61 protein-coding genes and 1 riboswitch (2 of these 62 only partly in view) are annotated in these 57,184 nt (G+C 39.5%); of the genes, 43 read left to right on the forward strand and 18 right to left on the reverse strand.

Annotation, left to right across the window (positions count from 1 at the left end; all coding sequences use genetic code 11):
* The 8 genes from J2X07_RS16365 to xylF all read left to right on the forward strand — a co-directional run.
* Positions 1-236 carry the 3' end of an esterase-like activity of phytase family protein gene (locus J2X07_RS16365; protein WP_310261133.1) on the forward strand. 1,075 nt of this gene lie to the left of the window's left edge, so only the last 236 of its 1,311 coding nucleotides appear in the window; the start codon falls outside the window, past its left edge; it ends in the stop codon at positions 234-236.
* A 528-nt stretch (positions 237-764) separates the two neighbouring features.
* Positions 765-1,865 (forward strand): sugar ABC transporter substrate-binding protein, encoded by a 1,101-nt coding sequence (locus tag J2X07_RS16370; RefSeq protein ID WP_310261136.1) that lies wholly within the window; start codon positions 765-767, stop codon positions 1,863-1,865.
* A gap of 91 nt (positions 1,866-1,956) precedes the next feature.
* Positions 1,957-3,477: an ATP-binding cassette domain-containing protein gene (locus tag J2X07_RS16375; protein WP_310261139.1), complete on the forward strand. Its 1,521-nt coding sequence runs from the start codon at positions 1,957-1,959 to the stop codon at positions 3,475-3,477.
* 11 nt (positions 3,478-3,488) lie between these two features.
* Complete coding sequence (locus tag J2X07_RS16380; RefSeq protein WP_310261140.1) at positions 3,489-4,664, forward strand: sugar ABC transporter permease; 1,176 nt, start codon at positions 3,489-3,491, stop codon at positions 4,662-4,664.
* A gap of 474 nt (positions 4,665-5,138) precedes the next feature.
* Positions 5,139-6,116: a sugar ABC transporter substrate-binding protein gene (locus J2X07_RS16385; RefSeq protein ID WP_310261143.1), complete on the forward strand. Its 978-nt coding sequence runs from the start codon at positions 5,139-5,141 to the stop codon at positions 6,114-6,116.
* Complete coding sequence (locus J2X07_RS16390; RefSeq protein WP_310261145.1) at positions 6,113-7,579, forward strand: sensor histidine kinase; 1,467 nt, start codon at positions 6,113-6,115, stop codon at positions 7,577-7,579. The genes J2X07_RS16385 and J2X07_RS16390 overlap by 4 nt, the downstream gene beginning before the upstream one ends.
* Positions 7,554-9,074 carry a response regulator gene (locus J2X07_RS16395; RefSeq protein ID WP_310261149.1) on the forward strand — a complete coding sequence of 507 codons (1,521 nt, stop codon included), beginning with the start codon at positions 7,554-7,556 and terminating at the stop codon, positions 9,072-9,074. Before J2X07_RS16390 ends, J2X07_RS16395 begins: the two co-directional genes overlap by 26 nt.
* Positions 9,075-9,098: 24 nt before the next feature.
* Positions 9,099-10,193, forward strand: coding sequence for a D-xylose ABC transporter substrate-binding protein (gene xylF / locus J2X07_RS16400; RefSeq protein WP_310261152.1), 1,095 nt, complete (start codon positions 9,099-9,101; stop codon positions 10,191-10,193).
* A gap of 120 nt (positions 10,194-10,313) precedes the next feature.
* Here the strand turns inward: xylF and J2X07_RS16405 are convergent, their stop codons facing one another.
* Positions 10,314-10,850 carry an NAD(P)H-dependent oxidoreductase gene (locus tag J2X07_RS16405; RefSeq protein WP_310261154.1) on the reverse strand — a complete coding sequence of 179 codons (537 nt, stop codon included), beginning with the start codon at positions 10,848-10,850 and terminating at the stop codon, positions 10,314-10,316.
* A 176-nt stretch (positions 10,851-11,026) separates the two neighbouring features.
* Between J2X07_RS16405 and J2X07_RS16410 the strand changes: the two genes are divergently transcribed.
* From J2X07_RS16410 to J2X07_RS16425, 4 genes are all read left to right on the forward strand, one after another.
* Positions 11,027-11,365, forward strand: coding sequence for a hypothetical protein (locus J2X07_RS16410; RefSeq protein WP_310261156.1), 339 nt, complete (start codon positions 11,027-11,029; stop codon positions 11,363-11,365).
* Between the two features lie 114 nt (positions 11,366-11,479).
* A complete protein-coding gene (locus J2X07_RS16415; protein ID WP_310261158.1) occupies positions 11,480-12,190 on the forward strand; it encodes a VCBS repeat-containing protein in 711 nt (236 codons plus the stop codon).
* A 171-nt stretch (positions 12,191-12,361) separates the two neighbouring features.
* Positions 12,362-13,486, forward strand: coding sequence for an NADH-dependent flavin oxidoreductase (locus J2X07_RS16420; RefSeq protein ID WP_310261160.1), 1,125 nt, complete (start codon positions 12,362-12,364; stop codon positions 13,484-13,486).
* A gap of 133 nt (positions 13,487-13,619) precedes the next feature.
* Complete coding sequence (locus J2X07_RS16425) at positions 13,620-14,735, forward strand: NAD(P)/FAD-dependent oxidoreductase (RefSeq protein ID WP_310261162.1); 1,116 nt, start codon at positions 13,620-13,622, stop codon at positions 14,733-14,735.
* Between the two features lie 123 nt (positions 14,736-14,858).
* Here J2X07_RS16425 and J2X07_RS16430 read toward each other — a convergent pair whose 3' ends face one another.
* Positions 14,859-15,350, reverse strand: coding sequence for a hypothetical protein (locus J2X07_RS16430; RefSeq protein WP_310261164.1), 492 nt, complete (start codon positions 15,348-15,350; stop codon positions 14,859-14,861).
* 98 nt (positions 15,351-15,448) lie between these two features.
* On the opposite strand from J2X07_RS16430, the gene J2X07_RS16435 reads away from it, so the two are divergent.
* The 4 genes from J2X07_RS16435 (at position 15,449) to J2X07_RS16450 (ending at position 17,858) form a co-directional block, all read left to right on the forward strand.
* Entirely contained in the window at positions 15,449-16,030 is a 582-nt protein-coding gene (locus J2X07_RS16435; protein WP_310261166.1) for a vWA domain-containing protein, read from the forward strand.
* Between the two features lie 143 nt (positions 16,031-16,173).
* Entirely contained in the window at positions 16,174-16,305 is a 132-nt protein-coding gene (locus tag J2X07_RS16440; RefSeq protein ID WP_310261169.1) for a hypothetical protein, read from the forward strand.
* 53 nt (positions 16,306-16,358) lie between these two features.
* Positions 16,359-17,522, forward strand: a complete 1,164-nt coding sequence (locus J2X07_RS16445) for an iron-containing alcohol dehydrogenase (RefSeq protein WP_310261171.1) — start codon at positions 16,359-16,361, stop codon at positions 17,520-17,522.
* Positions 17,523-17,645: 123 nt separating this feature from the next.
* A complete protein-coding gene (locus J2X07_RS16450) occupies positions 17,646-17,858 on the forward strand; it encodes a hypothetical protein (RefSeq protein ID WP_310261173.1) in 213 nt (70 codons plus the stop codon).
* A gap of 67 nt (positions 17,859-17,925) precedes the next feature.
* Here the strand turns inward: J2X07_RS16450 and J2X07_RS16455 are convergent, their stop codons facing one another.
* Positions 17,926-18,363 carry a DUF4871 domain-containing protein gene (locus J2X07_RS16455; protein WP_310261176.1) on the reverse strand — a complete coding sequence of 146 codons (438 nt, stop codon included), beginning with the start codon at positions 18,361-18,363 and terminating at the stop codon, positions 17,926-17,928.
* A gap of 158 nt (positions 18,364-18,521) precedes the next feature.
* On the opposite strand from J2X07_RS16455, the gene J2X07_RS16460 reads away from it, so the two are divergent.
* Positions 18,522-19,121: an SAM-dependent methyltransferase gene (locus J2X07_RS16460; protein WP_310261179.1), complete on the forward strand. Its 600-nt coding sequence runs from the start codon at positions 18,522-18,524 to the stop codon at positions 19,119-19,121.
* A 38-nt stretch (positions 19,122-19,159) separates the two neighbouring features.
* Here J2X07_RS16460 and J2X07_RS16465 read toward each other — a convergent pair whose 3' ends face one another.
* Positions 19,160-20,500 (reverse strand): GntP family permease, encoded by a 1,341-nt coding sequence (locus J2X07_RS16465; RefSeq protein WP_310261182.1) that lies wholly within the window; start codon positions 20,498-20,500, stop codon positions 19,160-19,162.
* Between the two features lie 189 nt (positions 20,501-20,689).
* Between J2X07_RS16465 and J2X07_RS16470 the strand changes: the two genes are divergently transcribed.
* The 10 genes from J2X07_RS16470 to J2X07_RS16515 all read left to right on the forward strand — a co-directional run bounded on the left by J2X07_RS16470 (position 20,690) and on the right by J2X07_RS16515 (position 28,970).
* Complete coding sequence (locus J2X07_RS16470; protein ID WP_310261185.1) at positions 20,690-20,998, forward strand: inner-membrane translocator; 309 nt, start codon at positions 20,690-20,692, stop codon at positions 20,996-20,998.
* A 21-nt stretch (positions 20,999-21,019) separates the two neighbouring features.
* On the forward strand, positions 21,020-21,835 hold the full coding sequence (locus J2X07_RS16475; RefSeq protein ID WP_310261187.1) for a CPBP family intramembrane glutamic endopeptidase: 816 nt from the start codon (positions 21,020-21,022) through the stop codon (positions 21,833-21,835).
* A gap of 364 nt (positions 21,836-22,199) precedes the next feature.
* Positions 22,200-22,586: a GntR family transcriptional regulator gene (locus J2X07_RS16480; protein ID WP_310261189.1), complete on the forward strand. Its 387-nt coding sequence runs from the start codon at positions 22,200-22,202 to the stop codon at positions 22,584-22,586.
* On the forward strand, positions 22,583-23,479 hold the full coding sequence (locus tag J2X07_RS16485; protein WP_310261190.1) for an ABC transporter ATP-binding protein: 897 nt from the start codon (positions 22,583-22,585) through the stop codon (positions 23,477-23,479). Before J2X07_RS16480 ends, J2X07_RS16485 begins: the two co-directional genes overlap by 4 nt.
* Positions 23,466-24,209, forward strand: a complete 744-nt coding sequence (locus J2X07_RS16490; RefSeq protein ID WP_310261192.1) for a hypothetical protein — start codon at positions 23,466-23,468, stop codon at positions 24,207-24,209. The genes J2X07_RS16485 and J2X07_RS16490 overlap by 14 nt, the downstream gene beginning before the upstream one ends.
* Complete coding sequence (locus J2X07_RS16495; RefSeq protein WP_310261194.1) at positions 24,206-24,916, forward strand: hypothetical protein; 711 nt, start codon at positions 24,206-24,208, stop codon at positions 24,914-24,916. Before J2X07_RS16490 ends, J2X07_RS16495 begins: the two co-directional genes overlap by 4 nt.
* Before the next feature lie 80 nt (positions 24,917-24,996).
* A complete protein-coding gene (locus tag J2X07_RS16500) occupies positions 24,997-25,263 on the forward strand; it encodes a zinc ribbon domain-containing protein (RefSeq protein WP_310261197.1) in 267 nt (88 codons plus the stop codon).
* 14 nt (positions 25,264-25,277) lie between these two features.
* A complete protein-coding gene (locus J2X07_RS16505) occupies positions 25,278-26,375 on the forward strand; it encodes a threonine aldolase family protein (RefSeq protein ID WP_310261198.1) in 1,098 nt (365 codons plus the stop codon).
* Positions 26,376-26,524: 149 nt separating this feature from the next.
* Positions 26,525-28,054 (forward strand): MFS transporter, encoded by a 1,530-nt coding sequence (locus tag J2X07_RS16510; RefSeq protein ID WP_310261201.1) that lies wholly within the window; start codon positions 26,525-26,527, stop codon positions 28,052-28,054.
* A gap of 48 nt (positions 28,055-28,102) precedes the next feature.
* Positions 28,103-28,282: riboswitch (cobalamin riboswitch) on the forward strand.
* Between the two features lie 199 nt (positions 28,283-28,481).
* Positions 28,482-28,970 (forward strand): acyl-CoA thioesterase, encoded by a 489-nt coding sequence (locus J2X07_RS16515; RefSeq protein ID WP_310261203.1) that lies wholly within the window; start codon positions 28,482-28,484, stop codon positions 28,968-28,970.
* A gap of 155 nt (positions 28,971-29,125) precedes the next feature.
* On the opposite strand, the gene J2X07_RS16520 is transcribed toward J2X07_RS16515, so the two are convergent.
* The 4 genes from J2X07_RS16520 to J2X07_RS16535 all read right to left on the reverse strand — a co-directional run bounded on the left by J2X07_RS16520 (position 29,126) and on the right by J2X07_RS16535 (position 32,257).
* The gene (locus J2X07_RS16520; RefSeq protein ID WP_310261205.1) at positions 29,126-29,500 is read right to left on the reverse strand and encodes a hypothetical protein; all 375 of its coding nucleotides are present in this window, start codon (positions 29,498-29,500) and stop codon (positions 29,126-29,128) included.
* Complete coding sequence (locus J2X07_RS16525) at positions 29,497-30,033, reverse strand: acyl-CoA thioesterase (protein WP_310261206.1); 537 nt, start codon at positions 30,031-30,033, stop codon at positions 29,497-29,499. The genes J2X07_RS16520 and J2X07_RS16525 overlap by 4 nt, the downstream gene beginning before the upstream one ends.
* 421 nt (positions 30,034-30,454) lie before the next feature.
* The gene (cidR, locus tag J2X07_RS16530; RefSeq protein WP_310261209.1) at positions 30,455-31,330 is read right to left on the reverse strand and encodes a cidABC operon transcriptional activator CidR; all 876 of its coding nucleotides are present in this window, start codon (positions 31,328-31,330) and stop codon (positions 30,455-30,457) included.
* A gap of 177 nt (positions 31,331-31,507) precedes the next feature.
* Entirely contained in the window at positions 31,508-32,257 is a 750-nt protein-coding gene (locus tag J2X07_RS16535) for a ferritin-like domain-containing protein (protein WP_310261211.1), read from the reverse strand.
* A gap of 190 nt (positions 32,258-32,447) precedes the next feature.
* Between J2X07_RS16535 and J2X07_RS16540 the strand changes: the two genes are divergently transcribed.
* Together J2X07_RS16540 and J2X07_RS16545 are read left to right on the forward strand one after the other, a co-directional pair.
* Positions 32,448-32,885 (forward strand): LytTR family DNA-binding domain-containing protein, encoded by a 438-nt coding sequence (locus tag J2X07_RS16540; protein ID WP_310261214.1) that lies wholly within the window; start codon positions 32,448-32,450, stop codon positions 32,883-32,885.
* Positions 32,886-32,897: 12 nt separating this feature from the next.
* Positions 32,898-33,341 (forward strand): hypothetical protein, encoded by a 444-nt coding sequence (locus J2X07_RS16545; protein WP_310261217.1) that lies wholly within the window; start codon positions 32,898-32,900, stop codon positions 33,339-33,341.
* Between the two features lie 47 nt (positions 33,342-33,388).
* Here the strand turns inward: J2X07_RS16545 and J2X07_RS16550 are convergent, their stop codons facing one another.
* Positions 33,389-34,891: a sodium:solute symporter family protein gene (locus tag J2X07_RS16550; RefSeq protein WP_310261220.1), complete on the reverse strand. Its 1,503-nt coding sequence runs from the start codon at positions 34,889-34,891 to the stop codon at positions 33,389-33,391.
* On the reverse strand, positions 34,892-35,092 hold the full coding sequence (locus J2X07_RS16555) for a DUF3311 domain-containing protein (RefSeq protein ID WP_310261223.1): 201 nt from the start codon (positions 35,090-35,092) through the stop codon (positions 34,892-34,894).
* Between the two features lie 671 nt (positions 35,093-35,763).
* Between J2X07_RS16555 and J2X07_RS16560 the strand changes: the two genes are divergently transcribed.
* Positions 35,764-36,684: a carbon-nitrogen hydrolase family protein gene (locus tag J2X07_RS16560; RefSeq protein WP_310261225.1), complete on the forward strand. Its 921-nt coding sequence runs from the start codon at positions 35,764-35,766 to the stop codon at positions 36,682-36,684.
* 19 nt (positions 36,685-36,703) lie between these two features.
* Here J2X07_RS16560 and J2X07_RS16565 read toward each other — a convergent pair whose 3' ends face one another.
* From J2X07_RS16565 to J2X07_RS16575, 3 genes are all read right to left on the reverse strand, one after another.
* Positions 36,704-36,997: a hypothetical protein gene (locus J2X07_RS16565; RefSeq protein ID WP_310261228.1), complete on the reverse strand. Its 294-nt coding sequence runs from the start codon at positions 36,995-36,997 to the stop codon at positions 36,704-36,706.
* 538 nt (positions 36,998-37,535) lie between these two features.
* Entirely contained in the window at positions 37,536-37,976 is a 441-nt protein-coding gene (locus J2X07_RS16570) for a hypothetical protein (RefSeq protein ID WP_310261231.1), read from the reverse strand.
* 14 nt (positions 37,977-37,990) lie between these two features.
* Positions 37,991-38,338, reverse strand: a complete 348-nt coding sequence (locus J2X07_RS16575; protein ID WP_310261234.1) for an ASCH domain-containing protein — start codon at positions 38,336-38,338, stop codon at positions 37,991-37,993.
* A 129-nt stretch (positions 38,339-38,467) separates the two neighbouring features.
* On the opposite strand from J2X07_RS16575, the gene recQ reads away from it, so the two are divergent.
* From recQ to J2X07_RS16600, 5 genes are all read left to right on the forward strand, one after another.
* On the forward strand, positions 38,468-40,606 hold the full coding sequence (gene recQ / locus J2X07_RS16580; RefSeq protein WP_310261237.1) for a DNA helicase RecQ: 2,139 nt from the start codon (positions 38,468-38,470) through the stop codon (positions 40,604-40,606).
* Positions 40,606-41,802, forward strand: coding sequence for a class I SAM-dependent rRNA methyltransferase (locus J2X07_RS16585; RefSeq protein ID WP_310261410.1), 1,197 nt, complete (start codon positions 40,606-40,608; stop codon positions 41,800-41,802). Before recQ ends, J2X07_RS16585 begins: the two co-directional genes overlap by 1 nt.
* Positions 41,803-41,820: 18 nt before the next feature.
* The gene (locus J2X07_RS16590; protein WP_310261239.1) at positions 41,821-42,474 is read left to right on the forward strand and encodes a futalosine hydrolase; all 654 of its coding nucleotides are present in this window, start codon (positions 41,821-41,823) and stop codon (positions 42,472-42,474) included.
* On the forward strand, positions 42,474-43,319 hold the full coding sequence (locus tag J2X07_RS16595) for a 1,4-dihydroxy-6-naphthoate synthase (RefSeq protein ID WP_310261242.1): 846 nt from the start codon (positions 42,474-42,476) through the stop codon (positions 43,317-43,319). Before J2X07_RS16590 ends, J2X07_RS16595 begins: the two co-directional genes overlap by 1 nt.
* 160 nt (positions 43,320-43,479) lie before the next feature.
* Positions 43,480-43,671, forward strand: a complete 192-nt coding sequence (locus J2X07_RS16600; protein WP_310261244.1) for a hypothetical protein — start codon at positions 43,480-43,482, stop codon at positions 43,669-43,671.
* Between the two features lie 49 nt (positions 43,672-43,720).
* Here J2X07_RS16600 and J2X07_RS16605 read toward each other — a convergent pair whose 3' ends face one another.
* Both J2X07_RS16605 and J2X07_RS16610 read right to left on the reverse strand, forming a co-directional pair.
* Positions 43,721-44,173: an SgcJ/EcaC family oxidoreductase gene (locus tag J2X07_RS16605; RefSeq protein ID WP_310261247.1), complete on the reverse strand. Its 453-nt coding sequence runs from the start codon at positions 44,171-44,173 to the stop codon at positions 43,721-43,723.
* Between the two features lie 90 nt (positions 44,174-44,263).
* Positions 44,264-45,364 carry a PRK06851 family protein gene (locus tag J2X07_RS16610; RefSeq protein WP_310261250.1) on the reverse strand — a complete coding sequence of 367 codons (1,101 nt, stop codon included), beginning with the start codon at positions 45,362-45,364 and terminating at the stop codon, positions 44,264-44,266.
* A gap of 906 nt (positions 45,365-46,270) precedes the next feature.
* On the opposite strand from J2X07_RS16610, the gene J2X07_RS16615 reads away from it, so the two are divergent.
* Positions 46,271-46,447: a DUF3311 domain-containing protein gene (locus J2X07_RS16615; RefSeq protein ID WP_310261413.1), complete on the forward strand. Its 177-nt coding sequence runs from the start codon at positions 46,271-46,273 to the stop codon at positions 46,445-46,447.
* Complete coding sequence (locus tag J2X07_RS16620; protein ID WP_310261252.1) at positions 46,444-47,916, forward strand: sodium:solute symporter family protein; 1,473 nt, start codon at positions 46,444-46,446, stop codon at positions 47,914-47,916. The genes J2X07_RS16615 and J2X07_RS16620 overlap by 4 nt, the downstream gene beginning before the upstream one ends.
* A gap of 88 nt (positions 47,917-48,004) precedes the next feature.
* On the opposite strand, the gene J2X07_RS16625 is transcribed toward J2X07_RS16620, so the two are convergent.
* On the reverse strand, positions 48,005-48,550 hold the full coding sequence (locus J2X07_RS16625; protein WP_310261254.1) for a hypothetical protein: 546 nt from the start codon (positions 48,548-48,550) through the stop codon (positions 48,005-48,007).
* Positions 48,551-48,877: 327 nt separating this feature from the next.
* Here J2X07_RS16625 and J2X07_RS16630 point away from each other — a divergent pair, with 327 nt between their 5' ends.
* Both J2X07_RS16630 and J2X07_RS16635 read left to right on the forward strand, forming a co-directional pair.
* Entirely contained in the window at positions 48,878-49,543 is a 666-nt protein-coding gene (locus J2X07_RS16630; RefSeq protein ID WP_310261257.1) for a 5-bromo-4-chloroindolyl phosphate hydrolysis family protein, read from the forward strand.
* Positions 49,530-50,708 (forward strand): toxic anion resistance protein, encoded by a 1,179-nt coding sequence (locus J2X07_RS16635; protein WP_310261260.1) that lies wholly within the window; start codon positions 49,530-49,532, stop codon positions 50,706-50,708. The genes J2X07_RS16630 and J2X07_RS16635 overlap by 14 nt, the downstream gene beginning before the upstream one ends.
* A gap of 34 nt (positions 50,709-50,742) precedes the next feature.
* Here J2X07_RS16635 and J2X07_RS16640 read toward each other — a convergent pair whose 3' ends face one another.
* Both J2X07_RS16640 and J2X07_RS16645 read right to left on the reverse strand, forming a co-directional pair.
* Entirely contained in the window at positions 50,743-51,006 is a 264-nt protein-coding gene (locus tag J2X07_RS16640; protein WP_310261264.1) for a hypothetical protein, read from the reverse strand.
* Between the two features lie 72 nt (positions 51,007-51,078).
* Positions 51,079-51,600, reverse strand: coding sequence for a GNAT family N-acetyltransferase (locus tag J2X07_RS16645; RefSeq protein ID WP_310261267.1), 522 nt, complete (start codon positions 51,598-51,600; stop codon positions 51,079-51,081).
* 193 nt (positions 51,601-51,793) lie between these two features.
* Here J2X07_RS16645 and J2X07_RS16650 point away from each other — a divergent pair, with 193 nt between their 5' ends.
* The 4 genes from J2X07_RS16650 to J2X07_RS16665 form a co-directional block, all read left to right on the forward strand.
* Positions 51,794-52,540, forward strand: a complete 747-nt coding sequence (locus J2X07_RS16650) for a L,D-transpeptidase family protein (RefSeq protein WP_310261270.1) — start codon at positions 51,794-51,796, stop codon at positions 52,538-52,540.
* 196 nt (positions 52,541-52,736) lie between these two features.
* Positions 52,737-55,889 carry a DEAD/DEAH box helicase gene (locus tag J2X07_RS16655; RefSeq protein WP_310261273.1) on the forward strand — a complete coding sequence of 1,051 codons (3,153 nt, stop codon included), beginning with the start codon at positions 52,737-52,739 and terminating at the stop codon, positions 55,887-55,889.
* 113 nt (positions 55,890-56,002) lie between these two features.
* Entirely contained in the window at positions 56,003-56,524 is a 522-nt protein-coding gene (locus J2X07_RS16660) for a sigma-70 family RNA polymerase sigma factor (protein WP_310261275.1), read from the forward strand.
* Positions 56,517-57,184, forward strand: partial view of a DUF4179 domain-containing protein gene (locus J2X07_RS16665; RefSeq protein ID WP_310261277.1) — the 5' portion only. 643 nt of this gene lie beyond the right edge of the window; only the first 668 of its 1,311 coding nucleotides appear in the window; its start codon is at positions 56,517-56,519; its stop codon lies beyond the right edge, outside the window. The genes J2X07_RS16660 and J2X07_RS16665 overlap by 8 nt, the downstream gene beginning before the upstream one ends.

Consider the following 57,184-nt stretch of genomic DNA (forward strand, 5'->3'; position numbering starts at 1 on the left):
AAAAAAGCTTAGAACAAATGACGGTGGATGAAATGAAGAAAGCCGGTATTATATTTCCAAAACAACGTTTAGTGGTTGATATGTTAAAGCTAGACTATCCATTTGAGAAACTTGAAGGCTTAACAATGATCAACAACCATTCCATAGCTGTTATGAATGATAATGACTTCAGTATAACCAATACTTCACAAAATGGAATTCCAACTGAATTATGGAAGATTGAAATTAGTGAATAAACCATTGATTTATTTAACTCAGTTAAGTTCTTGTGAATTATAATTTTGACTATATTCAGGAATTTTACGTGTTAAAAAGCAACTAACCCTTGTGGTAGTTGTTTTTTTGTTTTTTGAAACGGATTTTCAACTTGAACTTATTTATGAGAGCAGGAGATAATGCATCAATCAATTTGATCTATGTCTAAAGGGATTAAAAGGTATCATTTATTCTGAATTGTTATGGGCTCCGTGAATGGTATTATCAACGGGTAAATATGTTTTAGAGGTAAATGGTTTGTCCAAGCTTTCAGGAATTTTGAAGAAGGACACGCCTAGGGAAAGGTCAAGTAATTTCAAGTCAGCCATTTAGAACATGCTATCAAAGTTAAACCTAAAACCCGAAGCTGGCTCCAAGCTGCGGTTTTTTTTACCCTCAGTATAAAAAAGTACAGATAATGTTAAAAGAGTGCTATTGATAGCGCTTTCAAACATTGTTTTTTCGTAGCTATAATTTACATGTAAGTAATTTTTAAAGGGGGAACTAAAATGAAAAAAAGCAAAATTATATCTCTTATGCTTGCTGTGGTCATGGTTATGCTTGTTGCGGCTGGCTGCAGTGACAGTAAAAGCAAGGTAAGTGTGGGTATCGTATTGCCAACTAAAGATGAGCCAAGATGGGTGCAGGATGAGCAGCGATTTAAGGATGCGCTGAAAGGTACAGATTACACAACTGAAATCCTTTTTAGCCAAGGTTCTTCTGCTAAGGAAAAAGAAAACGTTGAAACATTGATCAACAAAGGGATTGACGTTCTAATTATTTGCCCGCAAGACGGAAATGCAGCAGCGGCTGCAGTAGAAGCTGCGAAGAAGGATGACATCACGGTTATCTCTTATGACCGTCTTATTACAAATACAGATGCAGTTGATTACTATGTAACATTTGACAGCCTTGCAGTAGGTGCAGCACAAGGTCAATATTTGATCGATAATGCAAAAGGTTCTAACGTGCCGCTTTATCTATACGCTGGTGCTGCTTCAGATAACAACGCATTCTTGTTCTTTGAAGGTGCTTGGAAAGTGCTTCAGCCCAAAATCGCTGACGGCACATTCAAAATTGCTAACTCTAGCGCAGCAGAAGCTTTAAAAGACAAAGCTGATCTTTCTCGTGATGAGCTGAGCAAGGTCATCGGACAGGTGACAACAAACTGGGATGCTAATGAAGCCAAAAACAAAGCTCAAACTCACTTGACTGCGGCGAAAGCTGACATGAAAGGTGATGTGGCTATCCTTGCTCCTAACGACGGGACAGCTCGTTCTATCGCAGATGTATTTGGATCTGACAGTGCTGTAACAAGCTACCTCGTAACTGGACAGGATGCTGAGAAAGCTTCTATTCAATACGTAATTGATGGCAAACAATCTATGACTGTGTTTAAAGATGTTCGTACACTTGTAAAGGATGCAATGGGAATGGCTGTTGATATCCTTGATGATAAGAAGCCTGAAACAACTGGATCATACGATAACGGAAAAGTTAAAGTGAAAGCAAAACAAACAAACGTTATCGTTGTGGACAAAGAGAACGTACAGAAGGAACTTATCGATTCTAAATACTACAAAGCCGACGAATTTACAGGGCTTAAATAAGAAAATAGTACGGCGCGGAATAGTGATAGATACTACGTCTATCACTATTTTTCACAATTAAGTCAGTTGTTTGGCTAATGGAGGGATAATGATGAGCGGATATATTTTGGAGATGAACCAGATTTCCAAAGAGTTTACCGGAGTAAAAGCGCTCAGCAATGTCAATTTCAAGGTAGGGAAAGGCGAGATTCACTGCTTGATCGGGGAAAACGGAGCAGGAAAATCAACGCTGATGAAGGTGCTGAGCGGTGTTTATCCTTATGGGACATATGCTGGAGATATCGTGTTTGAAGGCAGTGTGCAGCAGTTCAACAAGATCAGTGACAGTGTAAAAACAGGCATCGTCATAATCTACCAAGAGCTGGCATTGTTTCCGGATCTGACGGTCTATGAAAATATTTTTGTGGGCAATGAAGTTAAGCGCGGTAATCTGGTCGACTGGAATCAGACAATTGCCCAGGCGAAAGAGATGCTGAAAAGAGTAGGACTCGACGTGAATCCTGAAACGCTCGTAAAAGATTTGAGCGTAGGTAAGCAGCAGTTAGTCGAAATTGCCAAAGCGTTAAGTAAGGACGTTAAGCTTCTAATTCTTGATGAGCCCACTGCGGCACTTAATGAGGATGACAGCGAAAATCTGCTAAGACTTTTGGGTGAACTGAAAAAGCAAGGCATCACAAGTATCATGATTTCACACAAGCTGAAGGAAGTCATTTCGATTGCGGATAAAGCGACGGTGCTTCGCGACGGTAAAACGATTTGTACGCTGGATGCATCAAAAGGCGAAATTTCCGAGAACGTCATTATTAAAAACATGGTTGGCCGTGATATTGATGATATATATCCGAAGCGTCCAGACAAGAAAATAGGCGAAACCATTCTTGAATTGAAAAATTGGTCTGCTTACAGTACTGAGCTTGGCCGTCATGTTGTAAAGGACGTCAATTTTCATGTGAAAAAGGGAGAAATCGTCGGAATAGCTGGATTGATGGGATCGGGGCGAACAGAACTTGCGCTGAGTGTTTTTGGAAATCCAAAGAATTACAAGCTGGAAGGGCAGCTGGAGGTTGGAGGCTCACCAAAGACGTTCAAACATACAAGCGATGCTATCAAGTCAGGAATTGCTTATGTGACGGAAGACCGAAAAGGCGACGGGCTGTTTTTAATCCAGGATATTAAGAACAACATTACTGCGGCAAACCTGAATGGTGTCGCAGATAACGGCATTATCAACGTGAATGAAGAAGTGAAGAAGGCTGAAGCGTATAAAAAATCAATGTACATTAAAGCTTCTTCTTTAGAGCAGGTCGTTGGTAATCTAAGCGGAGGGAACCAGCAGAAGGTATCGCTCGGAAAATGGCTCTTTGTCGGACCGAAGCTGCTTATTCTCGATGAACCGACCCGAGGTATAGATGTTGGAGCAAAATTTGAAATTTATACGATTATGAACAAATTGATAAGCGAGGGTATGAGCATTATCATGATTTCTTCGGAGCTCGGTGAAGTACTTGGAATGAGCGATCGTGTGTATGTCATGGCTGAAGGCAAAATCAAAGGTGAGCTGCCAATTGAAGAAGCCAACCAAGAAAATATTATGCAGCTTGCTACGCAATAGGGGGTTAACACATGGAATTTATCAATGAAGCAAGATCATTAGTGAAAGAGAATATCCGTGATTATGGGATGTATATTGCGTTATTCGTAATTATGCTCACGTTCTCCATCATGACGGATGGGCTGTTCATGTCATCACGAAATATTAGCAATCTATTAGATTCTACCGGTTACATTGCCGTATTAGCGGTAGGTATGACACTCGTTATTGTTATCCGCCATATTGATTTATCGGTTGGGTTTGCGGCCGGGTTCCTTGGTGCAATAACGGCTATCCTTCTTACAAAGATGGGAATGCCGATTTATGCGACCATTCCGATTATTCTTGTGCTTGGAATTTTTATCGGCTTGTTTAACGGCTTGCTGATTGCTAGATACGCGATTCCTTCCTTTGTTGCCACTCTTGCTGGGATGCTCATTTTCCGTGGTGCGCTGCTGCAGGTAACAGAGGCAACGGGAACAATCATCATTAAAGACGATGGTTTTAACGCGATCGGAAACGGATTTATTCCTTCTATCATGGTTGTAAACGGTTTGCATCTTCTATCTCTGATTCTAGGTTTATTATCCATTCTTTTTTATGTTTACAGTGAAATCTCCACGCGCCAAAATAAGATTAAATATCAGTTTGATGTGGTTTCTAAAGGGATTTTTACATTTAAGCTAGTCTTTGTTTCTGCAATTATTGCTTATGTTACTTGGATTCTTGCAGGCTATAACGGTTTCTCATGGACAGTTGTCATCATGCTCTTGGTTGTTGTAGTCTATCATTTCTTAACAACAAAAACAGTCCTAGGCCGTCACATCTATGCGGTCGGAAGCAATCCGGAAGCCGCGCATCTTAGCGGGATTAACGTTAATAAAATCACGTACATCGTATTTGGTTCTATGGGGATGCTCGCTGCACTTTCCGGCATCTTGTTCACGTCCCGTCTGCAATCGGCGACAACAACTGCTGGAACACTGTTCGAGCTTGATGCGATCGCTGCGGCTTACGTCGGCGGAGTATCCTCTGCAGGCGGTGTAGGGAAAGTAACAGGCGCCATCATCGGTGCTATCGTTATGGCTTCCTTGTCCAGCGGAATGAACCTGCTTGGAGTAGGCGTTTCCATGCAGTATATGATCAGAGGCGGCGTATTGGTTGCAGCAGTTCTCTTTGACGTAATAACTCGTAAAAAGAGAGGATAGTTTCCTATTTTCCTATAGTTAGAAAGATAAGCTGGGGCACCTATCTAAGGAAGGTGCTCTTATTTTTTTAAGACTTTTTTCTAAACGTTCTTTTCTAAAGGGTTGGTGCAATTAAGTGATTTTTGAGAAATTCTTCATTGAAAAGTTAATTGGAGCGAAGGGCGAGACTCCTCGAAAATGAAAATCACATTTTCTTCGTGCGATGTGAAGCTGCCGAAGCCTTCCTTGTCCTGCAGGATGAGTGGGACAGGTGAGACCACTCATGGCGCGCAGCGCAGAGGGGGCTCACCGCACACCCTGCGGAAAGCGAGCCCAAAGAGCGGAAATTAACCTCTTTCAAAAGCAACAAAGGTTTACGGAGACAGTCTTTTTTTTAAAACGCCTGCTGATTGGAAAAGGATTGAGCATTCACTTTTCGTTCAATATGATAAAATAAAATTAGTAAATTATCGGAAAAAAAGGAGATACTTCACTTTGCGTAAAGCCGGCATAATCATACTTAGTTTCCTATGTATCGTCCTTTGTTATTTTACGTTTACCACAGCACAAAAAGCGTTCAAGTCTGAATTGGAGCTGCCTGCTGCATCCACCACTACTAAGGATCGCTATCGTATTGTTCTCATTACTCAAGAACTGGAGACACCGTTTTGGGATAAGGTCGGAGCAGGTGCGGCCGAACAAGCTCAAAAGGATGGAGCAAGCCTTGAGGTATGGGGGAGCTACGGCAAAAACCAGGAAGATTTCTTGAAAAAGCTTGAAATAGCCATTCAGTCTAAAGTGGACGGCATTATTGTACAAGGGCTGGACACTCAGAAATTTAAGGATTTGACAAAAATAAAAGCAGCATTTTATGGCATCCCCATCATTACCGTTGCGAATGATGTGCCGAAAGCGGAAAGTCTAAGAAAGACATACGTTGGATCAGACCAGCATTTGGCTGGAAAGATGATCGCTCAGCTGATGCTGTCCGATATGGGCCAGCATGGAAACATCATTTTATTAAGCGACAGCCAAAAGGAATATTACCAGGAGCAGCGGCTGAAAGGTATCAGGGAAGTTTTCAAGGATTACCCGAACGTCAAAGCTGTTTATGCGGAAACTTCTGATTCAAGGGAACAAGTCATCGCCAAAACACAGGATTTGCTGAACAAGTATCCTGATGTGAATGGCTTTATTGCTGTGAATGCAAATATCGCAGGAGCGATGATTCAGGAAATTAGCAGGCGCGGTAAAGTCGAGCCTTATCATATCTATTCATTCGACGACGGGTCTGAATCGCTTTCTTTGCTGAACCAAAAAAAGCTTGATGGTGTAATCGAGCAATCTCCTGAGATGATGGGGAGAAAGAGTGTAGATCTATTAATCAAATGGCTGAATAACGATAAGGTTCCTCTGGATGCTGATGGCTATCTAAGTGATATTGGGATCATAAAAGCGATGGACAAGCGATGAACAAAATTCAGAAGAAAATATGGATGCTGGCAACTGTCGTTCTTGTCATTATGGGGATAATTTGGATTGCACTTACATACTACAACCAGAAAACACAAAATCAATATAACGAAATTTTACAGCGGTATATAAAGATGAACGAAGTGACCAGTACGAGTCAGTTGGTGGTCACGAATCTTAATAACTATTTGCTCGAGCCATCTAAAGCGAACTTGACTGAACTGAATCATAGCAAAGAGAATCTTAACCGGGTAAAGGATGAAGTCTTATCTTTAAGGAATACAGAGAACGAATTTGATCTTACCAATTATATGAACTTAATAGACAGCTTGATTGAGACAACGGACCGTTCACTCATGTTTTACTCTGAAAAAGATACAGAGGCTTCAGACAAAGAATTTACAGAAGCGACACGCATCTCGAAGTACATTTCCGATATGACGCTCACCTTGATCGACACAGAGCTAAAAACGTACGACCGCTTTTACCGCGGCATAATTGATCAGTCTGCAGAATTTAAAAAGCTGGGCATCTGGCTTATGCTCCTTATCACATTGCTGCTGCTGATGATCACTTATTGGTTTTCGCTAAGTATTACAAGACCGGTGCAGCTGTTGACACGGGCAGCCAACGAACTGTCTGCCGGCCGTTTTGACAAGGAGATCAAGGTGGATTCTAACGACGAAATCTCTTTCCTTGCTCAAACTTTTAATCGAATGCGCATCAACATTAATAATTTATTTCAGGAAATACAGCAGAAGGCACAGCTGGAGCACGAACTTCAGCAAAGTAAGCTCCTGCTGAAGGAAAGTCAGCTTCGGAATCTCCAAAGCCAGATTAACCCGCATTTTTTGTTTAACACATTGAATACGCTCTCTAAGAAAGCGTATTTGGAAGGATCAGAAGAAACGAGCGACTTGCTTGTAAGTGTGGCTGGCTTGCTGCGCTACAACTTAAAGTGGCTGGACAGAGCCGTTACACTTCGCGATGAAGTAGTGGTGATCCAGCAATACATGAACATTCAGAAAGCCAGGTTCACAGACCGTCTGACTTTGAACATGGAAATAGACGAAGCGTGCCTAGAAGTTCAGATCCCTGGTCTGACCCTGCAGCCGATCATTGAAAACGCGGTTATTTATGCCGTTGAACCGCGGGAGGAAGGCGGCAATATTTGGTTCCGCATTAAAGACGGTGATAACCAGGTAATCATAGAGGTTGAAGATGACGGCCCAGGTATTCAGGAACATAAAATTAAGCAGATAGTAGAGGGAGAGCTTGTGCAGACAGATGCCGCATCGACAGGCATCGGTTTCAGTAATGTTGTGAAACGGCTCAAGCTATTTTACGGCATGGAGAATCTTATGGATATTCAAAGCCATATCGGGCTAGGTACGAAGGTAGTGCTAAGAATACCAAAAACGAGAGGGATTGAAGAGAATGCTAAAACTCTTGATCGTGGATGACGAACAGATTGAACGCGAAGGACTGCAAGTGATCTTGCAGAAAGCCTTTCCCGAAGTCTCAATTGCCCAAGCTAAAAACGGCAGAGTCGCCGTGGAGATGGTTGACGAGTTTAAGCCTGACTTAGTCTTGATGGATATCCAGATGCCTGGGATGAATGGTCTCGAGGCGATCCAGCAAATAACCAATATCGATCCTTCTATTAAATTTGTGATGATCACGGCTTTTGATATGTTTGACTATGCCCGACAGGCGATTAAGCTTGGCGTAAAGGATTATTTACTGAAACCGAGCAAAGTGAGCGAAATTGCAGCTACCGTTGGAAAAGTGCTGGAAGAGATCGAAGAAGAGCGGAAGTCCTTGGGCGTTTTAAAAAAAGCACTGCCGCTCGTTGAGACGGATGTTGTGACACAACTGCTGTTCGATCATGTACATGAAGTACATCTGGACATGCTGGTTGAAATGCTGGACATCCCTTCGACAGACGAATCTTTTGTGGTAAGCATCCTGCTGCCAGAAGGTGGGGAAAAACTTTATTCTGCGGTAAAAGAAAAGATCAGACAGCTGGGGAGTGCGTGGGTCGGTGCTCTGTATGGCCGGCAGCTTCCTGTTATCGTGTTCCGGAAACCTGATCGTTCTTTTCGTTCCCAGTCCATTTCGCTTGCTAATGAGATTCTTTCTTTAGCGAAAACAAGCCCAGGAGCAGGCTGGTTTGTCGGAATTGGGAGCGTATGCAGTTCCTTGAATCAAGTCCGCCAGTCTTATCAGGAATCGCTAATAGCAACAATGGATACATCTTTGCCTGTAAAATATCGCTTTTATTCAGATGTTCCTGTTCTGGGGAGTACGGAAGAAAAATCGTTGACAAAGCAGCGTGAAAGACAGTTTTTCGATGAAATAAGGCTTGGCAAATGGGACCTAATCCGTTTGAATGTTACGGAACTTATTAGACGATGCGAAAACGAAGGGGCAGAATTGCTTCAGACTCAGCAGCGTGTCCTCGAACTGCTCTGGATCGCAGCAAGGGTGATGAGCGAAATTGGCGTCGAGACCGAAACACCTTTCTTTTCTTATCAATCTCAAGACTTTCGTCAACTGCGATTCGAGACTGACCGCTTGCTTGTACATATGAGGCAATCGTATGAAGCACATTATGAGCAGCTTGAAGCGGATACGATTCATCAGATTAAAAAATACATTATGAAGCATTCACATGAGGATATTTCCTTGGAGACTTTAGGCAGGAAAGTGGGCTTGAGTCCTATTTATATCAGCAAGATGTTTAAGGAAAAACTTGGCGTTAACTATATCGATTTTCTGACGGAATGCCGTATTGAAAAAGCTAAGAAGCTTATGGCAGATCCAGAAAAGAGTTTAAAGGAAATTACGTTCGAGGTAGGCTACCATGAACCGAACTATTTCAGCAAAGTGTTTAAAAAAATGGTTGCGCTTTCACCTACAGAATATCGAAAAGCCGTCCTTGGCAGAAAAGGGTAAAGGCAGACAAAAGGAGCAGCACCGATGGAGAGGATTTTGAAACATGTGAATCTCATCCTATTTCTAATCGTTCTCGTATTCGCATTCACGGCTTGCGATGCGGGAGGTAACGGAAATAGCACTTTAGGGAAAGTGAAACCTTCTAACAGTGAAAAGTCCCATGTAAAAAAGCCAGTTGAAGAAAAGATTAAAATTGGCTTTTCTATGGATACATTATTGGAGGAGCGCTGGCTAAAGGATAGAGATTTGTTTAAGAAGTCTGTGGAATCGCTTGGTGCGGAAGTAGAGATTCTAGCGGCGAATGGCGATGATTCTGTCCAGATAGCTCAAGCGGAGACGCTGATCAGCCAAGGGGTCGATCTTCTTGTTGTGGTTCCCCATAACGCAGAGGCCATGGCTGCAATCGTCAAAAAGGCACATTTAGCTGGAATTAAAGTAATGGCATACGACAGACTCGTTAAAAATGCGGATATCGATTTGTATGTTTCCTTCGACAACGAAAAAGTCGGGGAACTGCAAGCTAAAGTGATAACCAAACTTGTTCCTAAAGGAAGGTATGTGTATATCGGCGGCGCTGAAACGGACAATAATGCCCATTTATTCAAAAAAGGTGTCTTCGAAGTCCTCCAGCCGTTAATAAACAAAGGTGATATTACGGTGGTGTTCGACCAATGGTCCAAGGACTGGACCCCGGCTAATGCACGGACAAACATGGAGGAAGCTCTCAAGGCAAACCATAATCAAATTGATGCAGTTATAGCGGCAAACGATGCAACGGCTGGAGGAGTCATTCAGGCACTAACCTCACAAGGGCTTGCAGGAAAAATTCCGGTTGCAGGACAAGACGCTGAGCTTTCGGGTGTTCAAAGGATTGTCCAAGGCACACAGATCATGACAGTGTATAAACCAATCAAATTATTGACAGAGGAAGCCGCAAAATTAGCGGTTAGAATGGCAAAGGGTGAAGAAATAGAAGCAAACAGAAAAATAAATAACGGAAAAATCGAGGTTCAATCCGTACTGCTGTCACCAATTGCTGTTGATAAACGGAATATTGACGAAACGATCATCAGAGATGGTTTTCATTCAAAGGAAGAAGTTTATCATATTAAAAAATAAAGTCATTAACTGCATCTCAGAAAAATCCACTGAGGTGTTTTTGTTTATAAGAGGCATGCGCTAACAATAAAACAACCTAACGAAACAAAAGCTGCTTCGCTAGGCTGTTTTTTTAATGTATTAAGCTTCTATCTTGGACGACTGTAGAACATATTCTGCATATGCTTTTGCGCTTTCTTGTAGTTCAGCATCTGTTACATGCATTACACCATTTAATACGAATAATGGCATAAATTTAGTGCCAATCAGATTGCTTGTTTGTTGTAATGGAGTTGTTAATGTTTCCATTGTGAAATTATTGTAGCCTGTAGGCTGGTATGAATCTTCGGGTCCGAAAGTAGAGATTGCAAGACCAAGTTCTTTACCCTGAAGTTTATCGCCGCCTTCTCCATATGCCCAGCCGTAAGAAAGCACTTCATCTTGCCATTGTTTCAACAATGGCGGCGTGCTGTACCAATAGAAAGGGAATTGAAGGATAATGCGATCATGTGATTCAAGCAGACTTTGTTCATGATTCACATCAATTTTTCCATCAGGATATGATTCGTATAAAGCGTGCACTGTAATTTCTTCGTGTTTTTTTAATTCATCCATCCAGGCCCGGTTGATTCGTGATTGCTGAAGGTTAGGATGAGTAATAATAACAAGTGTTTTCATTTAGAAATTTCTCCTTTAAAGTTGTATAATTTCATTTGTTTGTACATACAAATTAACTCAAACTAAACAAATTGTCAAATCAAAAGTTAGTTTATTCTGATAAGATTTCGTACTATACGTTCTAACTGTTATCTTTTAAAATGATATAAACCATTTTTTTTGAGAGGAACTTATATATGGAGAATTTTAAAAGCATTTTTATGCAAAATGATTTTAAAGTTACGAAGGAAACAAGCAAGGCAATTGAATTTGAAAACATACATACTAAAGATGTTATTTATCTGCTGCCAAATAAAGAAATTAGTATTGTTCTACATCCTGAAACGGTTGAAAAGAATAGCGGATTACATCATAAAAGCCACGCCGTTTTTAATAGTACTGCTCTAAGCCGTTTTCCAAAAAGGCTAAACACAGGTCAGACCACAATCACATATGGTTATTCTTTTAAATTTAAAACTGAAAATGAACTGAATCGATTTTTAGGTGCAGTAAATCTTATTATTTTTCATAAATAATTTAGGATGCTTCTTAAGTTGTAAACTTTCGAAGCATTTTTGTTTCCGCACATAGTAGCAATTCCCCTGACAGCCCATAGGATAATTTTAAAGGTCTGAAAGAAGGAGTATGTTATGTACAATCATGATAATAGGGCCAATCCGAGTGTTGTTGCATTTGCTAAAGGGGATGTTACGGGAGATCGTGTAGCGGATAACGTATTTTTAACCGGGATTAAAACATCTGATAGTCCGTTTATTCAGGATATAACGTTAGTCGTACAGGATGGAAGAACAGGCAAGATCACAAGAGTGCCACTTTCTGAAAATGCAGGCTATAACCCAACCTTGTTTTTAGGTGATTTTACAGGGAACACTGTCGATGATATTTTAATTAGCATTAATTCAGGCGGAAGCGGAGCCTTCACTTATGATTATGTATATTCTTTTGTCAATAACAGACCGTATTTGATTTTTGATTTTAATGTGTATAACGAACAATACCAATATGACGTTACTTATCTAGATAACTATAAAGTGAAAGTGGTCAGCAAAATTAATCATCTAACGTATTTGATCGATATTTCATTAAGAGATTCTGACTATTTAAATGAAATATACAATGCTAATGGAAAGCTAAAGCATCCGATAACCGGTTTTGTGAATCCGTTGAGTGTATTATATCCGGTTGATTTTGACTCTAATGGTGTTTATGAGCTGCTGGCTTATCAAAAAATAGCAGGACAGTATAATGCAGATGCATTAGGTTATGTAATGAACACATTAGGCTGGAGAAAGAATCGGTTTGTTCTTCAGAATCAGAATGTAGCTATCTTTGGATCATAGGAAATTAACTTTTCGATCTAATCTCACTGTTATGGGGTTAGATTTTTTATTTGTTGAGAATCATACAACTTGAATCGTATTCTTTGATTTTCAATATACGAGGCATTAATATAAATAGTAACTTGAAAAAAGAAAGCAATTGAAACTTATAAAAAGGTGGAGATATACAACATGATGAACGAAAAATACGCACCGCTATTTACTTCTTTCCGTTTTAAAAATGGTATTGAGTTAAAAAACCGCGTAGTAATGGCACCGATGACAAATTTCTCATCTAACGAAGATGGAACAGTTACGGATGAAGAGATTCAATATTATGAGCGCCGTTCTGAAGGTGTTGGCATGGTGATTACTGCTTGTACAAATGTAACGGCGAATGGTAAAGGGTTTCCGGGAGAGTTTGCAGGCGATACGGATGACATGATTCCGAGCCTCCGACGTTTAGCTTCAGCTATTCAAGCAAAAGGTTCAAAAGCCATTTTGCAGATCTTCCATGGCGGCCGTGAAGTTCCGCCTGAACTTGTTCCAAACGGAGATGTCGTCAGTGCAAGTGACATTCCATCAGCAGAAGGCAAACCAGTGCCTCGGCCATTAACTTCATCTGAAGTCGAATCCATTATCCGTGACTTTGGAGAGGCGACGAGACGTGCGATTGAAGCCGGTTACGACGGTGTTGAGATACACGGAGCGAACGGCTACTTGATTCAACAGTTCTTCTCTTCTCACGCTAACCGCCGTGAAGATCAATGGGGTGGTTCGTTAGAAAAGCGCATGGCGTTTCCGATGGCAGTAGTAGATGCTGTACAAAAGGCAGCGGCAGAACACGGTGACGAAAACTTCCTTGTTGGATACCGCTTTTCACCAGAAGAGCCAACAACGCCAGGAATCACAATGGCTGATACATTGGCGCTAGTTGACGCATTAAGTGCAAAGAATCTAGATTACCTTCATGTTTCACTGATGGATTTCTGGTCTGAGCCTAGACGTGGAGTAGAGGATACACGCCCTCGAATTGAGATCATTAAGGAAAGAGCGGGAGACCGTGTACCGGTAATCGGTGTAGGATCAATCTATACAGCAGATGATGCTATCAAAGCGTTTGAGACGGGTGTGCCACTTATCGCACTTGGCCGAGAGCTTATCATCGATCCAGATTGGGTAGAAAAGATCGAGCAGGGACAAGAGTCTGAAATCGTAACAAAAATCGATAATTCCAAACAACAAGAGCTAGTCGTTCCAGATCCATTATGGAACGCAATCATTAACACCCCAGGATGGTTTCCGGGAGTTGAATAGACAGAAAAGAAGCAGGTGCTGAGCCTGCTTCTTTTGTTTGTTAGTTGTTAAATTTAGGTCAATACTGAATTCGTATAAATGGAAAAAGAATTGTATAATGTCTTTTAAACAAAGACAAAAAAGGTGCTATTTTATGAAAAAAATTATTGTAATCGGAGCAGGCATTCTTGGTGCATCAACTGCTTATCATCTTGCTAAGTCAGGTACAGGGGTTACTCTAGTAGATCGCCAAGACAAAGGGCAGGCAACAGACGCGGCAGCTGGAATCGTTTGTCCATGGCTTTCACAGCGGCGCAACAAAGCGTGGTATCAGCTGGTAAAAGGCGGTGCACGCTACTATCCTGAGTTGATTGCTCAATTAGAAGCTGATGGTGAAAAAGATACGGGATACAAGCGTGTTGGGGCGATTAGTCTTCACGATGATCCTGCTAAACTAGAAAAGATGGCGGAACGCGCTCAAAAACGACGGGAAGATGCTCCTGAAATAGGAGAAATATCAATTTTGTCACCTGAAGAAACAAGAAAATTGTTCCCTCCATTATCTGAAGAATATGGTTCTGTTTTTGTGAGAGGCGGAGCACGAGTAAACGGAAGAGCACTGCGTAACGCGTTGACTAACGGTGCAGTTAAGCATGGAGCTAAACTTCTATACGGAAATGCTTCTATCCTTAGTGAAAACAATCGTATTGTCGGAATAAAGCTAGATGAGAAGTCACTGACGGCAGATCAAGTCATTGTTACTGCAGGAGCTTGGTCTCAAGAGTTGCTGCAGTCAATTGGTGTGAACTTTAAAGTAACACCACAAAAGGCGCAAATTGTTCACCTTGAAATGCCCAATATGGATACAGGTTCCTGGCCGGTTGTCATGCCTCCAACAACCCAATACATTCTAAGCTTTGAAGAGGGACGAATTGTAGTAGGTGCAACACATGAGGATGAAGCTGGGTTTGATAATCGAGTAACTGCAGGTGGAATAAGTGAAATCCTAACAAAAGCTTTAGCAATTGCTCCAGGATTATCAGATGGAACGATACTTGAAACAAGGGTAGGTTTCAGACCTTTTACTCCTGGGTTTCTACCTGTAATCGGAGCATTGCCGGGTTATGAAGGAATACTGATAGCTAACGGTTTAGGAGCTTCGGGTTTAACAAGTGGACCATATCTTGGGGCAGAACTTGCGAAACTCGCACTAAACAAACCAACTGAAATTGATATGAGCTTGTATGAAGTTACAGGAGCACTTCAGTAGAATACAAAAAGAAAGACAACTTCCCGCCGAAGTTGTCTTTCTTTTTGTAGTTTGCGAGCGACCTAGAGCGGAAATCAACTACTTTCCAGCGCAACATAGTATACAAAAACAGTCTTTTATTATTTATACTCCCAAAGTCTTCATACTAAAATAATCCAAACACTCATTCACTTGCATCACATTATAGATTTTCTTCTCTAAACAAAATTTAATAACCAAGTCGCTCGTATCGCTATCTGATAGGGAGTAGCCGCCTGACTCAAGCAACTCGTCAAAGTCATCTTCATTTAACTCAAGGGCCAGAGCTAGTGCAATAATCGTATTCTTGCTCGGGCGGTAATCGGAACTAGATCGGATTTTTGAGAAAAGTTTACGGTCTATGCCAGCTTTTTTATAAACATATGAATCTTTGACATCTCTTTTATCAATAAAACTAAACAGCAGCTCTTGTAAAGTTTTTTTTCGATGATTGTTCACAAACTCATCCAGTTCAAAATGAATACTATCGAGGATGAGCTCTTGTTCCATACATTCCGAGTACTTGAAGGAACTCTCATAAATAAAATGCTGTTCAATATACTCCTGCAATTCCAATAAAATCTTCTGATCAATCATATGGTCAACCTCCCGGAAATGTCGCTTATCAGGCGACCAAATAATGGATAATCCTCGCTATTATTATAGCATGACAAACATTTTGGAGGATGAAGATTATGAATAAAAACTTAACGGAGATTGTCTTTTTGCTGGATCGAAGCGGGTCTATGTCAGGGTTGGAACAGGATACGATTGGCGGGTTTAATGCTTTTATCGAAAAGCAGTGCGAACTGGATGGGGAAACACTCTTAACAACGGTGCTTTTTGATAACCAGTATGAAATCTTATGGAACGGTATTGAAGCCAAAAAAGCGAAGCTGACAGATAAAGATTATTACGTAAGAGGGACTACTGCTCTTCTTGATGCAGTAGGGAAAACGATATTAGACGTTGGCTACAGATTATCGAACACAAATGAGGAGCAAAAACCTGGCAAGGTGATATTCGTCATTACAACAGACGGTATGGAAAATGCGAGCAGTGAATTCAATTATGAAAAAGTGCAGCAGCTTATCAAGCACCAACAAGAAAAATACAGCTGGGAGTTCATTTTCATGGGAGCTAATATTGATGCTATAAAGGAAGCTGAGAGCATCGGGATCCAAATGGATAATGCGTTTAATTTTGAAGCAACTGAAGACGGTGTTGAAGAAATGTATAATGTCATGTGTGAAGCCGTAACGATGAAAAGAACATAATTGACAAGGACAGAGATAGAAAGCTCAGAAGCTTTCTGTCTTTTTCTTAATCTCACAAATACGCTGAAACTCTTCTTTGAAAAGTTAATTGGAACGGAAGGGCGAGACTCCTGTGGGATCAGTGGGACAGGAGAGACCATTCAATGTCGCAAAGAGACGAATGGGCTCACCGCACACCCCGCGGAAAGCGAGCCACTGCAGTGGAGATTAACATCTGTCATGGAGCATTCAACTCTGTGAAAAAGCTTTTTATTCAAGTCGTTATAAAACCATAATTTTATGGGCCATGCTAAAATAGTTGATATCTTTAAAATAAATGAGGTGCACTATGAATACATTCTTACAATACAATCCTACAAAACTATTTTTCGGCAAAGGTGAAGTACAGCAAATTTCTAATTTCTTAGATAAAGGTTTAAATGTCCTTGTCGTTTATGGTGGAGGAAGCATCAAGAAAAATGGCGTATATGAAGATGTCATTGTGGAATTAAACAAAGCGGGGGCTACTATTTTCGAATTGTCAGGTGTTGAGCCGAATCCGCGTTTAACTACGGTCCGTAAAGGAGTAGACATCTGTAAAACGGAAAAGATTGATTTCATACTCGCTGTAGGCGGAGGCAGTGTCATCGACTGTACAAAAGCCATTTCTGCAGGAGCTAAATACGATGGAGACACGTGGGATCTAATCACGCAAAAAGCACCAATTGAGAACGCTCTTCCATTCGGTACGGTACTTACACTGGCTGCAACTGGTTCTGAAATGAACTCGATATCTGTGATTACAAACTGGGAAACAAAAGATAAGTTAGGCTGGGGTTCTCCTCTTGTTTATCCAACGTTTTCAATATTAGATCCGAGCTACACATTCTCAGTTCCTCGTGACCAAACCGTCTATGGCATTGTGGATAGCATGTCTCATGCTTTAGAAAGTTATTTCCACCGTACGGAAAACACTCCAATGATCGATGGATTTATCGAATCATTGCTAAGAACGGCCATTGCGACAGGACCGAAATTACTTGAAGATTTAGAGTCGTTTGAACACCGTGAAACGATGATGTATGTGAGTACAACGGCATTCAACGGGACACTTTCGAATGGAACAGATGGCGGTGACTGGGCTACACACCGAATCGAGCATGCGATTTCAGCGGTTTACGATATCCCCCATGGTGGCGGACTGGCGATTCTTTTCCCGAACTGGCTAGAACATGTGTTAGAAGAAGATCCTTCTCGTGTGAAACAGCTGGCGGTTAATGTTTTCGGTATTTCACCAGATAACAAATCAGACATAGAGGCAGCAAAAGAAGGAGCAAAAGCACTGAGAGATTTCTGGAACTCGTTAGGAGCGCCAAACAAATTAAGCGATTATAATATTGATGACAGCGAGTTTGATGCGATGGTTGAGAAAACATTTATCAAGCCAGGTGTTGGAACGTATAAAGAAATGGATCGTGACAGCGTTCGTGACATTTTAAAGCGTTCTTTATAATTAAGATTCATAACTGTGTGTAAAAGACGGTTTAGAAGTCCCTGTAGAAACAGGGGCTTTTCTTTTTATTCAGGGTAATTATTTCCGTTTTGGGGAAGATAAAAAACTATAGGAGGGATATATATGAAAGATAAAGAAGAAAGAGAAAACCAAGAAGCATCTGACGGTATGAACGAACTTGTTGAAATCATAAACGCAAAAGGTGACACTGGTGAATTAAAAGAAATCGTCAATAAGTATGATAAGGACGAAAAAGAGCATTCTCCGCTATGTAATGATGAGTTTTTCTATACAGATTTAAGAGCCATTGCTGAAGATGGAGCGAAGGAAGATTGAAATTAAGTATCGTGGACTGGAAAATTAAATAGGATACCGATTCGCAACTGAGTTGGTATCCTATTTTTTATTTCTTTTTATGAACTTGAACAACTATAGTACTAAACCGTTTATTATCAACATAACCATCTAGCTTCCACATACCTGAGCGAGGCAATGACATTATTGAAGGTAAATGCGCATCTGCTCCATTGTGGGCTCCAAATAGTATGGATTCAACAACGGTTATTTCTTGGCCTGTTTCCTGTGACGTAGCTTTCACTTTAAAGGTTTTGCCAGGTAAGTCTTTGGAGCCCCACAGGTGCCACATGTATTTATTTTCTTTGCGTGGATAAAAACGAACCGCTTCCGAGTCATCGTATAAAAATCCGATTTTACCTTTTTCACCAATCATCGTAGATTTATCGGCTTTAAATAAGGGGCTCTCTTGCCACCCTTTCCATTTTTCTTCTTGCGTACAAGCAGTAAGGAAAAGGATTAGAAGTACTTGTAGAAATCCCTTCATTTTAACAAATCCTCCTTTTCTAAAATTTACCACATGGATATCTAAATTCCTGCTTTTAAATAAAAAGTTTAAGTCAGGCTAAAAAACTGGTATATAAAATAGAGAGCGATAATAGCTCTTTATTTTTATTGAGCTGAAGTTGATTAGGAGTGAACCCCATGATCGAACAACAATATGATAAATTACTGAACATACATACTGAGGAATTCCAAAAAGGGTTCAATGATTCTGCACATTACAACCGTTATGAACCAACGCCCTATCATGCATTAGAAACTCTTTTTCATCATTATGAAATAAAAAGCAGCGATCATGTCGTCGATTTTGGATGCGGCAAGGGAAGGCTGAATTTTTATATTCATTATCATTTCAATGCAACAGTTACGGGTATTGAGATGAATGAATCTTTTTATAACGAAGCCCTCTTAAACCAAATGAACTATGTAAAAAAGAAGAAAGATAAAATTCATTTTCATTGCTGTCTGGCAGAAGAGTACCGCATTGCTGCTTCAGATAATGTGTTTTATTTTTTCAATCCGTTCTCCGTACAGGTGTTTATGAAGGTCATCAATCATATATTAATATCGGTCGAACAAGCCCCGCGCGATGTAGAACTCATCTTATATTACGGTTCAGAAGAGTATCTGCAGTTTCTCGAATACCAGACGGCCTTTGAACAAACAGAAGAGATAAAAATCCCAAATCTTTATGAAAAAAATCCATATGAGCGTTTTTTAATTTATCGACTGGCAGCATAAAAAACAGAGAGTCATGTTGAACTCTCTGTTTTTCCTTTTTAAACGAGCACAACCCACAAAATCATAGCAAACACGATCGTCACGAATCCTTGCAGCAAGGTTGCCATCGTTTGTGCTTTATACGCGTCGGTCACTTTCATTCCGGTAAACTCGGTTACGACCCAAAAGAAGCTGTCATTCACGTGGCTGACTGTCATCGCTCCAGCACCGACGGCCATTACGACAAGTGCTAGAGGAACGGCCCCTTCAATTTCAAGGCCAGGAAGCATCGGGGCAATGAGGGAAGACGTAATAACAAGTGCTGCAGTAGATGATCCTTGAGCCGTTTTTAGAGCAGCGGCGATCAAGAATGGAACGATTAAGAACAATGCTCCGCTAAATACATCACCAAGCGACCAGCTTTGAATCATATCTGCGATGCCTGTATTTTTGATGACCCCGCCAAAAGCACCGCCTGCTCCCGTAATTAATAAAATTGGAGCGGCATCAAGCAGTGCTTCTCCAACCCACTTTGTCATCGTTTCTTCATTGTATTTCGGCAGTAGAGCGAACGCTGCGATTACGCCTGCAAGAAGTGCGACAAGCGGACTTCCTAAGAAAAGAAAAAAGCTTGCGAGACCTCCTTTTACTCCCAGATAAGTTACGATGGAGCCGATACCAATCAATACGATCGGCAAAACAATCGGTAGAAAGGAAAGAAAAGTAGAAGGCATCTTTCCAAATGACTTTACGATATCTTCGTAGTTTATTTCTTCACCATCATCTTCCACTTCAATTTTATTGGCCACTTTTGTCGCCCAAAAATAACCGGCAATTGTCGCGGGGATGGCTGTAATAAGTCCGATTAAGATAACTGTTCCTAAGAAGCTGCCTGCGCCAATGTTTCCCGCAGCAGCGATTGGTCCTGGTGTTGGGGGTACGAGAGTGTGTGTCGCATATAATCCAGTAGCCAGCGCGACAGACATGGAGGCGACAGCAACTTTTGCCCGGTTAGCGAGCGCCTTTCTTAAAGAGGATAAAATAACAAATCCTGAATCACAAAAAACAGGAATGGAAACGATATACCCGATCAAACTCATGGCGAGCTGGGGTCGTTTAGGTCCAACAACACGGAGTACAACTTCTGCCATTCGAAGTGCAGCTCCTGACTTTTCAAGAATGGTCCCGATGATCGTTCCGAAAACAATGACAAGACCAATTCCTCCCATTAGATCTCCGAATCCCGTGTTAACGTTTTCAACAATTTTCATTAAAGGCATGCCGCTAGACATTCCGACAAAGAATGTTCCAAGAATTAAGGATAAAAACGGGTGCAGCTTAAACTTCGTGGCAGCGATTACAACCAGTAAAACACCAATCAATAAAACAATAAATAGCATGATGTGTACCCTCCAGTAAGTTTTTATAATGTGCAGCCATTCAGGGTATTCTTCCTGAGGAGTTTCTACAAGTTTAGTATATTAAGTGGCAAAGTCCAACCTCTTTTAGAGATTAATAGTAAAGAATTGTTTTACATATGTTACCAATAGGATAAACTAAACAATAAGCCTTAATTTTGGGGGATGAAAATGGAAAGTATCATTTTGTGGACGTTTTTGCTCATTATTTTGGTACTTAATTATTCAGTGGTTTATCTGCATAAAAGCGGTCAACTTAAGCTGTTCGTTTCCGGTCTCGCCGTTCTTGTTTTAGCACCTATTTTTGCTTTTATTACAGGTGCATTATTGCTTCATAATACAGATGCGGGGCAAGGTGCAGGCTACGGCGGCTTTTTCGTCGGATTCGTTACCTTTGTAAACGGTATCGTTATTTTGATCGGCAGTCTTGTTTTAGCACTCAGAAAATATGTAAAAGGTGGGCAGCAAAAGGAATTATAGAAAAACCTGGGGAGGAAGTTTATGGATAACGTTTTTGAGCGTTCAAAGGCAAGGTACCTGGTTGGCTGGGTTGTTCTCTCTTTTGTTCTTTCTTTTTTTGTTCCTGATTTTAAATACAGTACGAATCTGCTTTTGCTTATTATTTTATATTTCATTCCACTGTGGTGGTTTAACAGTAAGTTGAAGAAAGACGGACAATCCTTACGCCATTTCTTTCCTAAACCTTTTCCCATAAAAAAGACAACTCTGATGGCATCTGTTGTTATGACACTTGTTTTTGCAGTTGGTATGCTGTTATTAGTTATCGCCGCCATCCTATTTTTATTCCCCGAAGCAGAAAATATGATTTTGCCTAGTCAACCAAAAGAGGTATCACTAGGATTCTTCATTTTTAATATGATAAATTTAGTCATTATAGCCCCAGTTTGTGAAGAAATAATATTTAGAGGATTTGTTTTAGGGAGACTAACTTATAAGTTCGGCGTAAATAAAGGGATTATTTTTTCATCATTCATTTTTGGAGTGATGCACTTTACGAACGTTTTTGGAGCAGCCATGTTTGGTATTATTCTCTGCATTTTATATATCAAATCTAATAGTTTGATCACTACCATTATCGTACATGCTTTTTATAATGCGGTTGTTGCTTGCGGAGATATATATTCTTTTATAGATGAAGGCAATTATTCAGGCAACCTTTCTGCACCGCCTTTGTATCCGACAATGATCGTGGCACTACTATGTACGATCATTGCGTTGCTGTGGATTGTGCCGTTCCTAAAAAAGAACTGGCAGCCAGCTCCGTTGGTGTATGAAAATCAGGTCATTGAACAATAAAATGAAAGTTTAACAGGCAGCTTCTTTTATAGAAGGTGTCTTTTTTTCAGTCTTCGCATACTTTGTTGTTCTTGAAAGTGGTTAAATTCCGTTTCAGGATGCTCGTTTTCCGCGGGGTGTGCGGTGAGCCTCCCTGGCGCTCTGCACCTGCGGGGTCTCACCTGTCACACTGATCCCGTAGGAGTCTCGCACCTTGCACTCCAATTAACTTACCAATGATGAGAAGGAATAGTACGATCCAAAAGCAACAATTTTAAAAAAAAAGCCATTTTTCGAACCATAAAAATAAAATTTGCATATATTGGTAATATATAGTACATTACAAGAGTAATGTACTAAGGTAGTGTATCGGAGGTGACGCAGCTTGATTTTGAATTCTAACAGTATTACGCCTATCTATATGCAGATTGCAGAATGGCTTGAAACTGAAATCATAAATGAAACGATAACATCGGATGAAAAAATTTACTCGCAGTATCAGTTAGCCGAAATGTTCAATATTAATCCAGCAACAGCTGCCAAGGGAATCAATATATTGGCAGACGAAAACGTTCTGTATAAAAAGCGAGGGTTGGGAATGTTTGTAGCCACAGATGCTAGAGAAATCATTTTGAAGAAAAGAAAAAGTACAAAGCTCCATGACATGGTTCATGAACTTGTAAAAGAAGCCATACAGCTCCAAGTTTCAAAAGAAGAACTCGTAAATATGATTCAGCAAATGCACGTCAAAATAAAGGGGGAAGAGCAATGAAGGTAGTGGAATGCAAAGACCTTACGAAAGTGTATGGCAGATCTAATGCGCTCAATAACCTTTCGTTTTCTATAGAAGAGAATAAAATTACTGGTTTGATCGGACGCAATGGGGCAGGAAAGACAACACTTTTAAAAATAATGGCTGGTTTTCTTCATCATTCATCAGGTGAAATTAAGGTGTTTGAGGAAACGCCTTTTAATAACTTGAAAGTTTCAGCAAACTCTATTTTTATCGACAATGAAATGAGCTTTCCCCCAGCGTTAAGCCTTAAAGAACTATTGATTACTGCTGGAAGTTTTTATCCATACTGGGACCAGAAACTCGCTGATCGTCTATTTGATTATTTTTCGTTTAATCCTAATATCCGTCACGGAAATCTATCAAAAGGGATGAAAAGCACGTTTAACATGATCGTAGGTTTGGCAGCCAGATGTCCGCTTACTATTTTTGATGAACCGACAAGCGGTATGGATTCTGGCGTGAGAAAAGATTTTTACCGTGCGGTTCTAAAAGACTATCTCGCACATCCAAGATCGATAATTTTATCGAGCCATCTGGTTGAAGAAGTGGAAGACCTTTTAGAAGATATATTGCTTATAAAAGAAGGAGAAAAATGCCTGCATATGCCGGTGGAAGATCTGAAAGAATACGCCGTTGGAATAAGCGGGAAAACGGCTATTGTGGATGAGGTCCTTTCTGGGAAAGATATTATTTTTGAACAGAGTATAGGAACAGACAGCACGTATGTGGTGATAAAAAAGGATGGTTCACAAAAAGAGTTGGAAAAGGCTGAAGAGTCAGGTTTGGAGCTTACAGCTGTTTCTATTGATAATTTATGCTTGTATTTAACGAGCAAAACTACAGGAGGTATTGACCATGTATTTAGCTGAGGTGAATGCTTGGGATATTGTGAAAAAACAATACCAATATAAACTGCAGTCGTATATGGGTGTGTTTACATCGCTTATTGTTATCCAAATCATTGCTATCTTATTTTCGTTTAATGGTACAGGAATGAGTGGAGGAGGTAGTTCAACTTTTTCGTATAGTTTAAATTATTATTCTGGCAGTATGATTCTTATATTTACGATGATTTGGGGTTTAATAACAGCAATTATTATTACATCTAAAGCCTACCGTTATGATGATTATTCGTTTATTACCAACCGGGGAACCACTCATACTTCTAACCTTCTATTTCTTTTGTCGGCTAGCATATTTGCTGGGATTACCGTTCTATTATGTACTCATTTCATTCAGGTCCTATATATTTACAGCGTGAATTCAGAGTCTGTTATGTTTGAGCAGTTAACAATCATTCAAAACTTAAAAGGAATAAGCGGAACGATCCTATATATTTTCTTTTTCACAAGTATAGGTTATTTCATTGGATCGCTCATCCAAATTAGCAGACTATTTATTTTTGTGCTGCCCGTTCTTTTTTTTGGAGCTGTAATTGCTGATGGCCTGGGAAAAGAACAATCGATGATTCCTCATGTAATAAAATTTTTTGGAAATGAGTCTTCTTTTGGATTATTCATTTTAAAAATTTTAGCGGCTTCTGCTTTAATGTATGGATTTGCAATTATAATCTCCAAAAAACTGGAGGTTAGACCATGAGTCTATTGCTTGCCATTGTGCCGATTATCGTCGTCGTTTTATTGTTATCAGGAATACTTTTTGCATTCAAGCCCAAAAAGAAAAAACCTGTTATGGGTGTTAAAAAAACAAAATGGATTGTTGGAAGTTACGCAGTCATTCTAATAATAGCTACAGTATTATCATTCCTCTTGCCTATCGACAGGAACACGGCGGGAAAAAGTTTAAGTAAATCAGAAGTGGATAAGATTCAAAAAGTTCAGGATAGTATTTATGGATCTATAAGTAATGGGAGATTTAAAGAACAAGAATTTAAAGGTGCCTTGATTAAGAAAAAGAGCTGGTCATTTCCGTTTAATGAGAAAGCATTAACTTTTTCATTACGTAACCCAGATAACTTTAGCCCATCGATTCTTGTAGAAAAAACGAATGCAAGAGAAATTCAGGGGATCTATTATGTAGGTAAAGCGATTGTAGATGGTATTGATGTAACTGATAAAATTTCATCTCCAACTATTCATTTAAATCATTCCTCATTAATAATTGGAAATCCTGATGCAAAAGAAGTGAAATTCGCAAAATTTTCAACAGCCTTTTCGTTTGATCAGTTTTCAGGGAAACCAACTGTATTTAATCATGAAAGTTATGGAATCTTTGGAATCGATATTTTGTATTTGAAAGTTCCTAAAAATGTTCAGATCACTGGAGATTACCATCCAGTGAATTAAATTATTTACTACGACAGAGGGTTCCGGCTCTCTGTCTCGAATTTTTTAGTAGGATAAAATGTTTTAAGGAGAAAATACATATGTCTAAGATAAACAAAAACTGTCAAAGCTGCGGAATGCCGCTTGCGCGTGATGAAAAAGGCGGAGGAACTGAAAAAAACGGAGAAATCAGCAAAACCTATTGCAGTCATTGTTATATAAATGGTGCGTTTACGGCTCCAGAACTGACAGTTGATCAGATGAGAGAAAGAGTGAAAGGGAAGTTAGCGGAGTTCGGTTTCCCAAGATTCCTAACGGGAATGTTCACTCGTAACATACACAAGCTGGATCGCTGGAAAAATCAATAAAGGGAGGCGTTTTTTTGAGTGAGAATAATATGCTGCTAGAAGCATACAAGGAAACAAACTACCAGGTAACGAGTCATGGTAAAAGGAACGTCGATATATTGAAGGAAGCATTGAAAACAATAGATGGCCAGCAAGATAGTGATATGTACGGCGAAGGGAAAATAATAGAAGATTTTCAGGACAAAATGGCTGCTTATTTAGGAAAAGAATCAGCAATCTTTTTCCCTAGCGGAACGATGGCACAGCAGATTGCATTGCGAATTTGGTGTGATCAAAAAGGGATAAAAAAAGTCGCCTACCATCCTTTATGTCATTTAGAGATTCATGAAGAAGATGGATTGAAGGAACTGCATCAGATCGAACCGATTTTGCTCGCGGATAAAAATACAATAATCACGCTAGACGATGTAATGAACTTGAATGAGGAGATTTCTTGTTTGCTGTTAGAGCTTCCTCAGCGTGAGATTGGCGGTCAGCTGCCAGATTACGAAACAATTGAATCGATATCCATTTATTGCCGTAAAAAAGGAATCAAGCTGCACTTGGATGGCGCTCGACTGTTTGAAATTCTTCCCTATTACGAAAAGTCGGCAGTTGAAGTTTGTGCACTCTTTGATAGTGTTTATGTATCGTTTTATAAAGGAATTGGCGGCGTAGCAGGAGCGATTTTAGCAGGTGATAAGTCCTTTACAGATGAATCGAAAATTTGGAAAAGACGCCATGGCGGTGACTTGATCAGCCTATATCCTTATATCATCAGCGGGGATTATTATTTTGAGCAGCGGATCAATAAAATGGAGCAATATTATGAAGGGGCCAAAGAGCTTGCTGCACTTTATAATCAATGTACTGATGTTTCTACAGTTCCCATACAACCGGTTTCTAATATGTTTCATGTTCATTTTCAATGGCCAAAGGAAAAAGTTGAGCCTATTCTTGTAGATATCTACAGAGAATCAGGAATCGGGTTAACGGGTCATCTGAGAGAAGTTAGTGAGAAAGAATGTTATTTTGAAGTAAGTATTGGAGATCAATATAATGAAGTTCCTAAAGATCAGTTGAATGCGGCATTTCAGCATCTTAACGAGAAATTATCAGGGGTTATAAAATAAAATAAATTGATCAAAATACCATCGATTGTTCGATGGTATTTTTTGCATCATTTGTCGGAAAAACACTTCCATATTTTGTTGTTTTTTATAAATATCATGGTATTCTATTTTAGTGGATTTGTAAAAAAACGGGGAAGAAGTGAGTGCGTATGGAACAAAATAAAAGAATGCCATTTGTTATCCTGGCTATGGCGCTGGGACTTTTTATGTCATCTCTTGATAATACAATCGTATCAGCAAGCATCAGCCAGGTTATTCAGGATATAGGCGGGTTTGAAAAGATGAGCTGGATCTTTACGGCTTACATGCTGGCTGCGACAAGTACGATGCTTGTTTTCGGTAAAATGAGCGATTTATTCGGACGTAAATTATTTTATTTGATTGGAATCAGCCTATTTTTAATCGGATCTGCTTTAAGCGGAACGGCTCAAAACATCGATCAATTGATTGCTTATCGTGTAATTCAGGGGATTGGATCTGGAGCTATTTTTCCAATTTCGTTTACAATTATTTATTCGGTTTCGACAAGTCCGAAGCAAGCGGCAAAAATGTCTGGGATTTTTGCAGGGATATTCGGTATCTCGTCAGTATTAGGACCGCAAATTGGTACATGGATTTCTGAAGCTTCATGGTTAGGTTGGAGATGGTGTTTTTATGTCAACGTGCCGTTTGGCATTCTCTCCATCATTGCTTTAACATTCGCGTTAAAAGAATCCAAGTCTGATAAGAAGCCAAAAGTAGATTATCTTGGAACACTGCTCTTGATTACATCGACAGTCCTGCTGCTCCTCGGTCTGGAATGGGGCGGAAAAGATTACGCATGGGATTCGGTTCAGATCATTTCCATGTTTAGTGGGGCGGCTGCTGCGATTGCACTGTTTTTATGGGTTGAAACGAAGGCAGCGGAACCGATTTTACCGCTTGAAATCTTTAAAAATAAAATGGTTCTTGGCACAAGTATCGTTGTATTCTGCCAAGGAGCAATCATGTTCTCTGCTATCACGTACCTGCCGATTTTATCTGTCGCGGTTATGGGGAATGAAAATTCAAATGGTGTATTAACACCAATGATGTTTCCGATCATGGTCGGAGCTATTATTGGAGGATTCCTTTGCACGAAAGTTCCGTTTAGAACGATTATGATTATCTCAATGGGTATGGGCATTTTTGAAGCATATATGTTAGGCAGCATCACACACGAAACAGCTAAATGGACGGTTACGCTTGTCATGATTGCAATGGGTCTTGTTGTACTAGGACCGCTTATGAGTGTATCGCAGAACGCTGTTGCGCAGTCAGTGGACATGAAATACATGGGAATTGCTTCATCAGTCGTTGGTTTTTGGCGCAGTATTGGCGGTGTAATGGGAGCTGCTATTACAGCAACGATTGTTAACAACGACTTAAAAGAAAAAATGCTCGATTTTGCAGCCACTTCTAAAATGCCTGCCGATCAGATTGGTAAAATGGCGAAACCGGAAGTCTTAATGCAAAAAAATGCAAACATTCCTCCGCAATTAGTGGATTTCATGAGAGGTGCACTCGAAACGGCACTTCATCACGGATTTATTTTAGCCCTCGTTGCAGGATGTATCGGATTAGTGGTAGCCTTCTTCGTTGGAGGAGACCGCTACGTAATGCGCCAAACTGCTGAGGAAACCGGAAAAGCAGCGAGCTAATAGCTTGCAGCTTGTCATTTAAGGCACAGCACAATAAAATAGTAATAATCAAATACTAATAATCATGGTGTCTATTACAGACTTAATAGGGAATCTGGTGTGAAGCCAGAACTGTACCCGCAACTGTAAGTGCTGACAAAATAAGCGAAATCCACTGTCTGAAGATGGGAAGGGCTTAAAGTAGAATGAAGCACGAGTCAGGAGACCTGCCATTTTTATCGCGTTGATCTTCTTCGGGAGTTGGGAAGATAAGACGAAGGATTTTTAATTGCTGCAGAGTATTTCTGTCTATTAAGTATTCTTCCGTTTTATTAATAATTTTAACTCCGTCCATTGTGATGGAGTTTTTTTGTTACTTTATATAAGTCGTTACATCCCAACTCCTACTAAAAAATAGGAGTAATTAACTCCTGGAATGAGGTAATGGATGAAACAATTATCATCAAACATTTCAAGAACGATTCAGACAAAATTGGTGTTGCCGCCTGACACGAACCACATGGGAACGATTTTCGGTGGAACGGTTTTATCATATATAGATGAAATCGCTGCAATCTCCGCGATGAAGCACAGTCAAAAGGTTGTTGTAACGGCTTCAATCGATAATGTAAACTTTTTATCCTCTGCAAAAGTGGGAGATATTTTAATATTAGAAGGTGTCGTTATTTCAACAGGCAGAACATCTATGGAGGTATATGTAAAAGTTGAATGCCAGAATTTAGAGACAGGAAACCGTACTCTGAATACAACTTCAATACTAACGATGGTAGCGATCGATGTTGAAGGCTCTCCAACACCTGTTCCAAGTGTGATTCCTGAGACTGATGAAGAAGTAACGCTGTTTCAGAATGCACAGCTAAGAAAGGAAAAACGATTATTTTACAAAAATGTGAATCAATATGATAAACCACTTTAAAAAGAAAAACCCTGAGTCCAGTTGGGGAACCGGACTCAGGGTTTTTGCATTGTTTGAAAAGCAGCATTTATGCCAGATGTGCTGATTTCAGAAACAATAAAAAAAGGAAGGAGTTTGGCATTTGTCGATTTATTTTATAGATCGGTTTACCTTTATTAATGAATAATCGCAGTGCTGCCAGCTAATGATTCAGGTGTTTTACCTAAAGCTAGTTGGCTGAGTCTTGCATAGCCAGTATGCTGGAATTCATTAAATGTATTTCGTAGTGCCTCAATATCTTTATCGTCAGTTAATTTATGAATTTCTTTTTTATAAAGACGAAGAACGGATCGATAGATAAATTGAGGGTGTGAGTTGCCGGGATCTTCATTCATGATCAAGCTTCCCATGTATTGATAAGTTAATTGCATCGCACGTGTAAGGTTGATAACGTCTAATAATTTTTCGAATAGTTCAGGGTAAGATTGTTCTAGTTTTTTCATAGCGTTTTGTGCTTCTTTTAATTCGCTCTGGCTGCATAAAGTGATCACGCAAATACCTCCTCTTTCATATCCCAAGGTTTTTTAAGTGAAATAACTTCAGCTAATTCCTTGCTTTTCTTTCTTCTAGACTTACGTACTTCTGCTCTTTCTTTTGCCGTTTCAAATAAGAATTTTTCCTCTTCTGTTTCAGGAATAACTTGCGGGACTTCAACTGGCTTTTTGTCTTCGCCAAGGGCAACGAATGTTAAAAATGCTGTTGCTGCTATTCTCCTTTCACCGGTCATCATATCTTCAGCAATAACCTTGCAGAAGATTTCCATTGAACTCTTACCTGTATAAGATACGAAGGATTCAATGCAAACAGAGTCAGTTTGGTGGATCGGATGCAAAAAGTCGATTGAGTCTGTAGATGCTGTTACACATTCTTTAACTCTTGCGTGTCTTCTGGCAGATAACGTTGCGTTGTTATCGAGCTTTCTCATCAAAACTCCGCCAAATAGTGTATTGTAATTATTTAAATCCAGGGACATCACCTGGTCAGTATTGATAATACGGCTTTCTCTAGCTAGTTTCGTTTCCATAGTATCTCTCCTTTCAAGATGTGGAATCGAAATATTGATAATGGATGCTTGGCTGATTTTTACATATGCATCTCATTTACATTGCAAGTTTACGCCCAGTCAAACATGAAGTAAAATTGCGATTTTTCATTAAGAACATAGCTTTCATCTATGTAAATGCTTACACCACCATGGAATATGGGGACAGACCCCCAACAATTTATTTCCTTTTTTGTTTTTTAGGATTTGTTTAGGTGAGTTTTCTCCATTTAACTATGCTAAATTTCGCTATCTTGCTTTCTAATTTTCGATTACGTACTATTTCCCGGTTTGAGCTGACACTCAATGACCCCGAATGCCAAACAAACCCCAGAAATGGCAGTATAGAATACTGCCATTTCTGGAGTTTTAATAAAAGGGTTTTAATAAAATAATATTTTTTTTAAAGCTGCTCTTTCGTAAAACGAAGCCATTCTTTTGCGGCATAAGACAAGTACTGATCTTTGTTCCAGATAATCGCCAGATTCCAGCTGATTGAAGGATTAACGACTTTAATCGTTCTTACTTTTTGAGTGAGGTGACGACAGATGCTTTCGGGTAAGAGGGATACCCCAAGTTTACATGCAACCATTTCCTCAATGAACGACCATTGCGAGCTTTCTGAAATGATATGCGGATTAAAGCCTGCTTGGTTACAGGAAGAAATAATCCGGTCATGCAGAGCAAAGTCTTTATTAAAGATGATAAAGGATTCCTCACTTAGCTGAGATAAATTCACTTCTTCCTGATCGGCCAGTTTGTGGTCAGGATGAATAATCAGCCTGAAATCTTCTTCCATAAATGAAAAATACTCAAAGACTTTGTTGTTTGTAGGGAGAACAACAACACCGATATCAAGCTGGTGGTTTTCAACGTCTTCTTCAATTTTTTTCGATCCGCTTTCCATTAATTCAAAGCTGATCGCCGGATATTTTTCATGAAAACTTCCGACTAGTTTGGGAAAAAGAGTCGGGTCAAAGATTGGTGGCAGACCGATTCGGATATGCCCTTTTTTTAGTTCAAGTAGATTATCCATTTCCGTTTCAATGTTATGAAAGGCTTTATCAACGAGTTTTGCCTGTTCATAAATGATTTTGCCTGCATCCGTTAATATTAATTTTTTTCGGGACCGATTAAAAAGGGTCAACCCGAGCTCATCCTCTAAGTTTTTGATCATTTTGCTTATCGTTGGCTGTGTGATGAAAAGCTGTTCTGCCGCACGGGTAAAGCTATTGTATTTGGCAACCTCGATAAAGTATTGCAATTGTTTAATGTCCATGTTTACACCTGCACTTAAGGATCTTGTTCATATTAGTATGTAGCTTATCAGAATTTCTTAGTTTATACGAATTCAAAAAAAATCAGCCTTTATTTTCAGGCTGATTAATTATCTAGTTATTGAGGCTTCGAACATAGCCACCAGTCGGTTTTGCTGATGGCTGCGTCTGATCCATATTTACCTTTGCTGACCCAGTTTTTTGCTCTTTACTAACAGCTGCGATTCACCGGTTTTCTCCCATTTTTCTACCGTTTTGATGGCTTCTTCTGGCGTGTAGCCATCGCCAACTAATACACCGGCTAAAATATATTCCTGGAACAGGTGTGTCAGATTGATTCCTTCATTTACTTCTTTTAGTGCCTCTTGAACAAGAGGTTCAATATACATCACAAGCTGATCAGGACCGCTCATTGTCTGTGTTTCAGTTTCAGTAACCCTTGTATTTTGGTTGATCGTGATCAAATAGTTATATTTAGCGCTGTGCTTGATTTCATCGGTAATAATGTTAAACAGAATGTCACGGTAATACTCATTCGGAAGACCTTGCCTAATCACACGGTATTTCTCAACTGCTTTAAGTTCGCCGAAAAGTGCTTTTACTAATCCTTCTTTATATGTCTTCGGCTTTTCAAATTGAACATCTGTTGGAACTTGGATATCTTGGCCGGTTATGTCTTTATAAATTTGCCTGAACATCCGGTTATGCCCAATTTCATCATCACGGATCGAAGCGATAATCTGTTTTTGTTCTTTTGTAGGCGCCTCTTTTATTAAGTAGGTATAAAACAAACGATCTTCCATTTCACCTTCTACCGCTTCTTTGATTAAAGCCAGTGACCGCTGAAGAGCTTGCTGCTGATACATTTGCATACTACTTTGCTGCTGTTGATGTGGCTGTTGTTGTGAACCCATACCTGGATAGCTCATTTTTTTACCTCCAAAAAAATAATGTCGCAATAGTCTATGCAAAAGCCTATTAATTGTTCTTTTTTCCGTTGTATTTGCAACTTAGGAACTTCTTTATGCAGGTGAGTTAAAAGCGGATTTACGGGCAGAGTATGCTGTCATATACTGGGGACACAAGCTAATTAAGTCCTTGAAAGGAAGGGGACGCGAGATGAAGTTAACCATTATCGAAGAGCAAGATTCAGATGAAATGGAGATCATCGTTAAGTGCAAAGAGATGAATGAAGAAGTCATAAAGGTACTGACATCAATACGGTCACTTGAGAAAAAGGTATTAGGGACGTTAGATGGGAAAATCTTTTTATTGTTGCCAGATGATATTTATTACTTTGAATCGGTTGATAAAAAGAACTTTGCTTATACAAAGCAAAATGTATATGAGATTTCGATGAGGCTTTATCAAATCGAAGAGATGTTTGGTGACGGAACTTATTTCAGAGCTACAAAAGCAACCATACTAAATTTGGATAAAATTAAAACGATCACACCCCGGCTAGGGGGCAAAGTAGAAGTCACACTGGAGAATGGTGAAAACATGATGGTGTCCCGTCAGTATGTGCCTGTTTTAAAAGAAAAACTAGGATTTTAGGGAGGAAAAGACATGTGGAATAAAATAACGGAATCCATTCTTGTTTTTAAAACAATGGCTGGGCTGTTTTTCTCAGCTGCCATTATTATTTACGTGATTGTCGGTTATATGATGGGAGCTAGCGATATTTCGTTTGAGATCATCGTACAATTTCTGTTCTTAAGCTTTTTTATAACTTGCTTGAACTACTTGTTTTGGAATGAAGATCGAAAGCTAAAAATGTCTGCAGTAAGTAAAGTGCTTTTGCAATATGTACTGCTAGGAGCTGTCTTGTTCGGGATGTCCCAACTGTTTGACTGGTTCAAATTCGGCAGTAAAATGTTTTACCAAATGCTGATTCTGTATCATATCATTTTCGCAGGAGGAATCTTTGGATTTTCGATTTATTTTAAAGTGTTGGGGATGAAATTCAATAAAAAAATGCTGCACTATCGGGAGCAAAATCAAGCCGAATAAACTAATAAAAGTAAAGAGGATGGCTCAGAAATGACCATCCTCTTTTTTTATGCGCCTTTTCGTACTAGTTCTAATTTCTTCTTTTTGTCTTTAAACAAGTAATTCTTCACCGAATTTGTAGATGCTTTCGCCTTTTTTACGAAAAGCGGGTTCAAGACGACAATGCTTGAAAAGTTTGCCATCAGTCCCCAGAATCCTTCATAAATTCCTAGAGAAGTGCCTGTCGCATATACGGTAAACGTTACGGCTAGTCCGACTAACAAACCGATGATGGTCGCTTCTCTTGATTGATTTTTCCAAAACAGGCTGATCACGATCGCCGGGAAGATCTGGACCATTCCGGAAACGCCTAAAAGCTGGAGTGATACGAGTGCCTGCGGGAATACGAGTCCGAAAAGAAGGGCGAGTCCGATAACGACGAATACCATGCCGCGTGTGATCATCGTCAGTTTAGCACCTTTTACTTTCGGATTGATTAGATCACGGTAAATGTTATTTGCAAATAAGTTAGATGCCCCGATTGCCATGATAGAACACGGAATGAGTGAAGCAAGCGCGATTGTTGAATACGCGAGCCCTTGGGCTACTCCTCCATAAGATGTCTGGATCAATGACAACAATGCGAAACGGGGGTCTGTCCCCTTCGGCAGTACGAGAAATGCGATAAAGCCAAGAAAGACAACAAGAATCAATACGATATTATAAAGCGGTAAAAACATGGCGTTTTTCCGGATAGCGTCCGCACTTTTAGCGGTGAAAACCCCTGTAGCCGCATGCGCCCACATGAATAGAGCAAGGGCAGAAACAAATGATGCTGTGATGAACCAAGGAATGCCTTTAGGACCAGCATTGGGAATTGTTAAAAGCTGTGGTGCTTCATTTACAATTTTGTCCACCATCGGATTCCAGCCGCCGAAATGCATGATTGGCAGTGATACAACCATAAATAGCATGATTGCCCACACAAGAATATCCTTAATGATCGCTGTATATGTCGGTCCTTTTATACCGCTGAAAAATGTATAAAGAGCAACGAGAACAAACGAAGTGATGACGACCACTTTTACATTAATAAAGCCTGTCCCTGCCACTTGCAGCGTGTCTTGAATTCCGCTGAGCTGCAGACAAATGTAAGGAATTAGCATGAGTACGCCAACGATGGCGATAAGCGATGATAGCAGCTTGCTGTCAAAACGTTCTCGCGCGTAGTCTGCCAAAGTCGTCAATTTATGATGATTGGCCACTTTCCAAAGTTTTGGAAGGAAAAAGTAGGAGATAAAGTAAGCCAGTACGGAATAGGGAATCGCGAAGAAAGCGAGACTACCTGCAGTATATGCCGTGGAGGTTAACCCAAGGAATGTATAGGCTGTATAAAGATCTGCCCCGACTAAAAACCACACAAGCAGACCGCCGAAACGTCTTCCACCAACGGACCATTCTTCAACAGAACTGCGGGTAGCTTTGTCCCTGCCTGCAAGAAATCCGATCAATACGACAGTTAAGATGATAAAAATAGTGATAGATAGTGCTGTAAGATTTCCCTGCTGCATTTATTCCAAGCCTCCTTGTGATTTCTGAAGTTGATAGATTCCTAATGTGCATAAAGGAGTTAACACAATCCATAAAAAGAGCCAGAACTGTAAAAACGGCAACCCGAGGATGATAGGATCAATCCGGTTTACGAAAGGTAAAACGACGAGCTGGGCTAAAAAAGGAAGAACGATTAATAAGATCATGGATAATTTTTTCATTGTGCTGCGCTCCTTCTGAGATGTTTTGGAAATAGAATGTTCATAATCATAACAGCTTTAAAAGACCGGGACAAGGGTAATTTAGTAAATTTTTAAAATATTTAATTTATTTTTGTGGTGAATTGGATAGAGAAGAAGTATCGGGTTCTTTCTGGAATGTTTTTCTAATGGCTGTTTTCGTTATTCATTGTTGCTTTTACAAGTAGTTGATTTCCGTTTCAGTTGCTCGCTTTCCGCAGGGCAGACGGTGAGCCACATTCGTACGTTTCACGTATAAGTGTCTCACCTGCCCGCCTGTCCTGCAGGAGTCTCACACCTTCTACTCCAATCAACTGTCAAAGAAGACAATAAAAAAACAACAATCTTTTAGAAAACAGCATTTTTAAAAGATTGTTGCTTATGGACCGTTACCCATGCATCTATCATTCGAAAAGGCTGTTTTCGCATACTTTGTTGGTCTTGTAAGTGATCGATTTTCGCTCCAGGATACTCGATTTCCGCGGGGTGTGCGGTGAACCTCCATGGCGTTTTGCACCTGCGGGGTCTCTCTAGCAATAATATGTATTGGTAGGATTAGCAGCTCTTTTTGTAGAATGTTTTCCATAGATCAACAAGAGAAGCAGCCTGAATTGTAAATTTAAATTCATCCAAGCGAATCGGAGTGATTAATTATGAAAATGACGGTGGCCACATGTCAGTTTCCTGTTTCATCTGACATTAAGCGTAATAAGGATTACATAGTGAAACAAATAAAAATGGCAAAGAAAAAAGGAGCAGATGTCGCTCACTTTCCAGAAGCGGCACTTTCGGGATATGCAGGAGTCGACATGCCTTCGCATGAAGGATTTGATTGGAATCTGCTAAAAAAATGTACGATTGAGATATTAAACTGTACCAGGGAATTGGGTATTTGGGTTGTTTTAGGTACGACTCATCAACTAACAGGCAGTCATAAACCGCACAACAGCTTGTACATCATTAACCCTAAAGGTGAACTCATCGATCGCTACGATAAAATGTTCTGTGCCGGAGATGAAACGGAACAAACAGGTGATCTTGCTCACTACACGTCAGGCGGTTATTTCAGTACGTTCGAAATAAACGGCATTGTTTGCGGAACTCAGATTTGTCATGATTACCGCTATCCAGAACTGTATCGAGAGTATAAGAAAAAAGGGGTACAAGTGATGTTTCACTCGTATCATGCTGCGAATGTCGGATCGGAACGATTGGAAGCGATGCAGGCAGCTTTTATGGATTACAAAAAATATAACTCAGGCATGACGATGACGTTTCCGGGCATTACGATGCCTGCTACTATGATCAGTTACGCAGCTAACAATTTCATGTGGATCAGTGCCAGCAATAGTTCCGCAAAAGAAAGCTGCTGGTCTAGCTTTTTCGTAAGAGCAGATGGGGTTACAACAGGCCGCCTGCGCCGAAATGCAGCGGGAGTCTTGATAACAGAAGTGGATACAGAGGAAGATCTCTATGATTCTACTGTTGCTTGGCGAGACCGTTCGATAAACGGAATTTATCATAGTGGAACAATCGTCAAGGATGAAAGGTCGGTTGATAGAAAGAGTTTCTAACCGGTTAGTCTAATCACAATTACTTTAAATCAGATCTTTGAAAAAGTTTTCTCTGTTTCATATAATCCATTGCCTTCGTTTTATTTCGTTGTTTAGACACATATGCAGCTGCGTATTTCACTTGATAATAGTGATTGAATTTTTCTTCTGAAAGAATGCCTTCAGCAATGGCTTTTTTAACGACGCAGTCAGTTTCGTTTGTATGAGTGCAGTCAGAAAACTTACAACCCGTAGATAAGTTTAATATATCTTCAAATCCGGTATCTGCGTTTTTTGCAGAACCCATTATTTCAAGTTTCTTTTTTGCTTTCATTTTCAACATCCTTCGATTACTTAATGTTTTATTATTCCATTATATAACAATTAACGAAATAAAATGGCTATCAAAAATAAAGACTTTTTGCGTAAACTTTGTTGCTTATGAAGGCTGTTAATTTTCCGCTGCTGGACTCGCTTTCCGCAGGGTGTGCGGTGAACCCAATCATCGCTTAGCGATATTGATTGGTCTCACCTGTCCCACTCATCCTGCAGGAGTCTCGTCTTTCGCTTCAATTAATTGCTCTAAGAAGAACAATCTAAAATATTAGCAACAAGCTTTTTGAAAGGCTCTTTTCTTTTTTAACTCCCTTGAAAGTTGATTGGAGTGTAAGGTGCGAGACTCCTGCGGGACAGGCGGGCAGGTGAGACACTTAAAAGTGAAACGTACGAATGTGGCTCACCGTCTGCCCCGCGGAAAGGGAGCAACCTGAAACGGAAATCAACCACTTCCAAGAGCAGCAAAGGTTACGAAAACAGCTAAAGTAAAAAAACAACCCACTTACACATATGTGCAGGCGGGTTGCTTTCTCTTTTTACCACAAATACGGTTTTACGACCATGAACCAAAGCATGACCATTAATAAAAGGATATAGATCCAAACCGCTTTGTTTAATTTTTTTGCGAGTGCTTCTTTATCGTGGCCTTCTTCATTAAATTTTCTTAGTGTCGGTGAAAAGGCGCGCGCTAAAAATAACAGCGAGCAGAACAGGATAACGAGGGTTGTTAAAAGCCATGGCGTACCCCAAGTCCACGGTCCTGTAAGAACCATCAGGATTCCTGAAACCACTAGCACATGTCCTGAATGCTTTGCCAGTCTCACAATAAAACGAAATGTCCCGAGATGGGCGTTCATTTCTGTTTCACCAGCAGTCCGCAGTCTTTTTACAATCGGAAACAAAATAAAAAAAGGACCGATTGAAACGATAACACTAAGGATATGTATGTAAAGAAGGATTCTGTATAGAAAGTCCATTCTTATTCCTACCCTTATTTAACAGGGCTGAATTCGTGAACCCAAACTTTCATGTGCGGAAGCCAAGGCATACCTGGGTGGTAAGATAAAATTGCCTCTTTATAAGCCTCTACAGATTCAAAGCCCTCTTGTTTTGCATGTTCATCTGTCAGTTCACCTAATGATTGTTCATACACATTTTCAACGACAAATTTATGGCCGTTTAATTCCATGATCTCACCAACATCTGCATATCTGCCGTTACGGCGAGTAGCAGTCTTTTTGCCTGCGATTACTAATTCAACGTCAGAAGGCATTGTAACAAGTCTTTCTACGGAACACGTTTTTGGCGGTAATGTATGGTTTGTTTCGTTATTCGTCATTTTAGTGGCCTCCCAAATTTTTAATTCCTATCTAATGTATCATATTTTACTAAATAAGTGTTTTTGCTATTGTAGTGATGGTACCCTTATAATCAAGAGAGTAGATTACCGGAGGAGGACAAACAAGTTTTGATACAAAGAGCAAAAGAGATGCTGCAGCTGCATTACGGTTACTCGTCATTCCGGGTGGGGCAAGAGCAGGCGATACAGTCGGTATTGAATGGAGAAGACACACTTTGTGTCATGCCGACAGGCGGAGGAAAATCGATTTGCTACCAAATTCCGGCGCTTGTATTTGAGGGGACGACAATCGTTATTTCTCCCTTGATTTCTTTAATGAAAGATCAAGTAGATACATTACTTCAATTAGGCATTTCCGCTGCTTTTATCAACAGTTCACTCACTGGACTAGAAACGAGAGAACGCATTGAGAAGGCGAAAAGCGGAGAATATAAGCTTTTATATATTGCACCAGAAAGACTAGAGTCCTACGACTTTATGGAGCATTTAAAAGAATTGGATATTCCTTTGATTGCAGTGGATGAAGCCCACTGTATTTCACAATGGGGACATGATTTCCGTCCAAGCTATCAGCGTATTCAGAGAATGATAGGAACCATGCCGAAACGGCCGACTGTTCTTGCGTTAACAGCCACAGCGACACCAAAAGTTCGCCAGGATATTTGCTGGTCGCTGGATATCGACGAAAATAATACAGTACTCACAGGTTTTGAACGGGAAAACCTATCATTTTCGGTGATTAAAGGACAAGACAGACTCGGATTTTTGAAAGATTTTATTAAAAAGAATGAAAAAGAAGCAGGGATCATCTATGCGGCTACACGAAAAACGGTGGATCAGCTGTACGATCATCTGAAAAAGAGCGGGATCAACGTCTCGCGCTATCATGCAGGTATGAACGATGTTGAACGGATGGAGCAGCAGGAGGCGTTTTTACAAGACCAGTCAAGTGTGATGGTGGCTACATCTGCTTTTGGTATGGGAATCGATAAATCGAACATTCGGTATGTCATTCATTATCAGCTTCCGAAAAACATGGAAAGCTATTATCAAGAAGCAGGACGTGCCGGTCGTGATGGCCTTCCGAGTGAATGTATTCTGCTGTACTCGTCACAGGACGTACAAGTGCAGCGGTTCTTGATTGATCAATCGAGTGAACCTGATCGCATGCCGCAGGAACTTGAAAAGCTGCAGCTCATGGTGGATTACTGTCATACCGAAAGCTGTCTGCAAACGTCTATTGTACGGTATTTCAGCAATGTGGAAACACCGCCATGCGGACGCTGCGGAAACTGTACGGATTCACGCGAAAGCATCGATGTGACAAGAGAAGCCCAAATCGTACTGTCATGTATCGTGAGAATGGGTCAGAAGCGATTCGGGAAAACCATCATCGCCCAAGTGCTGACAGGTTCTAAGAGTAAAAAAGTACTCGAGCTAAGCCTTGATAAACTTCCGACTTATGGTCTTATGAAAGAAAAAGGAATAAAAGAAGTAACAGATTTTATCGAATTTTTTATTTCACAAGAACTGATCGCTGTAGAACACGGCACCTTTCCGACCCTTTATATAAAAGAAAAAGGGAAAGACGTTCTTTTAGGAAAAGAAATTGTAAAGCGGAAAGAAGCGGTACAGACGAAGCAAGTTGCGGTTGATGACCCATTGTTCGAAGAGCTTCGTAAAGTTCGTAAAGAAATTGCGGAAAGAGAGAACGTTCCGCCATTCGTTATTTTTGCAGATACGGCATTAAAAGATATGTGTGTGAAACAGCCGCATTCAAAAGAAGAGTTTTTAACCGTTACCGGAGTGGGGCAAAATAAACTGGAAAAGTACGGTGAACAGTTTATTGAAGCCATCACAGAATATCTGGTTCAAAATCCAGAGCGGAGAGAAGCAGCCGTAAAGGGGACAGACCCCATCACGAAACCGAAGAAAACAACGCCAAACTCGCATCTTGAAACGTATACGTTTTATAAAGAAGAGATGAGTGTAGCGGAAATTGCAGAGCATCGCGATCTCGCAGTAAGTACAGTGGAGAGCCATCTCATTCAATGCATGCAAGAAGGAATGGACGTTCATATGGAAGATCTCATTCCAGATGAGTATGTGTCAGAGATTGAAAATGCCATCGAACAAGCGGGCGGCGAAAAATTAAAGCCGATCAAAGAACTGCTTCCTGATGAAGTGAGCTATTTTATGATCAAAGTGTTTTTACTACAAAATGAGAATGAGAAACGGGTGACATGATGAAAAAAAGCATACGGTTAAAAGTGAAATCTTCATATGTGAAGGGTCTTAAATCTGGCTTTCCATTGATTACAGAGGATACAGTTCAAAATCTACACCATGTAAAAGAAGAAGGAACAATTATTGAGCTTTTTGATGAGAGAAATGATTTTCTCGGAAAAGGCTATTACGGGAAACAAAATAAAGGGCGCGGATGGGTGCTGACTAATAATGCTCAAGAACTCATCGACCAAAGCTTTTTTGAAAAGAAGCTGAAGAAAGCGATCGATTTTCGCGAGTCTTTTTATAACGATTATGAAACAACGGCTTTCCGTATTTTTAATGGTGAAGGAGACGGAATCGGCGGTCTGACGATTGATCATTATAACGGCTATTACGTAATTACTTGGTACAGTGAAGGAATCTATGCGTTTAAAGATGAAATCGTTACATCATTAAAGCAGCTCGTGAAAGTAAAAGGCTTATACGAAAAGAAACGGTTTGCTGTAAAAGGAAAATACATCGAGGACAATGATTTTGTAGAAGGTGAAGAAGCACCTAGCCCGTTAATCGTTAGAGAAAATGGCATTCATTTTGCTGTTTATTTAAACGATGGCGCAATGGTTGGTGTATTCCTGGATCAGCGCGACGTTCGAAAAACAATACGAGATCAATATGCAAGCGGTAAAACGGTACTTAACACATTTTCGTACACTGGCGCATTTTCAGTAGCCGCTGCTCTAGGCGGTGCAGCTAAAACGACAAGTGTAGACCTTGCAAACAGAAGCCGCAGCAAAACACAAGAGCAGTTCAGCGTGAACGGCCTTGTGTACGAAGATCATGACATCATCGTAGAAGATGTGTTCAACTACTTCAAATATGCGGTAAGAAAACAGCTGTCGTTTGATCTTGTTATTCTCGACCCGCCAAGCTTTGCCCGTTCCAAAAAGCATACGTTCAGTGCTGGGAAGGACTATCCCGAGTTATTAGCACAAGCCATCCAGATTACAGAGGACAATGGTGTGATCGTAGCATCGTCCAACTGCAGTACGTTTGGTATGAGGAAGTTTAAAGAGTTCATCAATCAAGCTTTTGAAGAAACAGGCTTCAACTATAAAATTTTAGAAGAATTCAAGCTGCCTTCAGATTTTAAAACACATCGAGAGTTCAAAGAAGGAAACTACCTGAAAGTAGTGTTCATTCAAAAGATAAAGTAGAAAGCGGGGGATCTTGTTATGGGAAAAAATCACCGCATTTTAATCATGACCTCCGTTTCCGCCGAGCGTGAAGCGATTTTAAGAGGAATTGGTGAGACCGATAGATACGATGTAGAGCTAGCAGGGGTAGGTCCGGTTTCTGCCGGCATTCAAACGGTTAAGGCATTGTCTGCCGGGGAGTATGATCTCGTCATCAATATGGGGATTGCCGGCGGATTCGCCGGAAAAGCCGATCCGGGTTCACTCGTGATTGCAGATGAAATCGTTTCTGCTGATCTTGGTGCTGAATCTCCAGAAGGGTTTATACCGCTTGACGAGCTTGGATTCGGCGCCTCGACACGTGTTAAAGTCGACGAGCAGCTGGTAGCCAGTCTGTCTGAAGCATTGAACGAAGCTAGGATACCGGTTCAATCAGGTGCAATTCTAACACTATCGACAGTAACAGGTACGGCTGATACGACAACTGACTTAATGTCACGCGAACCACGGGCGGTTGCTGAAGCGATGGAAGGGTATGGAGTCGCGAAGGCTGCTGAAGAGTTTGGAGTTCCAGTTTTGGAAATCCGTTCGATTTCAAACCATATTGGTCCCCGGGATCGTTCTGCTTGGCGGATGAAAGAAGCATTCGGTACACTAGAAGCAGCTAGTAGAGTAATAGTGGAGGTACTGTAATGAATAAATTAAATATTGCTTTTTCACCATGTCCCAATGATACATTCGTTTTTCACGCGCTCGTTCACGGCTTAGTGCCTAGTGCACCGGAATTTAACGTAACATACGCTGATATTGATATTACGAACGGCTTAGCTGCGCGATCTGATGAGCTCGATGTGGTGAAAATCTCATACGCAGCCCTTCCTTGGGTATTGGATAAATACGCACTCATTCATTGTGGCGGAGCTTTAGGACGCGGATGCGGGCCACTTGTTTTGGTGAATGAGCCAGGTGAAGTTACGCCGGGCATGCTATCAGGTAAAAAGGTAGCCGTTCCAAGTGAACGTTCTACCGCTTATCTATTATTCCGATTATGGGCAGCACAAAATGTTCCCGGAGGCGTCGGCGAAATCGTTGTGATGCCGTTTGATCAAATTATGCCTGCCGTAAAAGAAGGGCGAATTGATGCTGGTCTTGTTATTCATGAGGCTCGTTTTACTTATCAAAATTACGGGCTAAATCTATTAGCCGACATGGGGAACTGGTGGGAAGAAGACACCGGTCTTCCGATTCCGCTTGGTGCTATTATCGCCCGCCAATCACTAGATTTGGAGTCGATCAGCAAGTGGATCAAAGAATCAGTTGAATACGCATGGGAACATCCTGAAGCTTCGCAGAAATATGTCATGCAGCATGCAAGTGAACTGTCACCAGATGTGGCCCAGTCTCACATCAATCTGTATGTGAACGATTTTACCGCTGATCTTGGTCAGAGCGGCTTTGAAGCAGTTACGACTTTATTGAATCGTGCCGCAGATGAAGGTATTATTCCGAAGAAAGACTACGCGGAATTGCTAAAATAATAGGATATAGATAAAAACTGGTTCAGTTGAGCCAGTTTTTTTGTATTCAACACATGAAATGAAATCAGAGCCGAAAATTATTTCTATCATTTAATTAACCTATTTAATTAACGAGCATATCCTATATCAAGCAGGGAAATCTGTAAAAGGGAGGCGCAATATGTCTAATGCAAACGTATTAACATTAATTGGTGCTTTATTAGCGGGTTATTTTCTACTTGGGTTGCCTGTAGCTGGAACATTTTTAGCGGCATTCGGTCCAGCACTTAAGATCATCGCTATCCTGACAGTCCTTATATTTGCAGTCGTTTTAATATATAAAGGATTTCTCGAGATATTAGGAAAACGTTAGTCTTACTAAAATTAAAAAAAGAGCTCGCTGAACGTTCAGCGGGCTCTTCTTATTTACCCAGCAGTTCACTAAGCTCTGCTGTCATTTGCTCCACAAGCTCAGGTCTTCCATGAAACTGAGCGGGAGTATTTTGAAAAAGCTTAATCCGCCACTCGCCATCAGATTTAACAGCGATCAACGTTTGATGCGTGTTCAATTCAGGAACTAGCTCTGTTTTCCCTTCAGGCATCATACCAGCAATCGCACGCAGTAACGCGGCATCCTCGCTAAGAAAAGATATGCTTTTCACCTTGCCGAAATAAGGAGGGGTAGGGTGATTTTCAAAAATAGGATGCAGATGTGAATAAACATCTTCTCGTCCATTCACCTGACTACCGTCAAACCCAATCATCTCGCCATCTGCTATAAAATAATCAGCCATACCCCGTGCACTGCGATCATTCCACGCATCCAAAAAGTTTAAATAGAGATCTTGTACCTTTTTTTCTGTTGAAGACTCCATACGCTATTCCTCCTACTGTACGGTTTTTGATAAATTTAGCATAACAAAAAAAGCCGTCATTTAGCGATGACGACTTTGCCTCAAAGTTAATTATTTTTGTCTTGCAACTGCCAGCTTTTCAATCTCTTGATCCAGCTGTTTTTGTATCTCAGCGATTTTATTAAAATCCATCGCACCGATATAGTAGTTCTCAAGATCATCATGCTTACGTTTCGCTTCTGCTAAAAAGCTGATGGCTTCTTTCATTTTATCTGCGTAACGTCCGCTGATTTCTTTTAATTCTGCAGCATGTTTTTCGTCGGTTCCAGGTGTGATCGTTTTTGCGTACATATCGATGATTGAATCGCCAGCACGCTCAGGAAAATATTCATGTGGTGCTGTACTATCAAAGATCGCAAAACTTAGTTCTCTGACGATAATCATGTCTAAGCTGTTTGGATCAAAGCCGCAATGATAAACTTCAACATCATAACCAGATTTCTCCGCTTCAGATGCGAGCTTTTTCAATAAAGTCGACTTTCCTGAACCTGGCCGTCCTTTAATGAAAAAACGTTCCTTCAAGCCTTCCGTTAAATTAGGTACATGATCAACTGCGCCTTGAGGTGTTGCAGCCCCTAAAAAACGATGAAAAACATTCGCCTGCCGATTTATTTTCTTCGCAAAAAATGTTTCGATCAATTCATCTGTCAGTTCATCGGCTTTGCTGTAATCCATATTTTCGATATATATCTTTTCCCATTCGTCGTGGACGAGAAGTGCCTCATGAAAAATAGAGTAAGCCGTTGCAAAATCTCCGGAAATCGAATCGGACAGCTTTATAATTTCATCTTTTGTTTCCGCAAGCTGTACGGAATTCCATGCGGCACCAAGGTTCACATATTCTTCAAGAGCCCCTGGAGCTTTTGGTTCAATAACGTGCGGGGAAGTTCCGTCAACAATCCCAACTTTCAGGGCACGTAAAATTACACCATCGATCGAGCCGTTGTCTGACGCACAGTGAATGTATTCCACATCGTAACCGATATCGTTCCACTTTTTCCCGATTGCCTTCATTAATGTGGACTTGCCTGTTCCTGGTCCGCCTTTTAAAATAAACAATCGTTCAAGTCCGCTTAGATTGGATTCAAATAAATTATGAAATCCTCGAGCTGTATTGCCGCCAGCATAATAATTTAAAATTTTTCCTGCCAAATTAAAAACACTCCTTCCAAAATCGGGTGTATTTCAATGAATAGTCTATGTTAGCAGGGGTAAATAGGTGAATGCCTAAACTGTATTTAATTATTAAATTGTTGAAATATGATGAAATATAAAGGAATTGTACGAAAGAAAAAGGACGAGTCTGAAAAGTGGAATAAAAACACCTCAAATCACATAATATTGATTATTCTGAATATTTAAATAATCTTTAAAATGGGTTAAAGTGTACTTAACAAATGAAACACAAACTTCATTAAAGGAAGGCGTGATTCCAGTGAAATAGGTAAGCGAAGCATATCAACATCACATCCAGTTAGAAATCAGCCGGTGAAAACTGATTTCGAGATGTGTGGGTATGCGGGGACACGCAGCAACTCTCAGTGAAAGAGGGTGATTCCAATGACACACGTAAGCGAAGCATATTAAATCACATCCAGGTAGAGATCAGCCCGTGATAACTGATTTCGAGATGTGTGGATATGCGGGGACACGTGAAACACTTAATGAAAGGTTAGATTCCAATGACGTATGTGAGCGAAACATACTAAAATCATGTTGCAAGAGAGAATAGTCCGTGAAAACTATTTTCGCAATATGTGAGTATGTGGGAATTTACCAAGCAAGACGAAAAATTTATTCTAATGCAAGGCAATTGATTGAAACGAGTGACAATTGATTGAAGTCTAGTTATGTAAAAAGTAGCTAGCACATGTGTATTAGTAAGAAAGGAAAGAACGTATAAGTGAATAAGGTTAATTTAAGTTAAAGGCGCTGTTTATGTATGGTACACATATTCAGCGTCTTTGTTTTATATATACATAAGTTTCCAGTTTATAGTTTATTGTTGAAGAAGAATAGGGAGGGTTAACGTTGAGAACATTGATAAAATTACTTGCTATGATACCTTTTGTCGGACTGTTGGGCGGAACTTTTTTTGCGAACAGAGTGACTCCTTATTTATTTGGCATGCCATTCCTGCTTGGCTATTGTGTCATTTGGGTTGTTATCACTACTATTCTCATGATGGTCATCTACAAACTTGATCCGAAAAATAAGGAAGGTGAAGCCCGATGAACTCAGCACTCATCATTATTTTTGCCGTTATGATTTTATGTATATACCTTGGTATTAAAGCAAGAAAAGGGAAAGAAATGGATTTAGAGCAATGGACAGTTGGTGGCAGAGGATTCGGGACAATCTTTGTTTTCCTGCTGATGGCGGGTGAAATTTATACGACGTTTACGTTCCTGGGAGGAAGCGGCTGGGCATACGGAAAAGGCGGCCCGACCTTTTATATAATCGGTTATGGATGTTTGGCGTATATCATGTCTTATTTTCTGCTTCCGAAGATCTGGCGCTATGCAAAAGATCATAATCTCATGTCGCAGTCGGACTTTTTTGTAAGCAAATATAAAAGTCCTTATTTAGGAATATTAGTATCTTTAGTTGGTGTTGTTGCAATGATTCCTTATTTCGTTCTGCAGCTGAAGGGGCTTGGTATCATCGTTTCTGAAGCATCATACGGTACGATTTCTCCTACTGTAGCTATCTGGATTGGATTAACGGTAGTGACCGTTTATGTTATGTTTTCCGGTATTCATGGATCAGCATGGACAGCAGTAGCTAAGGATATTTTGATTCTTATCGTTGTATTATTTCTAGGAATCTATCTGCCGGTGCATTATTACGGAGGATTCCAGCCGATGTTTGAGGCAGTTGAAAGTGCAAAGCCAGGCTTTCTTGCTCTTCCTGATACGGGAATGAGTCCATCCTGGTTTGTAACGACAGTCTTATTAACGGCACTAGGGTTCTATATGTGGCCCCATTCTTTTGGTTCTGTTTATTCGGCACAAAACGAAAAAGTCTTTCGTAAAAATGCGATCATTATGCCGGTTTACCAGCTGATTTTAGTGTTTGTTTTCTTTGTAGGTTTCGCCGCAATCCTAAAAGTTCCCGGGTTAGAAGGACCTGAAGGAGATTTGGCATTATTGCGCATATCGATTGCAACGTTTGATCCGTGGATTGTTGGAGTAATCGGAGCAGCTGGAATACTAACCGCGCTCGTTCCTGGGTCAATGATCTTAATGTCAGCAGCGACACTGTTAGCTAAGAATATCTATCAGGCTCTAAATCCAAAAATAACGGATCAACAAGTAGCAAAAACAGCTCGATACCTTGTCCCAGTCGTTGCTTTAATCGCTGTCTTCTTTACGTTTAAAGGCGGAAACACACTCGTAACCCTTTTATTGATGGGGTACAGTCTCGTGACCCAGCTATTCCCAACCTTACTATTTAGCTTAATGAAGCGTAATTTTGTAACAAAGCCAGGAGCATTTGCCGGTATTCTAACAGGTGTTGCGACTGTTGCGTATATTACCATTTCCGAATCGACAATAGGTTCATTGTTCCCTTTCCTGCCGCAAGCAATCAAAGATTTTAACGTAGGAATCATCGCCTTAATCGTCAACATGGTTGTATTGGTAGTTGTGAGTTTAGTAACAAGACCAATATCTGTAACGAGCAGTAAAACGGAAACGGCATAACGACGAGAAAAAGGTCGTCCTAATATTAAAATTTCATATTAGTTAGCAATAATAAAAGCACTGCATTTTTTGCAGTGCTTTTGATTTTTCATAACATTTGCTTGGCTATGTGAATAATATCTTTTTTGTGTTGATCTGGCGAGATGTTCCTGTTGTTATAACTAACATCATAATAAATACCGTCTTTTTCAAAGATAAGTGAGTTTCCGCTATAATTACCTACAACACCATTAGATAATCGAACATCTTTCCCAGAATCACTATACTCAACTTTGAAATTATGAACTGTAATCATTAGTAAAATCACATCAGATTTATCCTTAGCAGTTGTTGTAAAATTCACCCTCAAATTTTTTCCATCGTGTTTAAAATCCTCAATCGTAGACATTTGAAGAGGTTTAGCTTCAAACGGAATGTCATTCGGGATCTTTAACTTAAACGGAAGTGCATCCAAACCTTCGTCTAGTGATGATGGTTCGTAGCTAATCGGACTGTTTTTTAATTGTTCTTCAGTTACATTTCCTTTTGGTTCAACTTTTTCTAAATGAGATGTATCTAATCTACCGTTGCTACCATCCTTACAACCAAAGAGTAACAAAAACAATAACAAAGGAACAAGCCAAAGTTTTTTCATCAAATCCCCCTCTACGGCAAACTAAAAATAGTTTAACTTATGTAGAAATAATAACATAAATTTCCATTTAGAATGAGATATACTTATAAAAGAAATAATATTCTTTAACTCAAACAAGCCTATTATTTTGTTTCCTTTTGATTTCATATACGCCTCAAGTCTTAGAACACATTACATCTTGGAGCTATGGGCATTTTAGGAAGGGAGATGTAAGGTAATAATAGAAAGATAATATATGGAAACTTTTTTCGCTGTATACGAAACTCCCAAACTTGTACTTACGTATGTATAGAGTAGAAAGAAGTTTGACGTCAGGAGTCGATTATTATGAACGGTATATTATCCTTTATACTCCGCATGATGATAGCCGTGCCAGCTTCCATTGGGGTATGGAGCATCGGATATTTATATTTGAATCAAACATATCTCCTAGCATCAGGAATTTCCATAGCAGGCGGAATTACCGCATATACAGCAGCCGGAGCTTTTTCCAAGCATCGATTTCTATCGAAACATCAGCTCACAAGAGGAGAATATAAATTCATTAAGCAAAATATAGACGAAGCGAAACCAAAGATTCTGCGTCTGCAAAAGACCCTGCTTTCCATTCGGGACTTGCCGTCTTTAAAGCAAAGAGTTGAACTCGTTCGGATCATCAGAAAGATTCAGAGCTTAACAAAAAAAGAGCCTCGGCGATTTTACCAAGCAGAGCCATTTTACTTCTCTCACCTGGATTCGATCGTGGAGCTAACAGAAAAATATATGTTCTTGCTGTCTCAGCCGAAAAAAAGTGCAGAGATCACAAAGTCTTTGGTCGAAACGAAAAGCACGATGGATGAGCTGAAAACGTATATCGAGAAGGATTTATATGATGTTCTATCTAATGATATAGAAGAGCTGAATTTTGAGATTGATGTAGCAAAGAACTCGATCAGGTCTATAAAAGAATCACAATTCATAACAAAGGCAGGAGATATAAATGAGCGAAAATAATGCACCCCTGTTTAATAATGATGACGCAAACCTCATGGATGAGCTATTGTCTAATCCGTTCGGTGAAAATAAAAAAGAATCGAAACTAACCGAAAACCATAACGAAAATAAGCAGGTTAGACTTATTGATGTGCTTCCCGAAGAAAACAAGGAAAAAGCGTATCAGTTAGCTAAGCAGATTGATCCCACCAATCATCAGACGATGATTACATACGGAGCACCTGCACAAGCAAAGCTTTTATCGTTTTCTAATACGATGCTAGAGCATGTCAAAAAGAAAGATACTGGGCAGATCGGTGAAATCATCAATGACTTAATGCGAAAGCTGCATGATGTGAATCCTGAAGAATTGAAGTCAACAAAACCAACTTTAATTAACCGCATGTTTGGAAAGATTTCAGGATCAGTTCAAGAAGTGCTTTCCAAATACCAAAAAACAGGGGCACAAATTGACCGAATCTCTGTGAAGCTAGAGGGAAGCAAAAACGTATTGATGTCCGATATCGTGATGCTTGAGAAGCTTTATGAAAACAATAAAGAATATTTCCAAGCACTCAATGTGTATATCGCAGCCGGAGAATTAAAGCTGGATGAACTGAATCAAGTCACGATTCCAGAGATGAGAAGAGTGGCAGAGCAAACGAATGATCAGATGAAATACCAAGAAGTAAACGACATGGTCCAGTTTGCTGACCGTTTGGATAAAAGGCTGCATGATCTAAAGCTTAGCCGGGAGATTACGATCCAAAGTGCACCTCAGATTCGTTTGATTCAAAACACGAACCAGGCACTTATTGAAAAGGTTCAATCGTCGATCATGACAGCAATTCCTTTATGGAAAAACCAAGTGGCAATTGCACTTACCCTTATTAGACAGCGAAATGCTGTGGAAGCTCAAAAGCAGGTGTCCAAAACAACTAATGAACTTCTTTTGAAAAATGCAGAACTGCTTAAAACAAACACAATTGAAGTAGCAAAAGAGAACGAACGCGGATTGATCGATATCGAAACACTAAAGAAAACACAGGAAAATTTACTATCCACTTTAGAAGAAACACTTCGTATCCAGGAAGAAGGCCGAATAAAACGCCGTCTTGCAGAAGAAGAGCTTGCTACAATGGAGATCGGCTTAAGACAGAAGCTGCTGGAGATTAAAGGGGAATAACACAAAAACACTCGGAGCAGAACTCCGAGTGTTTTTAATGAGTAAAATAAATGGCCGTACCGCAGATAGTGAGAGAGAATAACCCATACACAGTAGATTCTTTTTTGGATAAGCCTTTATCTTTAAAATGGGAGTCAACTAGTCTAATTAAATAAATGGCAGCAATAAGAGTAAAGAACTCAAATATAAATAATCCCCGGCGGAACTTACTAAAAAATTCCTTGATGCTTTCATTTGTAACAGCTAAAACGCCTAAAAAGATAATAGATAAATAAGATAACAGGTGTTTAATCTTCATATCCAAATCTCCTTTTTGCAATATCGTATTAATGAAAGCTCTAACGCGACAGGGGAATATTTGAAATTATTTTTAGATGAACAACCCCATTGCGATCGTATCGTAATACTGGCCGTTAATCATATTATCTTTTTTAAAAACGCCTTCCACTTCAAAGCCTAGCTTCTTATATAGCTCAATCGCCACAACATTATCTTCTCGTGTAACAAGACTAATTTTTTGTGTAATCCCGTTCTGTTTTGTAAACTCGATCAGTTCATTCATCAATATTCTCCCAAGCCCCAGACCAGTGTACTTTTCAGAAATTACGATTCCTAGTGTTCCGACATGCATCGTTCTTTCTTTTTGTGAAGAATTAATGGTTGCAATACTCACGATCTGAGAGTCAATCTTCGCGAGCAGCATAATGGAATTCTCTTCTTTTGAAACCGTTCCGATATACGCCTCGTATTCTTCACGTTCTTTCTTAAACTCATTTTTCCCGAAAGAAAGAAAATCTGTTTCTCCCCCGACCACGTTATAAAAATCGATTATGCTTTGAGCGTCTTCTTTTTCAACTTTTCTGATCTCAACTTCTAAATTGTTTTTTAGCATAATTTTGCGCATCGCGTTCAACTACTTTCTTTAAATGATCCTTACGTTAAATATAACCTATCAGTCTATTCCTGGTACAAGCTTAATATTCATGATTTTTTTATTAAAATTTTTACGAAATAAGCATGCAGTTCCTATTACCTCGCATAGAATATGAGGATTTTAAATTTTTCTGAGGAATAGGAGCGAAGGAATGAAGACGAAAAAAATCGTTACTGCGTTACTTATGTTTTGTTTTATGTTCATTTTTGTTCAGCCAGCAACAGCCGCAGCTTCTTCTTTAATCATCATAAATAAAGCGAACAACCAGCTGGCGTATTTCGAGAATAATAAAGTAGTTAAAACATTTAAGGTAGGTACAGGGCGGCAGCCTTCTTATACACCTGAGGGCAGCTTTAAAATTGTGAATAAAATCGTAAACAGGCCTTATTATACAGGACATATACCAGGTGGAGATCCAAGAAATCCTTTAGGAAACCGCTGGCTGGGACTAAATGCAAGAGGGACGTGGGGAACAACATACGCTATTCATGGAAACAACAATGCAAATTCCATTGGAGGATATGTGAGTGCGGGTTGTATTCGTATGTATAATAATGACGTGCAATGGCTTTACGCCAGAATTCCAGTGAACACACCGGTTATTATTACGACATCAGGTAAAACTTTTACAGCCATCGCATCAGCAAATGGTTATAAAGTGACGAATGGATCAACTGTACCTGTTTACTCCATCTATAATCTGAAAAAAGGAAGCCGAGGTGCAGAAGTAAAAGAACTTCAAACGAGGCTCACAAACTTAGGATATAGTACAAAAGGAACCGACGGCATCTTTGGAGCCAACACGGATGCTGCTGTACGCAAATTCCAAAAGGCAAAGAAACTAACAGTGGATGGGATCGTAGGACCAGCAACGAAAAAAGCGCTGGGGATGTTTTAATTAAACACTTGTTTAAAACCCTTGCCATTGGTGGTGAGGGTTTTTTCTTGTAAAGATCTATTGATAAAGGTAATTAAATGGTAATATTTAACTCATAAGTTGTTATAAAATAATGTGTTGCTTTTTTATAAACCAATACCTTTTTAGGATAAATATTCTAGTAAACTAGTTAAAAGACACACTTCAGAGGTGAGTTATGCTCAAACAAGGAATTTATGAAGAGATTATTACTCAAAAGCTCAAGGGAGACCTTGCTCATTTAGAATTAGAGCAGTTTGATGTTGAAAAAGAACAGATGGATGTTGAGGAAGCTAGAAAGTTACTGTCTTCATACATTTCTGCAGTTACTAGAAGGGCTTTAAAGTTTGTTCGAGATAATGAAAAGGATGATAAGGTAGCTCTACTTCATCAAATTCAAACATGCAATGACATTATAACCATATTAAGTGAAAGATTAGATGATGATGAACTTCGGTTATTGAAGATTGAAGAAGAGGGCGAAGTATTAACTTCTATTTATTCAAGAATAAATTCAGTTCGTAGTTTACGAAAAGGTGAGACAATTCGTCCAGAAACGCCTATTTCTCAAAGTTCTCTATTTACTGGATCTAATTATGAACCGAGTATGATGGGTGAATTAAAAAAGGAGATTTTATCTGCAGACTCTATTGATATGCTTATCTCTTTTATTAAGTGGAGCGGCTTACGTTGTATTTTAGAAGAATTAAAGACTTTTACCGAAGCTGGAAAAAAGCTTCGTGTCATAACAACTTCATACATGGAAGCCACTGATTATAAAGCCATTATTGAATTGAGCAAACTGCCAAATACCGAAATTAAGATTTCGTACGATGTAAATCGCACTCGTCTTCATGCGAAAGCGTATTTGTTTAAACGTGAAACAGGATTTAGTACCGCTTATATTGGATCTTCCAATTTGTCCAATCCAGCACTAACATCAGGACTGGAATGGAATATTAAAGTGACAGAGAAGGATTCATTCGATATCTTAAAAAAGTTTGAAGCGACATTTGAAAGTTATTGGAATGATAATGAGTTTAAAAAATTTAATTTGGAAAGCGAACAAGACCATGAGCTACTTAGGCTAGCTCTTTCTAAAGAAAAGCTACGTGAAAAAAATGATCTTCATTTCGTATTTGATATTCAACCATTTTTTTATCAAAAAGAAATTCTCGATAATTTGGAAGCCGAAAGATTAATTCACAAACGGATGAAAAATTTAGTGGTAGCTGCAACAGGTGTAGGTAAAACTGTAATATCCGCATTTGATTATAAAAGATTTAGAGCACAAAACAAAGGATCTGCGCGACTGCTGTTTGTTGCGCATCGTGAAGAAATTTTAAAGCAGAGCTTAAATACATTCCGAGCAATTTTAAAGGATGCGAACTTTGGTGAAATGCTAGTTGGTAATAGTATACCAACATCAATTGATCATTTATTTGTAAGTATCCAAAGCTTTAACAGTAAAAAGCTCTATGAGCGAACTACGGAAGATTATTATGATTTTATAATCGTGGATGAATTTCATCATGCTGCCGCAGAATCATATCAAAAGTTATTAAATCATTACCAACCGAAAGTTTTATTAGGATTAACAGCAACACCAGAACGGATGGATGGTAAAAATATTTTGTCCTACTTCGATGATACAATTGCAGCAGAAATGCGTTTAACAGAAGCGGTAGATAAAAAGTTGCTAAGTCCGTTTCAGTATTTTTGTGTAAGTGATACGGTGGATCTTTCGAAGTTGAAATGGAGTCGAAAAGGGTATGAAATTAAAGGTTTGGAGAACGTGTACACTTCTAATTCGATGAGAAGCAATTTGATTGTAAAGAGTGTCAAAAAATATGTCACGGATTTAGATGATGTAAAAGGCCTTGGATTCTGTGTGTCAGTAGAACATGCAAAATACATGTCCAAATTCTTTAATCAAGTTGGAATTCCATCAATAGCTTTGTATGGAGAAGTTCAACCTTCTGTTCGTAGAGAAGCACAAACAAGGCTTATAAGTGGAGAAATTAAGTTTATTTTTGTTGTTGATCTATACAATGAAGGAATTGATATCCCTCAAGTAAATACAGTACTTTTTTTAAGACCTACAGAAAGCTTAACTGTCTTTCTTCAACAATTGGGTCGTGGTTTGCGTTTAAGCGATGGAAAAGACTGCTTAACGGTTCTAGATTTTGTAGGACAAGCCCATCAAAACTATAATTTTGAAGAAAAATTTCGAGCGTTAATTGGGAGAACGAAGCACTCGGTGCAATTCTATGTTGAGAATGGATTTTTTAACCTACCTAAGGGATGTTTCATTCAGTTAGAGAAACAAGCAAAAGATTATATTTTGAGGAATATAAAATCATCATCAAACACAAAAGCTAACTTAATATCTAAAATGAAACATTTTGAGCAAGATACTGAATTACCATTAACACTCAGCAATTTCCTTACCTATCATCATTTAAGTTTATATGACTTATATGGTAAGAACGGGGACCGAAGCCTTAGTCGAATGATGGTAGAAGCTGGAGTTAAACCAGATTTTGATTGTAGTAATGAGAAACTGATCACAAAAAGATTACCATCACTTTTTCATTTAAATTCAAGTCATCTTTTAAAATTTTTAATCACATACATTAATGAAGGTTCAGCGACCAATGAAGACGAGCATCTAATGCTTGCCATGTTTTATTATTCCTTTTATAAATCTTGTCCAGAAAAAGAAGGACTTACTTCTATTGAAGAAGGAATACAAAGGATTCTATCTTCATATGAATTTAAATTTGAAATTTTATCTGTACTTAACTACCTTTATAAATCTCTGGATACGATCGAACATAAAACTAATTTTAAATTTACTACTCCATTACGCGTTCATGGTAAGTATTCTACGGCGCAAGTTTTGGCTGCACTTGGTTATTTTAACGAGGAAAAGAGCCCAGCCTTTCGTGAAGGTGTTAAACATTTTAGTGATAAAAATCTTGATATCTTTTTTACAACTTTAAATAAATCCGAAAAAGATTTCTCTCCCTCAACACTTTATGATGATTATGCAGTAAATGAGAGGTTGTTTCATTGGCAATCTCAAAGTACAGTAGCCGAGGGGAGCGGTACAGCTCAACGATATATTAATCACTGCAAGAATAATCATCAAATTGCTTTATTTGTTCGTGAATATAAAAAAGAAAATGGATACACATCACCATTTATTTTCCTAGGGACAGTTGAGCATGTTAGTCATTATGGAAGTAAACCCGTAAGTATTCAATGGCGGTTGCATGAGGAAATGCCACCTTATCTTGTTCCAAAAGCTAATAAAAATATCCTATAAATAAGAAGAATCAGCTCTTGAAAAAATAGGGCTGATTTTTTTTTTTTTTTATTTCAAAACTTTTTCCAGTTCTGAAGGTCTAATATATAGATAGGGGTTAAGGGGGCGAAAAGTTGGAGACAGAGCAAGCAGTCAATAAAGCAATAAAGGGCGATGATGAAGCATTTTTGCAGCTCATACAAACTTATAAAATAGATCTTTATAAAACAGCTTTATCTTATCTAAGAAATGAAGAAGAGGCGTTGGAAGCCGTTCAAGATGTGACTTACCGAACATATAAAAGTATCCGTAAGCTGAAGGAACCTGCATTTTTTAAGACATGGCTAATTCGCATTATGATCAACTATTGCAATGATCAATTAAAAAAGAAGAAGAGACTCGTATTAAACGACGAATTGCTGGACGTTCAAGTGGTATCCGAGAATTATTCCGAAATGGAGTTGAAGGACGCCATGCTGGGGTTAGATGAACGATCTCGCGAGATTCTAACGTTAAAATATTTTAATGATTTGAAGATCACAGATATTGCTCATTGCATGCAGTGCCCTGAAGGAACGGTAAAGACATGGCTAAACAAGGCATTAAAATCTTTACGATCCAAGCTGGAGGAGAAAGGAGGAAATCTCGATGTTTAAAAACGAAGAGGAAAAATTGGGTCATTATAAAAATGAATTAGATAATATTCCTGTTTCGCTAGGTTCATTGGATAACGCAATAATGGCTGGGTTTCATAAAGCGAAATCTGAACAACGGAAACGGACAAGAAAAATGCGAGGAATCTACAGTTTTGTAATAGCAGCTTTATTGCTCATTGGGTTATTTTCTTCTATAAAGATCTCACCAGCATTTGCGAGTTACATTTCCGAAATACCAGGGATGGAAAAGATCGTAAAGCTTATAGATGATGATAAAGGCAGAATGGCAGCTGTTGAAAAAAAGTACTACCAAAAGCAAGGTGTATCTGATGAAAAAGACGGTTTGAAAGTAACCATCGATGGCACGATTTCAGATGAAAAAGGAATTGTTCTTTTTTACACCCTGCAATCTAAGGAAAAGATCAAAGAAATTCAGATTGATAAAGTAAATTTAAAAGCCAAAGATGGAACGGTATTAGATGAAGCTTCTATTTCATACGGAGAACTTCATCAGTCTGAAAAAGGTGAGCATTCATTTAGCGGTGAAATTGAATACTTTTTTGAGGCACCTTTAACGGCTAAGAATTATGTGATTAATATAGAGGTAAAAGGAAAGAAATTCTCATTACCTTTTACATTAAACGATTTTAAAGCAAAAAA

This window comes from Fictibacillus barbaricus, from assembly GCF_031457135.1.
Classification (GTDB): Bacteria; Bacillota; Bacilli; order Bacillales; family Fictibacillaceae; genus Fictibacillus; species Fictibacillus barbaricus_A.

Bases quoted from the DNA above. Each gene is read 5' to 3' on its own strand.
- J2X07_RS16370 (WP_310261136.1), top strand. From the start codon at position 765: ATGAAAAAAAGCAAAATTATATCTCTTATGCTTGCTGTGGTCATGGTT.
- J2X07_RS16375 (WP_310261139.1), top strand. From the start codon at position 1,957: ATGAGCGGATATATTTTGGAGATGAACCAGATTTCCAAAGAGTTTACC.
- J2X07_RS16380 (WP_310261140.1), top strand. From the start codon at position 3,489: ATGGAATTTATCAATGAAGCAAGATCATTAGTGAAAGAGAATATCCGT.
- J2X07_RS16390 (WP_310261145.1), top strand. From the start codon at position 6,113: ATGAACAAAATTCAGAAGAAAATATGGATGCTGGCAACTGTCGTTCTT.
- J2X07_RS16395 (WP_310261149.1), top strand. From the start codon at position 7,554: ATGCTAAAACTCTTGATCGTGGATGACGAACAGATTGAACGCGAAGGA.
- xylF (WP_310261152.1), top strand. From the start codon at position 9,099: ATGGAGAGGATTTTGAAACATGTGAATCTCATCCTATTTCTAATCGTT.
- J2X07_RS16405 (WP_310261154.1), bottom strand. From the start codon at position 10,850: ATGAAAACACTTGTTATTATTACTCATCCTAACCTTCAGCAATCACGA.
- J2X07_RS16410 (WP_310261156.1), top strand. From the start codon at position 11,027: ATGGAGAATTTTAAAAGCATTTTTATGCAAAATGATTTTAAAGTTACG.
- J2X07_RS16415 (WP_310261158.1), top strand. From the start codon at position 11,480: ATGTACAATCATGATAATAGGGCCAATCCGAGTGTTGTTGCATTTGCT.
- J2X07_RS16420 (WP_310261160.1), top strand. From the start codon at position 12,362: ATGATGAACGAAAAATACGCACCGCTATTTACTTCTTTCCGTTTTAAA.
- J2X07_RS16425 (WP_310261162.1), top strand. From the start codon at position 13,620: ATGAAAAAAATTATTGTAATCGGAGCAGGCATTCTTGGTGCATCAACT.
- J2X07_RS16430 (WP_310261164.1), bottom strand. From the start codon at position 15,350: ATGATTGATCAGAAGATTTTATTGGAATTGCAGGAGTATATTGAACAG.
- J2X07_RS16435 (WP_310261166.1), top strand. From the start codon at position 15,449: ATGAATAAAAACTTAACGGAGATTGTCTTTTTGCTGGATCGAAGCGGG.
- J2X07_RS16440 (WP_310261169.1), top strand. From the start codon at position 16,174: ATGTCGCAAAGAGACGAATGGGCTCACCGCACACCCCGCGGAAAGCGA.
- J2X07_RS16445 (WP_310261171.1), top strand. From the start codon at position 16,359: ATGAATACATTCTTACAATACAATCCTACAAAACTATTTTTCGGCAAA.
- J2X07_RS16450 (WP_310261173.1), top strand. From the start codon at position 17,646: ATGAAAGATAAAGAAGAAAGAGAAAACCAAGAAGCATCTGACGGTATG.
- J2X07_RS16455 (WP_310261176.1), bottom strand. From the start codon at position 18,363: ATGAAGGGATTTCTACAAGTACTTCTAATCCTTTTCCTTACTGCTTGT.
- J2X07_RS16460 (WP_310261179.1), top strand. From the start codon at position 18,522: ATGATCGAACAACAATATGATAAATTACTGAACATACATACTGAGGAA.
- J2X07_RS16465 (WP_310261182.1), bottom strand. From the start codon at position 20,500: ATGCTATTTATTGTTTTATTGATTGGTGTTTTACTGGTTGTAATCGCT.
- J2X07_RS16470 (WP_310261185.1), top strand. From the start codon at position 20,690: ATGGAAAGTATCATTTTGTGGACGTTTTTGCTCATTATTTTGGTACTT.
- J2X07_RS16475 (WP_310261187.1), top strand. From the start codon at position 21,020: ATGGATAACGTTTTTGAGCGTTCAAAGGCAAGGTACCTGGTTGGCTGG.
- J2X07_RS16485 (WP_310261190.1), top strand. From the start codon at position 22,583: ATGAAGGTAGTGGAATGCAAAGACCTTACGAAAGTGTATGGCAGATCT.
- J2X07_RS16490 (WP_310261192.1), top strand. From the start codon at position 23,466: ATGTATTTAGCTGAGGTGAATGCTTGGGATATTGTGAAAAAACAATAC.
- J2X07_RS16495 (WP_310261194.1), top strand. From the start codon at position 24,206: ATGAGTCTATTGCTTGCCATTGTGCCGATTATCGTCGTCGTTTTATTG.
- J2X07_RS16500 (WP_310261197.1), top strand. From the start codon at position 24,997: ATGTCTAAGATAAACAAAAACTGTCAAAGCTGCGGAATGCCGCTTGCG.
- J2X07_RS16510 (WP_310261201.1), top strand. From the start codon at position 26,525: ATGGAACAAAATAAAAGAATGCCATTTGTTATCCTGGCTATGGCGCTG.
- J2X07_RS16515 (WP_310261203.1), top strand. From the start codon at position 28,482: ATGAAACAATTATCATCAAACATTTCAAGAACGATTCAGACAAAATTG.
- J2X07_RS16525 (WP_310261206.1), bottom strand. From the start codon at position 30,033: ATGGAAACGAAACTAGCTAGAGAAAGCCGTATTATCAATACTGACCAG.
- cidR (WP_310261209.1), bottom strand. From the start codon at position 31,330: ATGGACATTAAACAATTGCAATACTTTATCGAGGTTGCCAAATACAAT.
- J2X07_RS16535 (WP_310261211.1), bottom strand. From the start codon at position 32,257: ATGAGCTATCCAGGTATGGGTTCACAACAACAGCCACATCAACAGCAG.
- J2X07_RS16540 (WP_310261214.1), top strand. From the start codon at position 32,448: ATGAAGTTAACCATTATCGAAGAGCAAGATTCAGATGAAATGGAGATC.
- J2X07_RS16545 (WP_310261217.1), top strand. From the start codon at position 32,898: ATGTGGAATAAAATAACGGAATCCATTCTTGTTTTTAAAACAATGGCT.
- J2X07_RS16550 (WP_310261220.1), bottom strand. From the start codon at position 34,891: ATGCAGCAGGGAAATCTTACAGCACTATCTATCACTATTTTTATCATC.
- J2X07_RS16555 (WP_310261223.1), bottom strand. From the start codon at position 35,092: ATGAAAAAATTATCCATGATCTTATTAATCGTTCTTCCTTTTTTAGCC.
- J2X07_RS16560 (WP_310261225.1), top strand. From the start codon at position 35,764: ATGAAAATGACGGTGGCCACATGTCAGTTTCCTGTTTCATCTGACATT.
- J2X07_RS16565 (WP_310261228.1), bottom strand. From the start codon at position 36,997: ATGAAAGCAAAAAAGAAACTTGAAATAATGGGTTCTGCAAAAAACGCA.
- J2X07_RS16570 (WP_310261231.1), bottom strand. From the start codon at position 37,976: ATGGACTTTCTATACAGAATCCTTCTTTACATACATATCCTTAGTGTT.
- J2X07_RS16575 (WP_310261234.1), bottom strand. From the start codon at position 38,338: ATGACGAATAACGAAACAAACCATACATTACCGCCAAAAACGTGTTCC.
- J2X07_RS16585 (WP_310261410.1), top strand. From the start codon at position 40,606: ATGAAAAAAAGCATACGGTTAAAAGTGAAATCTTCATATGTGAAGGGT.
- J2X07_RS16590 (WP_310261239.1), top strand. From the start codon at position 41,821: ATGGGAAAAAATCACCGCATTTTAATCATGACCTCCGTTTCCGCCGAG.
- J2X07_RS16595 (WP_310261242.1), top strand. From the start codon at position 42,474: ATGAATAAATTAAATATTGCTTTTTCACCATGTCCCAATGATACATTC.
- J2X07_RS16600 (WP_310261244.1), top strand. From the start codon at position 43,480: ATGTCTAATGCAAACGTATTAACATTAATTGGTGCTTTATTAGCGGGT.
- J2X07_RS16605 (WP_310261247.1), bottom strand. From the start codon at position 44,173: ATGGAGTCTTCAACAGAAAAAAAGGTACAAGATCTCTATTTAAACTTT.
- J2X07_RS16615 (WP_310261413.1), top strand. From the start codon at position 46,271: ATGATACCTTTTGTCGGACTGTTGGGCGGAACTTTTTTTGCGAACAGA.
- J2X07_RS16620 (WP_310261252.1), top strand. From the start codon at position 46,444: ATGAACTCAGCACTCATCATTATTTTTGCCGTTATGATTTTATGTATA.
- J2X07_RS16625 (WP_310261254.1), bottom strand. From the start codon at position 48,550: ATGAAAAAACTTTGGCTTGTTCCTTTGTTATTGTTTTTGTTACTCTTT.
- J2X07_RS16630 (WP_310261257.1), top strand. From the start codon at position 48,878: ATGAACGGTATATTATCCTTTATACTCCGCATGATGATAGCCGTGCCA.
- J2X07_RS16635 (WP_310261260.1), top strand. From the start codon at position 49,530: ATGAGCGAAAATAATGCACCCCTGTTTAATAATGATGACGCAAACCTC.
- J2X07_RS16640 (WP_310261264.1), bottom strand. From the start codon at position 51,006: ATGAAGATTAAACACCTGTTATCTTATTTATCTATTATCTTTTTAGGC.
- J2X07_RS16645 (WP_310261267.1), bottom strand. From the start codon at position 51,600: ATGCTAAAAAACAATTTAGAAGTTGAGATCAGAAAAGTTGAAAAAGAA.
- J2X07_RS16650 (WP_310261270.1), top strand. From the start codon at position 51,794: ATGAAGACGAAAAAAATCGTTACTGCGTTACTTATGTTTTGTTTTATG.
- J2X07_RS16655 (WP_310261273.1), top strand. From the start codon at position 52,737: ATGCTCAAACAAGGAATTTATGAAGAGATTATTACTCAAAAGCTCAAG.